The sequence below is a fragment of the Saccharopolyspora antiqui genome (assembly GCF_052246905.1).
Taxonomy (GTDB): domain Bacteria; phylum Actinomycetota; class Actinomycetes; order Mycobacteriales; family Pseudonocardiaceae; genus Saccharopolyspora.
This window is the reverse complement of the sequence record NZ_JBQQBO010000005.1, coordinates 57,304-113,662: the sequence shown is the minus strand read 5'-3', so window position 1 is coordinate 113,662 and position 56,359 is coordinate 57,304. Positions and strand designations below refer to the sequence as shown.

Annotated in this window: 54 protein-coding genes and 1 riboswitch (2 of these 55 running past the window's edge); of the genes, 19 read left to right on the top strand and 35 right to left on the bottom strand. The window is 69.4% G+C overall.

Translation table 11 applies throughout. The features are described from left to right. The 8 genes from ACTWQN_RS10965 to ACTWQN_RS10930 form a co-directional block, all read left to right on the top strand. Positions 1–117: the 3' portion of a phosphoadenylyl-sulfate reductase gene (locus ACTWQN_RS10965; protein WP_443203287.1), read on the top strand. Its footprint begins 609 nt before the window's first position; the window shows 117 of its 726 coding nt (coding positions 610–726); the start codon falls outside the window, past its left edge; its stop codon occupies positions 115–117. 65 nt (positions 118–182) lie between these two features. Next, entirely contained in the window at positions 183–1,148 is a 966-nt protein-coding gene (gene cysD / locus ACTWQN_RS10960) for a sulfate adenylyltransferase subunit CysD (protein WP_443203286.1), read from the top strand. A 479-nt stretch (positions 1,149–1,627) separates the two neighbouring features. Beyond that, positions 1,628–2,974, top strand: coding sequence for a sulfate adenylyltransferase subunit 1 (locus ACTWQN_RS10955; RefSeq protein ID WP_443203285.1), 1,347 nt, complete (start codon positions 1,628–1,630; stop codon positions 2,972–2,974). 7 nt (positions 2,975–2,981) lie between these two features. Next, positions 2,982–3,749, top strand: coding sequence for a sirohydrochlorin chelatase (locus ACTWQN_RS10950; protein ID WP_443203284.1), 768 nt, complete (start codon positions 2,982–2,984; stop codon positions 3,747–3,749). A gap of 201 nt (positions 3,750–3,950) precedes the next feature. Further along, complete coding sequence (locus ACTWQN_RS10945; RefSeq protein WP_443203283.1) at positions 3,951–4,184, top strand: hypothetical protein; 234 nt, start codon at positions 3,951–3,953, stop codon at positions 4,182–4,184. A gap of 269 nt (positions 4,185–4,453) precedes the next feature. Beyond that, on the top strand, positions 4,454–9,097 hold the full coding sequence (locus tag ACTWQN_RS10940; RefSeq protein ID WP_443203282.1) for a type VII secretion system-associated protein: 4,644 nt from the start codon (positions 4,454–4,456) through the stop codon (positions 9,095–9,097). 6 nt (positions 9,098–9,103) lie between these two features. Beyond that, complete coding sequence (locus ACTWQN_RS10935; RefSeq protein WP_443203281.1) at positions 9,104–11,470, top strand: ADP-ribosylglycohydrolase family protein; 2,367 nt, start codon at positions 9,104–9,106, stop codon at positions 11,468–11,470. A gap of 166 nt (positions 11,471–11,636) precedes the next feature. Continuing rightward, positions 11,637–12,413, top strand: a complete 777-nt coding sequence (locus ACTWQN_RS10930) for an enoyl-CoA hydratase-related protein (RefSeq protein WP_443203280.1) — start codon at positions 11,637–11,639, stop codon at positions 12,411–12,413. A 9-nt stretch (positions 12,414–12,422) separates the two neighbouring features. Here ACTWQN_RS10930 and ACTWQN_RS10925 read toward each other — a convergent pair whose 3' ends face one another. The 10 genes from ACTWQN_RS10925 to ACTWQN_RS10880 all read right to left on the bottom strand — a co-directional run bounded on the left by ACTWQN_RS10925 (position 12,423) and on the right by ACTWQN_RS10880 (position 21,685). Next, positions 12,423–13,031, bottom strand: a complete 609-nt coding sequence (locus ACTWQN_RS10925) for a Uma2 family endonuclease (protein WP_443203279.1) — start codon at positions 13,029–13,031, stop codon at positions 12,423–12,425. Between the two features lie 61 nt (positions 13,032–13,092). Further along, positions 13,093–13,461 (bottom strand): barstar family protein, encoded by a 369-nt coding sequence (locus tag ACTWQN_RS10920; protein WP_443203278.1) that lies wholly within the window; start codon positions 13,459–13,461, stop codon positions 13,093–13,095. Between the two features lie 49 nt (positions 13,462–13,510). Next, the gene (locus ACTWQN_RS10915) at positions 13,511–13,921 is read right to left on the bottom strand and encodes a guanyl-specific ribonuclease (protein ID WP_443203277.1); all 411 of its coding nucleotides are present in this window, start codon (positions 13,919–13,921) and stop codon (positions 13,511–13,513) included. After that, a complete protein-coding gene (locus ACTWQN_RS10910) occupies positions 13,918–14,160 on the bottom strand; it encodes a hypothetical protein (RefSeq protein WP_443203276.1) in 243 nt (80 codons plus the stop codon). Before ACTWQN_RS10910 ends, ACTWQN_RS10915 begins: the two co-directional genes overlap by 4 nt. Before the next feature lie 119 nt (positions 14,161–14,279). Then, a complete protein-coding gene (gene mmsB, locus ACTWQN_RS10905) occupies positions 14,280–15,170 on the bottom strand; it encodes a 3-hydroxyisobutyrate dehydrogenase (protein WP_443203275.1) in 891 nt (296 codons plus the stop codon). A 41-nt stretch (positions 15,171–15,211) separates the two neighbouring features. After that, positions 15,212–16,243: an enoyl-CoA hydratase/isomerase family protein gene (locus ACTWQN_RS10900; protein WP_443203274.1), complete on the bottom strand. Its 1,032-nt coding sequence runs from the start codon at positions 16,241–16,243 to the stop codon at positions 15,212–15,214. Between the two features lie 116 nt (positions 16,244–16,359). Next, the gene (locus ACTWQN_RS10895; protein WP_443203273.1) at positions 16,360–17,529 is read right to left on the bottom strand and encodes an isobutyryl-CoA dehydrogenase; all 1,170 of its coding nucleotides are present in this window, start codon (positions 17,527–17,529) and stop codon (positions 16,360–16,362) included. Positions 17,530–17,600: 71 nt separating this feature from the next. Next, the gene (locus tag ACTWQN_RS10890; protein WP_443203272.1) at positions 17,601–19,100 is read right to left on the bottom strand and encodes a CoA-acylating methylmalonate-semialdehyde dehydrogenase; all 1,500 of its coding nucleotides are present in this window, start codon (positions 19,098–19,100) and stop codon (positions 17,601–17,603) included. A gap of 177 nt (positions 19,101–19,277) precedes the next feature. Continuing rightward, positions 19,278–20,366 carry a mandelate racemase/muconate lactonizing enzyme family protein gene (locus ACTWQN_RS10885; protein WP_443203271.1) on the bottom strand — a complete coding sequence of 363 codons (1,089 nt, stop codon included), beginning with the start codon at positions 20,364–20,366 and terminating at the stop codon, positions 19,278–19,280. Then, the gene (locus ACTWQN_RS10880; protein WP_443203270.1) at positions 20,363–21,685 is read right to left on the bottom strand and encodes an MFS transporter; all 1,323 of its coding nucleotides are present in this window, start codon (positions 21,683–21,685) and stop codon (positions 20,363–20,365) included. The genes ACTWQN_RS10885 and ACTWQN_RS10880 overlap by 4 nt, the downstream gene beginning before the upstream one ends. Before the next feature lie 216 nt (positions 21,686–21,901). Between ACTWQN_RS10880 and ACTWQN_RS10875 the strand changes: the two genes are divergently transcribed. Then, the gene (locus tag ACTWQN_RS10875) at positions 21,902–22,552 is read left to right on the top strand and encodes a GntR family transcriptional regulator (protein WP_443203269.1); all 651 of its coding nucleotides are present in this window, start codon (positions 21,902–21,904) and stop codon (positions 22,550–22,552) included. A gap of 13 nt (positions 22,553–22,565) precedes the next feature. On the opposite strand, the gene ACTWQN_RS10870 is transcribed toward ACTWQN_RS10875, so the two are convergent. Beyond that, positions 22,566–23,003 (bottom strand): NUDIX domain-containing protein, encoded by a 438-nt coding sequence (locus ACTWQN_RS10870; protein WP_443203268.1) that lies wholly within the window; start codon positions 23,001–23,003, stop codon positions 22,566–22,568. Between the two features lie 320 nt (positions 23,004–23,323). Next, the gene (locus ACTWQN_RS10865) at positions 23,324–23,611 is read right to left on the bottom strand and encodes an ArsR/SmtB family transcription factor (protein WP_443203267.1); all 288 of its coding nucleotides are present in this window, start codon (positions 23,609–23,611) and stop codon (positions 23,324–23,326) included. Between the two features lie 66 nt (positions 23,612–23,677). Between ACTWQN_RS10865 and ACTWQN_RS10860 the strand changes: the two genes are divergently transcribed. Together ACTWQN_RS10860 and ACTWQN_RS10855 are read left to right on the top strand one after the other, a co-directional pair. Further along, positions 23,678–24,115: a VOC family protein gene (locus tag ACTWQN_RS10860; protein WP_443203266.1), complete on the top strand. Its 438-nt coding sequence runs from the start codon at positions 23,678–23,680 to the stop codon at positions 24,113–24,115. A 193-nt stretch (positions 24,116–24,308) separates the two neighbouring features. Next, complete coding sequence (locus ACTWQN_RS10855) at positions 24,309–24,965, top strand: GntR family transcriptional regulator (RefSeq protein ID WP_443203265.1); 657 nt, start codon at positions 24,309–24,311, stop codon at positions 24,963–24,965. Between the two features lie 92 nt (positions 24,966–25,057). On the opposite strand, the gene ACTWQN_RS10850 is transcribed toward ACTWQN_RS10855, so the two are convergent. Continuing rightward, complete coding sequence (locus ACTWQN_RS10850) at positions 25,058–25,213, bottom strand: hypothetical protein (RefSeq protein WP_443203264.1); 156 nt, start codon at positions 25,211–25,213, stop codon at positions 25,058–25,060. Between the two features lie 18 nt (positions 25,214–25,231). Here ACTWQN_RS10850 and ACTWQN_RS10845 point away from each other — a divergent pair, with 18 nt between their 5' ends. Further along, complete coding sequence (locus tag ACTWQN_RS10845) at positions 25,232–26,236, top strand: methyltransferase (RefSeq protein ID WP_443203263.1); 1,005 nt, start codon at positions 25,232–25,234, stop codon at positions 26,234–26,236. Here the strand turns inward: ACTWQN_RS10845 and ACTWQN_RS10840 are convergent. The 4 genes from ACTWQN_RS10840 to aceA all read right to left on the bottom strand — a co-directional run bounded on the left by ACTWQN_RS10840 (position 26,203) and on the right by aceA (position 30,354). Then, on the bottom strand, positions 26,203–26,868 hold the full coding sequence (locus ACTWQN_RS10840; RefSeq protein WP_443203262.1) for an MOSC domain-containing protein: 666 nt from the start codon (positions 26,866–26,868) through the stop codon (positions 26,203–26,205). The genes ACTWQN_RS10845 and ACTWQN_RS10840 overlap by 34 nt on opposite strands. A gap of 186 nt (positions 26,869–27,054) precedes the next feature. Further along, positions 27,055–28,101: an NAD(P)H-dependent flavin oxidoreductase gene (locus ACTWQN_RS10835; protein ID WP_443203261.1), complete on the bottom strand. Its 1,047-nt coding sequence runs from the start codon at positions 28,099–28,101 to the stop codon at positions 27,055–27,057. Positions 28,102–28,236: 135 nt separating this feature from the next. Then, positions 28,237–28,797, bottom strand: a complete 561-nt coding sequence (locus ACTWQN_RS10830; RefSeq protein WP_443203260.1) for a Uma2 family endonuclease — start codon at positions 28,795–28,797, stop codon at positions 28,237–28,239. Positions 28,798–29,040: 243 nt separating this feature from the next. Further along, on the bottom strand, positions 29,041–30,354 hold the full coding sequence (aceA, locus tag ACTWQN_RS10825; protein ID WP_443203259.1) for an isocitrate lyase: 1,314 nt from the start codon (positions 30,352–30,354) through the stop codon (positions 29,041–29,043). A gap of 119 nt (positions 30,355–30,473) precedes the next feature. Between aceA and ACTWQN_RS10820 the strand changes: the two genes are divergently transcribed. Next, positions 30,474–31,940 carry a helix-turn-helix domain-containing protein gene (locus ACTWQN_RS10820; RefSeq protein ID WP_443203258.1) on the top strand — a complete coding sequence of 489 codons (1,467 nt, stop codon included), beginning with the start codon at positions 30,474–30,476 and terminating at the stop codon, positions 31,938–31,940. Here ACTWQN_RS10820 and ACTWQN_RS10815 read toward each other — a convergent pair whose 3' ends face one another. The 3 genes from ACTWQN_RS10815 to lepA all read right to left on the bottom strand — a co-directional run bounded on the left by ACTWQN_RS10815 (position 31,941) and on the right by lepA (position 37,356). Next, on the bottom strand, positions 31,941–32,825 hold the full coding sequence (locus ACTWQN_RS10815) for a LysR family transcriptional regulator (RefSeq protein WP_443203257.1): 885 nt from the start codon (positions 32,823–32,825) through the stop codon (positions 31,941–31,943). Between the two features lie 102 nt (positions 32,826–32,927). After that, complete coding sequence (locus ACTWQN_RS10810; RefSeq protein ID WP_443203256.1) at positions 32,928–35,276, bottom strand: arylsulfatase; 2,349 nt, start codon at positions 35,274–35,276, stop codon at positions 32,928–32,930. A 229-nt stretch (positions 35,277–35,505) separates the two neighbouring features. Then, on the bottom strand, positions 35,506–37,356 hold the full coding sequence (gene lepA, locus ACTWQN_RS10805) for a translation elongation factor 4 (protein WP_443203255.1): 1,851 nt from the start codon (positions 37,354–37,356) through the stop codon (positions 35,506–35,508). Between the two features lie 131 nt (positions 37,357–37,487). Here lepA and ACTWQN_RS10800 point away from each other — a divergent pair, with 131 nt between their 5' ends. Continuing rightward, positions 37,488–38,072 (top strand): class I SAM-dependent methyltransferase, encoded by a 585-nt coding sequence (locus tag ACTWQN_RS10800; protein ID WP_443203254.1) that lies wholly within the window; start codon positions 37,488–37,490, stop codon positions 38,070–38,072. A 210-nt stretch (positions 38,073–38,282) separates the two neighbouring features. On the opposite strand, the gene ACTWQN_RS10795 is transcribed toward ACTWQN_RS10800, so the two are convergent. From ACTWQN_RS10795 to ACTWQN_RS10785, 3 genes are all read right to left on the bottom strand, one after another. Next, positions 38,283–39,032 (bottom strand): creatininase family protein, encoded by a 750-nt coding sequence (locus ACTWQN_RS10795; RefSeq protein ID WP_443203253.1) that lies wholly within the window; start codon positions 39,030–39,032, stop codon positions 38,283–38,285. Positions 39,033–39,098: 66 nt separating this feature from the next. Then, positions 39,099–39,479 carry a VOC family protein gene (locus tag ACTWQN_RS10790; RefSeq protein WP_443203252.1) on the bottom strand — a complete coding sequence of 127 codons (381 nt, stop codon included), beginning with the start codon at positions 39,477–39,479 and terminating at the stop codon, positions 39,099–39,101. Between the two features lie 88 nt (positions 39,480–39,567). Further along, positions 39,568–40,284, bottom strand: coding sequence for a GntR family transcriptional regulator (locus ACTWQN_RS10785; protein WP_443203251.1), 717 nt, complete (start codon positions 40,282–40,284; stop codon positions 39,568–39,570). 84 nt (positions 40,285–40,368) lie between these two features. Between ACTWQN_RS10785 and ACTWQN_RS10780 the strand changes: the two genes are divergently transcribed. Genes ACTWQN_RS10780 through ACTWQN_RS10770 form a run of 3 tightly spaced genes read left to right on the top strand, consistent with a single transcriptional unit; the run spans position 40,369 to position 43,176 of the window. Beyond that, a complete protein-coding gene (locus tag ACTWQN_RS10780) occupies positions 40,369–41,739 on the top strand; it encodes an MFS transporter (RefSeq protein WP_443203250.1) in 1,371 nt (456 codons plus the stop codon). Between the two features lie 16 nt (positions 41,740–41,755). Further along, complete coding sequence (manD, locus tag ACTWQN_RS10775) at positions 41,756–42,970, top strand: D-mannonate dehydratase ManD (RefSeq protein ID WP_443203249.1); 1,215 nt, start codon at positions 41,756–41,758, stop codon at positions 42,968–42,970. Then, positions 42,967–43,176: a hypothetical protein gene (locus ACTWQN_RS10770; protein ID WP_443203248.1), complete on the top strand. Its 210-nt coding sequence runs from the start codon at positions 42,967–42,969 to the stop codon at positions 43,174–43,176. The genes manD and ACTWQN_RS10770 overlap by 4 nt, the downstream gene beginning before the upstream one ends. 48 nt (positions 43,177–43,224) lie before the next feature. Here the strand turns inward: ACTWQN_RS10770 and ACTWQN_RS10765 are convergent, their stop codons facing one another. Continuing rightward, positions 43,225–44,088, bottom strand: coding sequence for an EamA family transporter (locus ACTWQN_RS10765; RefSeq protein ID WP_443203247.1), 864 nt, complete (start codon positions 44,086–44,088; stop codon positions 43,225–43,227). Between the two features lie 377 nt (positions 44,089–44,465). Here ACTWQN_RS10765 and rpsT point away from each other — a divergent pair, with 377 nt between their 5' ends. Further along, the gene (gene rpsT, locus ACTWQN_RS10760) at positions 44,466–44,726 is read left to right on the top strand and encodes a 30S ribosomal protein S20 (protein ID WP_443203246.1); all 261 of its coding nucleotides are present in this window, start codon (positions 44,466–44,468) and stop codon (positions 44,724–44,726) included. Positions 44,727–44,802: 76 nt separating this feature from the next. Here rpsT and holA read toward each other — a convergent pair whose 3' ends face one another. Continuing rightward, positions 44,803–45,789, bottom strand: a complete 987-nt coding sequence (gene holA / locus ACTWQN_RS10755; RefSeq protein WP_443203245.1) for a DNA polymerase III subunit delta — start codon at positions 45,787–45,789, stop codon at positions 44,803–44,805. Positions 45,790–45,885: 96 nt separating this feature from the next. Then, a riboswitch (SAM riboswitch) is annotated at positions 45,886–46,015 on the top strand. A 12-nt stretch (positions 46,016–46,027) separates the two neighbouring features. On the opposite strand from holA, the gene thrC reads away from it, so the two are divergent. Then, positions 46,028–47,296 (top strand): threonine synthase, encoded by a 1,269-nt coding sequence (gene thrC, locus ACTWQN_RS10750; protein WP_443203244.1) that lies wholly within the window; start codon positions 46,028–46,030, stop codon positions 47,294–47,296. 79 nt (positions 47,297–47,375) lie between these two features. On the opposite strand, the gene ACTWQN_RS10745 is transcribed toward thrC, so the two are convergent. The 10 genes from ACTWQN_RS10745 to ACTWQN_RS10700 form a co-directional block, all read right to left on the bottom strand. Beyond that, positions 47,376–49,727 carry a DNA internalization-related competence protein ComEC/Rec2 gene (locus tag ACTWQN_RS10745; protein ID WP_443203243.1) on the bottom strand — a complete coding sequence of 784 codons (2,352 nt, stop codon included), beginning with the start codon at positions 49,725–49,727 and terminating at the stop codon, positions 47,376–47,378. Further along, positions 49,724–50,512: a ComEA family DNA-binding protein gene (locus tag ACTWQN_RS10740; RefSeq protein ID WP_443203242.1), complete on the bottom strand. Its 789-nt coding sequence runs from the start codon at positions 50,510–50,512 to the stop codon at positions 49,724–49,726. Before ACTWQN_RS10740 ends, ACTWQN_RS10745 begins: the two co-directional genes overlap by 4 nt. 133 nt (positions 50,513–50,645) lie before the next feature. Next, positions 50,646–51,506 carry a DegV family protein gene (locus ACTWQN_RS10735; RefSeq protein ID WP_443203241.1) on the bottom strand — a complete coding sequence of 287 codons (861 nt, stop codon included), beginning with the start codon at positions 51,504–51,506 and terminating at the stop codon, positions 50,646–50,648. Positions 51,507–51,540: 34 nt separating this feature from the next. Continuing rightward, positions 51,541–52,161, bottom strand: coding sequence for a histidine phosphatase family protein (locus ACTWQN_RS10730; RefSeq protein ID WP_443203240.1), 621 nt, complete (start codon positions 52,159–52,161; stop codon positions 51,541–51,543). Then, a complete protein-coding gene (rsfS, locus tag ACTWQN_RS10725) occupies positions 52,158–52,556 on the bottom strand; it encodes a ribosome silencing factor (RefSeq protein WP_443203239.1) in 399 nt (132 codons plus the stop codon). Before rsfS ends, ACTWQN_RS10730 begins: the two co-directional genes overlap by 4 nt. Before the next feature lie 228 nt (positions 52,557–52,784). Continuing rightward, positions 52,785–53,453: a YdcF family protein gene (locus ACTWQN_RS10720; protein WP_443203238.1), complete on the bottom strand. Its 669-nt coding sequence runs from the start codon at positions 53,451–53,453 to the stop codon at positions 52,785–52,787. 38 nt (positions 53,454–53,491) lie between these two features. Further along, entirely contained in the window at positions 53,492–54,100 is a 609-nt protein-coding gene (gene nadD, locus ACTWQN_RS10715) for a nicotinate-nucleotide adenylyltransferase (RefSeq protein ID WP_443203237.1), read from the bottom strand. A 245-nt stretch (positions 54,101–54,345) separates the two neighbouring features. Next, positions 54,346–54,567: a ferredoxin gene (locus ACTWQN_RS10710; RefSeq protein WP_443203236.1), complete on the bottom strand. Its 222-nt coding sequence runs from the start codon at positions 54,565–54,567 to the stop codon at positions 54,346–54,348. A gap of 28 nt (positions 54,568–54,595) precedes the next feature. Then, positions 54,596–55,801: a cytochrome P450 gene (locus ACTWQN_RS10705; protein WP_443203235.1), complete on the bottom strand. Its 1,206-nt coding sequence runs from the start codon at positions 55,799–55,801 to the stop codon at positions 54,596–54,598. Positions 55,802–55,882: 81 nt separating this feature from the next. Then, positions 55,883–56,359 carry the 3' portion of a TetR/AcrR family transcriptional regulator gene (locus ACTWQN_RS10700; protein WP_443203234.1) on the bottom strand. The gene runs 108 nt beyond the window's last position, so only the last 477 of its 585 coding nucleotides appear in the window; its start codon lies off the right edge, out of view; it ends in the stop codon at positions 55,883–55,885.

The window sequence follows — 56,359 nt, the reverse complement described above, 5'->3', positions numbered from 1 at the left end:
GCCGGTTATCCGTCGATCGGGTGCCAACCGTGCACGGCTAAGCCCGCACCGGGCGCCGATCCGCGCAGCGGGCGCTGGGCGGGCAGTGCGAAGACCGAGTGCGGACTGCACGGCTGAGGAACTTCGCCCGGCAGGTCATGGCAGGCCGACGGGCGCGGGTGCCCGCAGAACACGGAGGAGAAATGACGACAACCGATGCCGCCACGATCGGTGCCGCAGCCGAGTTGCCGAGCGATTCGCGGGCCGACGCACCGCCGCAGGTGGACAACCTGGACGCGCTGGAGTCCGAGGCGATCCACATCTTCCGCGAGGTGGCCGGAGAGTTCGACCGGCCGGTGATCCTGTTCTCCGGCGGCAAGGACTCCACGGTGCTGGTGCACCTGGCGCTGAAGGCCTTCTGGCCAGCACCGGTGCCGTTCCCGCTGCTGCACGTCGACACCGGGCACAACTTCCCGGAGGTGCTGGCCTTCCGCGACGCGCTGGTGGAGCGGCACGACCTGCGGCTGGAGGTCGCGTCGGTGCAGGACTACATCGACGACGGTCGGCTGCAAGAGCGGCCCGACGGCACCCGCAACCCGCTGCAGACCACGCCGCTGCTGGGCAGCATCGGCGAGCACCGGTTCGACGCGGTCTTCGGCGGCGGTCGCCGCGACGAGGAGCGGGCCCGTGCCAAGGAGCGGATCTTCAGCCTGCGCAACGCCTTCGGCCAGTGGGATCCGCGCCGCCAGCGCCCCGAGCTGTGGAACCTCTACAACGGCAAGCACCGGCCGGGCGAGCACGTCCGGGTGTTCCCGCTGTCGAACTGGACCGAGCTGGACGTCTGGCGCTACATCCAGCGGGAGAAGATCGAGCTGCCGGAGATCTACTACGCGCACCGCCGCGAGGTGTTCCTGCGCGATGGCATGTGGCTGACCGCGGGCCCGTGGGGCGGGCCGCGCGACGGCGAGGTCCCGTCGAGCAAGACCGTCCGCTACCGCACCGTCGGCGACGGTTCGTGCACCGGCGCGGTGGAATCCGAGGCGTACACAGTGGACGACGTGATCGCCGAGGTCGCGGCCAGCCGACTCACCGAGCGCGGCGCAACGCGGGCCGACGACCGCCTGTCGGAGGCGGCCATGGAAGACCGCAAACGCGAAGGCTACTTCTGATGCTGATGCTCGGAACGAACGGGAGGTGAGGATGCACTCGAAAACACCTGCCGTCAGGCGAGTGGCGAAGCCACTTCCGGCGGTAAACCGCAGCCGCGACACTCAACCAAGTCGTGCCCGAGTGCCGCAAGCGGCGAAGCCGCTTAGCCCACCCTCTCAACCGGCACCGCCGCGGGTTCTGAGAGGCATTCTCGCGAGGACAGCCACGACGCCGCGTATCGGACCATAAGTCGGGGATCCCGGAGTCGAGAATGCCTCTCAGAGCCTGTCTTCGACCTCGTTTTGCTTCGCGGTGCGGGTGGCAGACCTGGCGATTTCGCGCGAAAACGCCACCCGCCCCGCATGTGAGCCGGCGATTTCGCGCGAAATCGCCCACCTCACCCGAGGCGGACGGCCCGACACGACCACTTCAAAAACAGGCACTCAGGTTCCGCTACTCGCACCGCCACGCAAAACGACCAATGAAATGGGTTCCCTCAATGACCGAGACGAACACCCGGACTGCGCCGGACAGCGGCACCGAGGTGACCCTGCCGGTGCACACCGACCTGCTGCGGTTGGCCACCGCCGGATCCGTGGACGACGGCAAGAGCACGCTGGTCGGGCGGCTGTTGCACGACACCAAGTCGGTGCTGGCCGACCAGCTCGACGCGGTGCACCGGGCCAGCGCGGACCGCGGTCTGGCGACCCCGGACCTGTCGCTGCTGGTCGACGGCCTGCGCGCGGAGCGCGAGCAGGGCATCACCATCGATGTGGCCTACCGCTACTTCGCCACGCCCAAGCGCACCTTCGTGCTCGCCGACACCCCGGGGCACGTGCAGTACACCCGGAACACGGTCACCGGCGCGTCGACGGCCCAGCTGGCGGTGCTGCTGGTGGACGCGCGCAAGGGCGTCGTGGAGCAGACCCGGCGGCACGCGGCGGTGCTGGCGCTGCTGGGTGTGCCGCAGTTGGTGCTGGCGGTCAACAAGATCGACATGGTCGACTTCGACGAGGCGGTGTTCAACCGCATCGCAGCCGAGTTCGCCACGCACGCCAGCGCCCTGGGCTACCTCGACGGCTCCGTGGTGACGATCCCGGTTTCCGCGTTGCTGGGTGACAACGTGGTCGAGCGGTCCGCGAACACCCCCTGGTACAGCGGGCCTTCGCTGCTGGAGCACCTGGAGAGCGTGCCGGTGGCGCCGGATCCGCACGACGCGCCGCTGCGGATGCCGGTGCAGTACGTGATCCGCCCGCGCACCGCCGAGTACCCGGACTACCGGGGTTACGCGGGCCAGATCGCCGCCGGTGTGGTCGCCGAAGGCGACGAGGTCGTCGTGCTGCCCGCCGGGGTGCGCACCCGGGTGTCCAAGGTGGACACTCCGGACGGCGCGAAGCCGCGGGCCGCGGCGGGGCATTCCGTCACGCTGCTGCTGGCCGATGACGTGGACATCTCGCGCGGTGACCTGATCGCCGCCGCGGATGCTCCGCCGCAGCTGACCGACGAGCTGGACGCCACCGTCTGCTGGCTGGCCGAGAAGCCGCTGCACCCGGGCGCCAAGGTGCTCGTCAAGCACGGCACGCGCACCGTGCAGGCCATCGTCACCGAACTGTCCGCCCGTTTCGACGAACAGCAGTTGTCCAGTGTGGACGACCCGGATTCGTTGCAGCTCAACGAGATCGGCCTGGTGCGGTTGCGCACCGCGGAGCCGCTGCCGATCGACGAGTACGCCGCGAGCCGACGCACCGGGTCGTTCCTGGTGATCGATCCCGCCGATGGCACCACGCTGGCCGCCGGGCTGATCGGGGTGCCGCTGGCGCCGCTGGCCGCCAGCGCGTCGAGATGAGCCGACCATGACCGCTCCACTGGTGGCTGTCGCGCACGGCAGCCGGGACCCGCGCTCCGCCGCGACCATCCACGCCCTGCTGGACGTGGTCCGGTCGATGCGGCCGGATCTCGACGTGCGCGTGGCGTTCCTGGACCTGTCGGCACCGCGGGTCGGCGACGTGCTCAGCGCGGTGCACGGTGCCGGGCACCCCGCCGCCGTGGTCGTTCCGCTGCTGCTGGGCCGCGCCTTCCACGCCCGCGTCGACGTGCCCGCCGCGGTCGCCGACGCGCAGCGGCGGTACCCGCGGTTCCAGGTGCACATCTGCGATGTCCTCGGTCCCGATCCGAGGCTGGACGAGGCGGCGTGGCGGCGCATGGCCGAGGCCGGGGTATCGGCGGACGACCCGGACCTGGGCGTGATCCTGGCGGGCGCGGGTTCGTCGCACGCCCCGGCGAACCGGCTGGTCTCGGCGGTCGCCGCGCGCTGGCAGGCCAAGGCGTCCTGGGCCGGGGCGAGCGCGGCGTTCGCCGCAGCGGCCGAGCCCGGTGTTCCGGCGGCGATCGAGGCGTTGCGCGCCCGTGGGGCGCGGCGCTTCGCGGTCGGTTCCTGGTTCCTGGCGCCGGGTCTGCTGCCGGACCGGATCAGCTCGCTGGCCCGCGAGTACGCCGCGGATCCGCTGATCGCGGCACCGATGGCCGACGACGTGGGCGTGGCCGACCTGGTCCTCCAGCGCTACACCGACACCCTCGCCGCGGCGACCAGCCCACGACTGCAACTGTCCGCAGCCCTGTGACGGCAGCCCTGTGACGTCGTGAGCGGAAACGCCGGTTCTTACCGAATTGACGCTCACTGGGTCTGGTGGGGAGGGCGGCGTCCCGGGCATGATGTGCCACGTGTCATCCAGCTGGGCACGCGAGCAGCGGTTGCGACTCGGATCCGCCCGACATCCCCGGTCGCTGCCGGATGGGGCGTTGCCGGACGCGGTGGGGGCCGGATGAACAGCCGACCTCATCTGATCGCGCGGGTGCGCGCCGAGTTCGCGCGCAGCGAGCAGGACAAGTCCTGCCACTTCTTCCCGCTGCCGGAGGACGACTCGCTGCCCGCGATCCTGCGCGCCTACTGCGGCTTCGGCATCGTCCCCGGCCAGGCGGAAGCACTCGACGGCCCGGCCGGAATGCCGTGCATGCCCTGCCTGATGGTCGCCGCGCTCGCCGACAACACCGTCTGAGGAGCCAATTCGCCAGCGCAACCGGGTAGCTCCGGGCTGGCGCGCGGCCGCATGGGGAACTCCCACACCCCATTAACTCTAAGTTGTTCTTCCGAACACTAAGCTTCACCCCATGTGGTCATGAGAGAGTTCATTGCCAGCGTCTGGACGGGGAACCGACCGCTCCCTGTGCACGTCGTACCCGTCAGGCCCGCGCTATCGAGTGACCGCCGGGGTTGTGGGGGCGATCAATGCAAGGCTGGACGAGGAGTCGGGGACAACAGCGCGAGATGAACACGCAGCAACCGAGTCGACCGGTCATCACGTCGGCCATGCGCGAGCAGGCCATGAAGCAGCCAAACACCTGGCTCTACGTGGTCGACCCGATCTTCACCGACCCCAACGCCGAAGTCCCGCCGTGGGGCTTCATCGGCGGTTACCGGGTCGACGAGCAGGGCGAGATCACCGATGACTTCTCGCCGAACCCGAACTACCGGCCGTCGCCGGTGGCGCTGCGGTTGCCCGCGCCGACCAACGACGTCGAGCGCGCCCTGCAACTGACCACCACCGGCTACGCGCAGGGGCACTCGCTGCTGACCGCGATGCTGGACGCCGAACTGATCCTGTTCGCGCAGCCCCAGGGCAGCGGGCTGTTCACGATGGAGCACGAGTCCGGCCGCCGACAACTCCAGGTGTTCACCTCGGAGGCGTTCCTGCCGTCGAACTGGACGACCTGGCAGCGGATGACCGGTCGACAACTGGCCGGTCACAACCTCACCGGCATCGACGTGCAGGTGAACCCGACCAGCCCGGTCAAGGCGCGGCTGCCCGCCGAGGACCTCGCCAAGGCCGCTTCGGCGGTCCCGCCGAAGACGCCGGGCACGCCGGTGTCCTCGCCGCCCAACGGAACACCGGTGATGGCACCGGGCGCGCTCCCGCCGCAGGGTGAGCAACCAGCGGCCGAAGCGCCTGCGGCCAAGCCGGAACCGCCGGTGGATCCCGCCGAAACCGAATTCGGCCGCCGGTTCCTGGGTTCGATGCTGGCCGGTGCGATCGGCGACGCGCTCGGCGCGCCGGTGGAGTTCTACCCGGTGGACCAGATCCGCAGCCGGTTCGGCGCGATGGGCGTCACCGAGTACGACCGCACCGGCGAGCAGCCGGGCGAGTTCACCGACGACACCCAGATGACGCTGTTCACCCTGGAAGGCCTCATCCGAGGGCACGTCGCGGCTCGCGAAAGCGGTGCCGGCAGCCCGCTTTCCGCGGTCCAGCTGGCCTACCAGCGCTGGCTGCACACCCAGGGATACGCGTGGATGCGCGCCGCGGGACCGTTCGCGATGAGCCATCCCAAGCCCAACGGCTGGCTGATCGAGCAGCGCGACCTGTTCGCCGTGCGCTCGCCGAACAGCAGCTGCATCACCGCGCTGCGCGAGTTCGCCTCGGTGGGCGCGCCCGGCACCTTCGAGCGACCGATCAACGATTCCCAGGACTGCGGTGGCGTGGTGCGGGCAGCGCCGGTGGCGCTGTGGTCCGACGACCCGAAGCAGGTCTTCGAGTTGGCCGCGGGCACCGCGGCGCTGACCTACTCGCAACCCAACGGCTACCTCCCGGCCGGTGTGCTGGCGGTCCTGGTCCACCAGCTGCTGCGCGAGCAGTCGCTGGAGGACTCGCTGCGGCTGGCCCGTGCCCTGCTCGTGCAGTACCGGGCGCACGAAGACACCGAGCGCGCCCTGCAGGCGGCCGAAGACCTCGCGCAGCGCGGGAAACCGAGCCCGGAGCAACTCAAGGACACGCTGGGCGGCGGCTGGACCGGCCACGAGGCGCTGGCCATCGCGGTGTGCTCGGCGCTGAGCACCGACACCATCGCCGCCGCGCTGATGATGGCGGTCAACCACTCCGGTGACAGCGACTCGACCGCGGCGATCTGCGGCAACATCGTCGGTGCCCGATACGGCGCGCCCGCGCTGCCGGGCGTGTGGCTGCGCGACCTCAAGCAGCGCGAAGTCATCGAGGCGCTGGCGAAGGACGCGTTGCTGGAGTTCAGCGCGACACCGCCGGGCGGCGACGGGTGGCACACCCGCTACCCGGCCGGTGGTGACATCTCCGACCTGGTCTTCACCTCCACCCTGCCGCTGGTCGGCGCGGAACCGGCTGCGGCGGCGCCAGTCGCCGAGCCCGCGGCCGAGGAAGCTCCGGAAGCCGAGCCCGCACCTGTCGAGGCTGCCGAACCGGCACCGGTGGCCGAGCCCGCGCCGGTCCGGCCAGTGGTCGTTGCGACTCCCGAACCGGTGGCGGCCAAGGCCGCGCAGGCGCCGAACGCTGACACGACCGACCTGCGGCCGCACCGGATCCTGGGATTCCTGCTCGGCGGTGCCGTCGGAGACGCGCTCGGCTACCCCGTCGAGGACGACTCGCTGCAGGACATCCGCCGCAAGTACGGCGAATCGGGGCTGACCGACTTCGTCGACGCGCACCGGCCCGGTGGCTCGATCAGCGACGAAACCCAGATGACCCTGTTCACGCTGGAAGGTCTCGTCCGGGCCAACATCCGCCGTCGGCTCTACGGCGAGAACGAACCGGCCACCCAGGTGCAGCACGCCTACCAGCGCTGGCTGCACACCCAGGGCTTCGACTGGAAGGAAGCCGGCGGGCCGCTGACCGGGCACCCGCCGGACGGCTGGCTGATCAAGGAGAAGGGCCTGTTCGTCCGCCGCGCGCCTGCCACCACCTGCATCCAGGCGTTGCACGGCTACGCGGGCGGCAACAAGCAGGGCTCGTTCACCAACCGGCTCAACGACTCGAAGAGCTGCGGCGCGGTGATGCGGGCCGCGCCGGCCGGGTTGTGGTCCACCGACGCGACCGAGGCGTTCCAGGTCGGCGCGATGACCGCGGTGCTGACCCACGGCCACCCCAGCGGCTACCTGCCAGCCGGGGCGCTCGCGGTGATCATCCAGCAACTGCTGGCCGTCCGATCGCTGCCCGAGGCGGTGGACCGCGCGCTCATCGAACTGTCCACATGGGACGGACATGAGGAGACCAGCGCCGCGCTGCGGCGGGCCATCGAGCTGGCCACCGCTGGCACTCCGACGCCAGAGCAGATCCACGAGTTCCTCGGTGAGGGCCGCTCCGGCGAACAAGCGCTGGCGATCGCGGTGTGCGCGGCGCTCACCTATCCGGAATCGTTCGCGGACGCGGTGGTCCTGGCCGCCAACCACTCCGGCGACAGCGACTCCACCGCGGCGATCTGCGGCAACATCATGGGCGCCGCGCACACCGCGGCGGCGGTTCCGCAGGTCTGGCGGGACAAGCTGGAGCTGCGCGAGGTCATCGAAGCGCTGGCCGCCGACGCGGTCCGGGAGTTCAGCCCGAAGCCGCCGATCGACGCGGAGTGGTTGCAGCGCTACCCGGTCGGCCGCAAAGGATCCGTGGTGCGGCCGCCGGAGGGCGTTGTCGAACCACCGGCCCCGCCGGAAGAACCGGCCGAAGCGCCAGAACCGCCCGAACCCGCCGCCCAGGCGCCGGTGGTCGAGGCGGCCGAACCCGCGCCAGCAGTTGAGGGACCAGTCATCGAGGAGCCAGTCGTCGAGGAGCCAGTCATCGACGAGCCGATCGTCGCGGAGCCGGTCGCGGAAGCACCGGTCGAGGCCGCGGACGAAGCCGACGACAGCCTGTCCGACGAGGAACTGCGGCTGCTCGCCGCGTGGCGCAAGTTCCGCGACAACGACGACGGGAACTCCACCGACCTCACGCAGGGCCTGCACAAGCTGCTCGTCGAGGCCTTCGGCGCGGAACGCGCGGCGCAGCTGGTCGGGGAGGCCGCGGCCGAGCCGGAACCGGAAGGCGAGCTCGCCGCCGAGACCCAGGTCCAGCCCACCCGCCGCGAGCGGTTCGAGGGCTGCGTGCTGGGTACGGCCGTCGGCGACGCCCTCGGCGCACCGTGGCTGTTCGCCGACCTGCGCACGATCCTGCACGACAACCCCGAAGGGATCCGGGAATTCGCCGCGTCCTTCGGCCGCCCCGGCACCGCCACGGCGTACACGCAGCAGACGGCCTTCCTGCTCGACGGCCTGATCCGGGCGACCATCCGCGCCACGCTGCGCGGCGTCCCGGCGCAGCGGCCGGACATGGTGCGTTCGACGCTGCAGCACTGGCTGCACACGCAGGGCGCGCGGTTGGATCCGAACCTGCCGTTCGGGGTGCTCGCCGAGACCGAAGTGCTGCGCGCACAACGGTTCCCGGACGACGCGTCGCTGACCGCCCTGGCGCGGTGGAGCGACCGCCAGGAGACCCCGACGCCGGGCAACCCGCCGAACTCCGCGCGCACCGCGGCTGCCACGGTGCGCGGGGCCGCGGTGGGCTTCGAGGTCCAGGACCCGCAGGACGCGATCTCGCTGGGCGCGGAGATCGCCGTGGTGACCCACGGTCACCCGGACGGCTACCTCCCAGCGGGTGCGCTGGCCGGGCTGGTTTGCGCGCTGGACAACGGCCAGACCCTCGCCGAAGCGGTGCAAACGGTGCTGGCCGAGCTGGACCAGCTGGAAGGCGCCGAGACCACCGCACAAGGGCTGCGTGCCGCGCTCGAACTCGCCGCGAACGGCCCGGTTTCACCGACGGCGTTGGAACCGCTGGGGCTGGGGTGGCACGCGCCGGAAGCACTGGCCATCGCGGTCGCGTCCGCGTTGTCGCACCCGAACTCCTTCGCCGACGCGGTGTCGCTGGCGGCCACCCACGCCGGGAACAGCGCGGCGACCGCGGCCATCTGCGGCAGCCTGCTGGGCGCCGCCCGGGGTGTCCAGGAGATCCCGGCGGAGTGGTCCGCCGAGCTGGAGCTCGGGGAAGTGCTGACCCAACTGCTGACCGACGCGGACCGCGCCAGAACGGAAATCGAGACCGACGGGCCGGTGCCCGACTGGGCACAGCGCTACCCCGGATAATCCACTGTGGATGATCTCGGGCTCGACGACGCGGAACGAGCACTGCTGGCGGCCTGGCGCGAAACGCGCGCGACAAGCCGTCGCGACCCGGTGGAGCAGCAACTGCTGGACACCTGGCGGCAGTGGCGCCGACATCCCGCCACCCGGCCGCTTTGGGCGACGGCCCTGCAACACCGGCTCCGAGCCGAAGTGCCGCCAGCACCCGCCACCGGCCTGGCCGATCGGCACGGCGCGCTGCCCGAGGCCCCTGGCCGGTTGCTCGGCATGCTGCTGGGCGGCGCGGTCGGCGAATTCATCGCGGTCGGCCAGGTCGGACAGCGAACCACTGCCGTGCTCTTCGCGCTGGAAGGCCTGATCCGCGCGCACACCCGCGCGCGATCCGCTGGCGAGGGCGACCCGATCGGATCCACCCTCGGCGGGCTGCGGCGCTGGCTGCACACCCGCGGAATTCCGTGGCGCGACTGCGGAACCGACACCGCGCGGCCCAGCGGCTGGCTGGTCGGCGAGCCCGCACTGCACTCCACCAACAGCGACGACGCGACGATGCTCACCGCGCTCGCCCGAGTCGCCGCCGGGCACCCCGCCGGTTCCCGGCAACAGCCGATCAACGGCTCGGACACCGCGACCGCCGTGCCGCTGGGCGCGCTCGCCGCGCTGTGGTCGGGTGACCCCGGCACGGTGTTCGCACTCGGCGGTGACCTCGCCGCGCTCACCCACGGCCACCCGAACGGACACAGCCCGGCCAGCGTGCTGGGAGTCGCGGTGCTGTGGTTGCTACGTGGGAACTCGCTGCAAACCTCGCTGGGCCAGGGGCTTTCCGGCTGGCAGTCGGCACGCACACCGTTGACCCGCGCGCTGCGGCTCGGTCGGAGCAGCCCAGCCGGGCTCCGACCCGGCCGAGCGCATCTGGACGCGATGCGCCCCGGACGCAGCGGCCTGGACGCGCTGGCCGTCGCGGTCCGGGTCGCGACCGCCTGCGAGGACGACTTCGCCGGGGCCATCCGCTCGGCCAGCGAGCACAGCGGCGACGCGGCGACTTCGGCGATGTTGTGCGGACAGCTGCTCGGCGCGCTGCACGGTCCGACGGCCATTCCCGCCGAGTGGCTGGCGGACCTGCCGATCACCGCGCTGGTCGAGCGGCTCGCAGCAGACGCGGCCACCGAATTCGGCCCCTACCCGGACGAGTCGGACCAGTGGGAACGCCGTTACCCGCCAACCGAATCCGCCGAACCACCAGCACCGTCCACAACGGACTACCGCACCGGGCTCACCGCGGTGCCCCGATTGGCCGCCTCGCGCGACCGGTTCCTCGGCGCGGTGCTCGGCTGCGCGGTCGGGGAGGCCCTCGGCATGCCCATCGCCGCCGACGGCTGGGACGAGATCCGGTCCCGCCACGGCGCCGACGGCCTCACCGACTACATACCCGCCGGGCATCCCTCCGGGCGGCTCGGCAGCGACACCCAACTGCTGCTGTTCTCGCTGGAAGGCACCATCCGGGCCAACGTCAGCCGACGCACCACCGGCACCGAAGATCCGACCCGGCACATCCAGCACGCCTACCAGCGCTGGCTGCACACCCAACACCTGAGCTGGCCGCGCGCGGCGGGCGAATTCCTGCGCGGCACCCCGGTTCCGGACGGCTGGCTGGTCGGGCAGCGCGCGCTGTTCCAGACCCGCAACCCGGGCCGCACCATGATGCGCACCCTGATCGCCTTCGCCAAGGGCCAGCAGCCGATGGGCACCCCGGAGAACCCGGTCAGCGACTCGCAGGGCAGCAGCGCGATCATGCGCGCGGTTCCGGCCGCGCTGTGGAGCAACGACCCGGCCGAGGTCTTCCACGTCGGCACGAACACCGCCGCGCTCACCCACGGCCACCCGACGGCCTGGCTCAGCGCGGGAACGCTGGCGTTCCTGGTGTCGCGGCTGATGAACGGCGAACCGCTGGCCGCCGCGGTGGACGCGGCGCTGGAGCAGCTCGCCCCGCACACCGGCCACGAGGAGGTCAGCCGCCGGATCACGACCGCGGTGCGCCTGGCCCGCAGCGGCCGCATCCCGCCCGGCGACCTGGAACGCAGCATCGGCACCGGTGCCACGGCTGCCGAGGCGCTGGGCATCGGGCTGTACGCGGCGCTGGTGTGCGACGGCGATTTCGACGCGGCGCTGCCGGTGGCGGTGAACCACTCGGGCAACAGCGCGACGACGGGCGCGGTCTGCGGCAGCCTGATCGGCGCGGCATCGGGCGCGGAGCGGATCCCGGAGCGCTGGACTTCGGAGCTGGAACTCTACGACGTGATCGAACGCCTCGCCCACGACGCGGTCCTGGAGTTCGGCCCCCGCCCACCAACCTGGACCGACCGCTACCCACCCACCTGACCACACGAACCGGAACCGCTAGGCAGCTTCGCCCGAATACCCCGGTGCTCGCGTTCTCCGATCGGGTGAGGGGTGAAGGGCACCTTTCACCAACTAACTTGGTAGAAGGTGCCCTTCACCTCGATGCGTTGCTGGGTGGTGGCTGACGGCGGTTAACGTGCTTGGTATGGATGAACTCGTGCATCTCGTCGTCGAGCGCGGCATCGCCACGATCACGTTGGATTCGCCGCGCAATCGCAACGCGTTGTCCGCGCAGTTGCGGAGGGAGCTGCGGGCGCACCTGACCGCGGTGATCGCCGATGGCGCGGTGCGCGTGATCGTCCTGGCGCACACCGGGACGGTGTTCTGCGCCGGGATGGACCTGAAGGAATCCCGTTCGGCCGACGCCGAGCAGCAGGGAGTGCAGGAGTTCCCGGCGATCTTGGAACAGATCTGGACGAGTCCGAAACCGGTGGTCGCCAAGCTCGCCGGACCGGCCCGAGCCGGTGGTGTCGGCATCGTCGCCGCCTGCGACATCGCGGTCGCGGCCGAAACCGCCACCTTCGCCTTCTCCGAAGTCCGCATCGGCGTGGTGCCAGCGGTCATCTCGGTGACCGTGCTGCCCCGCCTCAACCCCCGCCAGGCGCACGAGTTGTTCCTGACCGGCGAGACCTTCGACGCCCGCAGGGCCACCGAGATCGGCCTGCTCAATTCCGCGGTCGCGGCCGATGCCCTGGACGCCGAAGTCGAGCGCTACACCGACATGCTCGCCCGCGGCGCCCCCAGGGCGCTGGCGGCCACCAAGGAAATGCTGAGCAGCCAACGACCGTCGAAGATGAGCGAGGCGTTCGCCCGGATGCTGGAACTGTCGGCGGAGCACTTCGCCGGAGCAGAAGGCCGGGAAGGCATGCGGGCCTTCGCCGAGAAGCGAAAGCCCGCCTGGGTGCCCGAAAACTCGAAGTGATCGGTCCTGTCAGCTGCCTTCGCCCCCGATGAACTTGCGCCATGCGCCGCCAGGACGCACCAGCCATCGCGGCACGATCTTGACGGGAAAGGGAAAGTTGGTTTCGAACGTATCCTCGCCGAGCACCTGCTGGACCTCGCGGTATTCACCATCCTCGTCGAGGCGCAGCTCCGCGAGTGCGACTTCATCCATTGTGGGATTGATGATCCAGTAGGCCTGGATGCCGAACTTGGCGTACTCATGTGTCTTGGTGTGGTAATCGCGGAAGACACTGCTGGGCGAGACGACCTCAACTGCGAGCAGCGGCGGCTTCACGAGATAGGGCGCGTCGAAGTCATCCGCTTTGATGACGAGCAGGTCTGGGATGCGATGGTGTGTACGTGCAGTGTTGAAGTTGATGCCCGCACCTTGCAACACCATGCACTCGTCGGGAGCGGCAACTCCGAGCTGGATGTGAAGCCTGCTCTCCGCGAGGGAATGAATACTCGCTGGCGACGGAGACACGTCAAGCCTCCCGTCGACAAGCTCGTAGCGGCGCCCGTCGTCGGGTAGCCGTTCCAGGTCGTCGACGGTCATCGGCGTGTGCTGCTCGTCCGCCCGCATGTTCACGACAGTCATACTGCCTCCTGTTCTGCACGGGAGCCAGCATTCCGAGACGCCCCGATTCACGAACGGGCGATCAAGACTTGGTCAGCACCGCTGTGAAGGTCCGGCCGCACATGGGGTGCTCCTCGGCATCGCGGAGGACTGCGTTGATGCGGCTGAAGGCTTTCGGGTCGTGCTTCGCGAGCGCCTGGAAGCCCGACCAGATGAGCACGTGCTCGCCCTCCGGCAGCCAGGACAGGTCCGTCAGGCAGTCGTAGAGGGCGTCGAGGTTGCGGCCCGCCCATTCCGGGAAGTCCAGCACCGCGGCGATCCCGTCCAGCGTGGTCCGCTTGCTGACCAGATCGGAGCCGTCCAGGACGTGCCCGATCGCGCCGCGCTGCTCCGCTTCCCGCACGGCCTCGCGCGCGGTCATGTCGGCGAACGGCTGCTCCACCTCGCTCACCGTCGGCTCCTTCCACACCTCGCCAGCCACTTCGTCGCAAACATCGCACTCAACCCGCGGTGTCTACAACCACGAACGACTCGTAGTGGTCGCCGGTGTAGTAAAGCTCGGAATGCGCGCCGGTGACCAGCCGCCGAGCGCCGCGATCAGAAGAGCCCGGGGTCGGCACGGTGTACTCGTGGTAGTAGCCCGGGTCCTGCCTGGGCAGCACGCCTTCCCGGTTGCCGAACACCACGCCGTCCTTGCCGGGGAAGGGAAACGGTCCACGCGTGGTGATCAGCCGCCAGGTCTGGCCGACCTCAGGTGGTAGCGCGGACAACTCCTGCACCGGCAGGCCCGACCCCACGCCGGGCACCGCCTGCCGCGCGCCGGTTCCCGCGTAGTCGCGGACGAACCAGCCGATGACGACCAGGGCGATGAGCCCGACCAGCGCCACCGAGATGCGCTTGCGCGAGGTCACGCCGCCGTCCCCTTCCCGTCCCGCCCGGTCTCACCGTCCCGGCGGCCGACCGGGGGTTCTGCGTCGCGGACCCGGGTGAGCTTCGCGCCGAGGCCGTCGATACCGCGGTCGATCACGCGGGCGAGCGCCCAGCACAGCGGCAGCAGCACCGCCAACACCAGGCTCACCTGCAGCGGGTAGGCCAACTGCACGAGCCACAGCTCGACACCGTCGTACCACTCGACCAGCCACTCCAACACAGAGCGTCAGGGTACGCGCGACCCGGCGACGCCGTGCGACACCCCGGCCCCAGCAACGACTACCCCGCGTGTATGTCGGACCCGGAGAGCAGGACTTGGCCGTCACCCGGGTGGACGCATCAGCGCTGGTCGGAGTGGTCCCGGACGGACTTGATGATCGCGCCGAAGTCGAAGCCGCCGCCGCCCTCGTTGTTGAACCGCTGGTAGAGCTCGGTGGCCAGGCGGCCGATGGCGGTTTCGGTGCCGCTGCGCTCCGCCGCCGAGGCGGCCAGCTTGAGGTCCTTGAGCATCAGCGCCGCCGCGAAGCCGGGCTCGTAGTCGTGGTTCGCGCGGCTGGTCTCCACCAGATCCGGCACCGGGCAGTTGGTGGTCAGCGCCCAGCACTGCCCCGTGGAGATCGACGCCACGTCGTAGAGCGCCTGGTGCGACAGCCCCAGCCGCTCCCCCAGCACGAACGCCTCGCTCACCGCGATCATGGACGCACCCAGGATGAGGTTGTTGCACATCTTGGTGACCTGGCCGTTGCCGGGCCCACCGCAGTGGATCACCTTCCGAGCCATCGGCGCCAACAGCGGTTCGGCGCGGTGGAAGTCCTCCTCGGCGCCGCCCACCATGAACGTCAGGGTGCCCGCCTCGGCGCCCGCGGTGCCGCCGGAGACCGGGGCGTCGATCGAGCCGAATCCGGCCTCGGCGGCCCGCTGGTGCGCCTGCCTGGCATCCGCGACATCCACAGTGGACGAATCGATCAGCAGGGCGCCGGGCTTGGCCGCCGCGAGCACCTCGTCGTAGCAGTCCAACACCTGCTTGCCGCCGGGCAACATGGTGATCACCGCGTCAGCGTCCATGACCGCCTCGGTCACCGATGTCACGGTGGTCACGCCGTGCCGATCGGCGACCTCCAGCGCCGCCGGGATCAGGTCGAAACCCTGCACCACGTGACCTGCCTTGACGAGATTCGCCGACATCGGACCGCCCATGTGGCCCAGCCCGATGAAACCGATGACAGCCATTGTCATTTCCCTTCTGCTTCAGCTCGCCAAGGCCAGTGCGGTCAGAGCAGGTTCGGCTCACCCGCGACCGGTGCGAAGAACTTCTCCACCCGAGATTCATCCACATCGGACAGTTGCGACGGCGACCACTGCGGGTTGCGGTCCTTGTCCACCAGGGCCGCCCGCACGCCTTCGACGAAGTCGCCGATGCGCACGCACGCCATGGAAACCCGGAACTCCTGCGTCAAGGCCTGCTCCAGGGAGTCGAAGTCGCTGCGCAGCGACCGGAGGGTGACCTTGAGCGCCGTCGGCGACAGGCGCGCGATCGACTCGGCGGTCGCACGGGCCGCTTCCTCCGGCCGCTCGCGCAGTCGCCGCAGGATCTCTTCGACGGTGTCGGCCGAGTACGCCGCGTCGATCCACGCCTGCTGGGCGGCCAGGGGCGCATCGGGTACCGGCGCGGCGAACTTCCGCAGCACGTCGTCCACCTCGCCACCGGCCAGCGCCTCGACCAGTTCCGGCAGGTTGTCGCTGGCCACGTAGTGGTCGGCCAGCCCGCAGCGCAGCGCGTCGGCGCCGCCGATCGCCACGCCGGTCAGCGCCAGATGGGTGCCGAGCTCACCGGGCGTCCGGGAGAGCAGGTAGGTGCCGCCGACATCGGGCACGAAGCCGATGCCGACCTCGGGCATGCCGATCTTGGAGCGTTCGGTGACCACCCGGTGCGAGCCGTGCGCGGTGATGCCGACGCCGCCACCCATGCAGATGCCGTCCATGATCCCGATGACCGGCTTCGGGTACCTGGCCAGCGCCGAGTTGAGCTGGTACTCCTCCGCCCAGAACGTCGCGGGCAGCGACTCGTCCCCGACCTTGGCCGCGTCGTGCAGCGCGCGGACGTCGCCGCCCGCGCACAGCCCGCGCTCCCCCGCCCCGTCGATCAGGATCGCCTGGACGTGCTCCGCGGTGCGCCACTGCCGCACCGCCCGCGCCATCTCCCGCACCATGCCCAGCGTCAACGCGTTGAGCGCCGTGGGGCGGTTGAGCGTGATCCGTCCGAGCGATCCCTGCTCGCGGAGCAGGATCTCGGGCTCTGTCATTTGCCGACTCCTGTGTTCGAGAACGTGCGCGGATTGGCTTGCCTGCCGTAAAGCTTGCGTGCTGCCAGCTGGCGAGCTCAATCCGCACGCGTTGTTGCGCTGCCCACTCGTGTCCGTCAGATCGTCAGCAGTCCGCGGGAGATGATCAACCGCATGATCTCGTTGGTACCTTCCAGGATCTGGTGCACCCGCAGGTCGCGGACGATCTTCTCCAAGCCGTACTCGGCAAGGTATCCGTATCCACCGTGGATCTGAAGCGCCTCGTTGGCCACCGCGAATCCCACGTCGGTGGCAAGCCGCTTCGCCATCGCGCACAACCGGGTGGCCGCCGGGTCCTTGACGTCCAACGCCCATGCGGCCCGCCACAGCAGCAGCCGGGCGGCCTCCAGTTCGGTGGCCATGTCGGCGAGCTTGAACTGCAGCACCTGGAACTCGCTGAGCTTGGTGCCGAACGCGCTGCGTTCCCGCACGTAGGCCAGGCTCTTGTCGAGCGCGGCCTGCGCACCGCCCAGCGAGCAGGCCGCGATGCTCAGCCGTCCGCCGTCCAGGCCGGTCATGGCGATCCGGAAGCCGATGCCTTCGTCGCCGAGCCGCTGGTCGGCGGGTACCCGGACGCCGTCGAAGATCACCTGTCGGGTCGGCTGGGCGTTCCAGCCCATCTTCTTCTCGTTGGCGCCGAAGGACAGTCCTTCGGCGTCGCTTTCGACGACGAAGGTGGAGATGCCCTTCGAGCCCGATTCGCCGGTCCGCGCCATCACCACGTAGACGTCCGAACTGCCGGCGCCGGAGATGAACTGCTTGACCCCGGTGAGCAGGTAGTCGTCGCCGTCGCGGACCGCGCGGGTCTGCAGCGCCGCCGCGTCCGAGCCCGCGCCGGGCTCGGTGAGGCAGTAGCTGGCCAACCGCTGCATCGAGCACAGCTGCGGGAGCCAGCGGGCGCGCTGCGCGGGCGTGCCGAATCGGTCGATCATGCCCGCGCACATGTTGTGGATGGAGATGTAGGCGGCGATCGACGGGTCGCCGGTGGCCAGCGCCTCGAAGATCAGCACCGAGTCGAACCGGCTGAGCCCGCTGCCGCCGACCGACTCGTCGACGTAGACCCCGCCGATGCCGAGTTGCCCGGCGGCGCGCAGCACCTCGACCGGGAAGTACTTGGCCTGGTCCCACTCGATGGCGTGCGGGGCGAGTTGTTCGGCGGCGAATTCCCGCGCGGTCTGCTGGATGGCGAGCTGGTCTTCGGTGAGCTCGAACGGCGACACCGGACCGGCTACGGCTGCGACGGACACGTCCGCTCCCTTCCACCGCGGGTGCGCAAGCGCGTTGCGGCCCGCTTCGCACCCACGATCACGGCGTCGGATCAGTGCATCGTTGGGATGGTGAAGCTGGCGCCTTCCTTCAGCCCGGACGGCCAGCGCGAGGTGACCGTCTTGGTCTTGGTGTAGAAGCGGATCGAGTCCGGCCCGTGCTGGTTGAGATCGCCGAATCCAGAGCGCTTCCACCCGCCGAAGGTGTGATAGGCGATCGGCACCGGGATCGGCACGTTGACGCCGACCATCCCGGTGTTGACCCGGGCGACGAACTCCCGCGCCGCGTCGCCGTCGCGGGTGAAGATCGCCACTCCGTTGCCGTACTCGTTCTCGCTGGGCAGCCGAACCGCCTCGTCGTAGTCCGCGGCGCGGACCACCGACAGCACCGGTCCGAAGATCTCCTCCCGGTAGATCCGCATGTCCGGGGTGACGCGGTCGAACAGCGAAGCGCCGAGGAAGAACCCGTCCTCATGCCCGGACAACCGGAAGTCGCGGCCGTCGATCAGCAGTTCCGCCCCTTCGTCGACGCCCACTCCGATCAGGTCGCGGACCCGCTGCCAGGCCTGCTTGGTCACCAGCGGACCGAAGTCGGCGGATTCGTCGAAACTGGTCCCGATCTTGAGCCCGCGCACCCGCTCGACGAGCCTGTCGACCAGCGCGTTCGCGGTGGCCTCCCCGACCGGCACGGCCACCGAGATCGCCATGCAGCGCTCCCCGGCCGAGCCGTAGCCCGCGCCGATCAGCGCGTCGGTGGCTTGGTCGAGGTCCGCGTCGGGCATCACGATCAGGTGGTTCTTGGCGCCACCGAAGCACTGCGCGCGCTTGCCGTGCGCCGCGGCGGTCGAGTAGATGTACTCCGCGATCGCGGACGAGCCGACGAACCCGATGGCCTCGATGCGGGGCTCGGTCAGGATCGCGTCCACCGCGGTCTTGTCGCCGTTGACGACGTTGAAGATCCCCGGCGGCAGGCCTGCCTCGATGAACAGTTCGGCCAGCCGCAGCGGCACCGAGGGGTCGCGTTCGGAGGGCTTGAGCACGAAGGCGTTGCCGCAGGCGATGGCCGGGGCGGCCTTCCACAGCGGGATCATCGCCGGGAAGTTGAACGGGGTGATTCCGGCGACCACGCCCAGCGGCTGCCGCAGTGAGTACACGTCGATGCCGGTGCCGACGCTTTCGCTGTACTCGCCCTTGAGCAGGTGCGGGATGCCGACGGCGAACTCGACGACTTCCAGGCCGCGCTGGATGTCGCCCTTGGCGTCGGCGACGGTTTTGCCGTGCTCGGAGGCCAGCAGGCGGGCCAGCGAGTCCAGCTCGTCGTTGACGAGTTGGAGGAACCGCATCAGCACCCGAGCCCGCTTCTGCGGGTTCTGCGCCGCCCAGGCCGGTTGCGCCTCGGCGGCGTTGTCGACCGCCGCCGCGACCTCCTCCGCCGAGGCCAGCGGCACCCTGGCCTGCACCTGCCCGGTGTTGGGATCGAACACGTCACCGAAGGAACCCGACGTCCCCGCCACGCGCTTACCGCCGATGAAGTGCTCCAGCTCGTTGGTCATGTCGCTACGCACCTTCCGCCGAACCAGCCGGGTAATTACTCGGAAGCCAAACCTTTGGTACTCCTATCTTTCCCAGAAACCGGACCAACGCAACAGGTGCCCTACATCACAGAACCCCAACCCCACCTGTCGACTGTCAACAGAGTTATTTGACATGATCGGGTGAAGTCAGCTGGGTTATGCCACGGTTCGGTTGTCGAGGGCGTTGAGGTTCCAGTTGATGCCCAGGCCCGGTGTGGTGGGTGCGATGGCTTGCCCGTCGCGGATCGCCATTTCCGAAGACGTGACCGCGCGCAGCTGGGGGATGTGCTCGACGTACCCGCCCGCCGGAGTGGCCGCCACCAGGCTCACGTGCAGTTCCATCAAGAAGTGCGGGCAGACGGTGACGTTGTTGGCCTCCGCGAGGTGCGCGACCTTCAGCCACGGCGTGATGCCGCCGACGCGCGCGACGTCGACCTGCACGATCGACGCGGCCTGCCTGCTCAGGTAGCTCCGGAACTGCGCGATGCTGTACATCGATTCGCCAACGGCGATCGGGATGCTCGTGCCCGCCGCGAGCAGGGCGTGGCCTTCGACGTCGTCAGCGGGCATCGGCTCCTCGAACCAGCTCAGGTCGAGCGGCTCGAACAGCGCGGCGCGGCGGCGGGCTTCGCTGATCGTCAGCGACTGGTTGGCGTCGACCATGAGGTCCATGTCCGGTCCGACGGCCTCGCGAACGGCGCGCAGCCGGGCCAGGTCCTCCGCCGCCCGCGGCTTGCCCACCTTGATCTTCACCCCCGGCCAGCCCCGCGCCTGGGAGGCCAGTGCCTCGCGCACCAGGTCGTCGGTGCTCAGGTGCAGCCAGCCGCCCTCGGTGTCGTAGAGCGGGACCGCCCGTCGGAACCCGCCCGCCGCCTGCCACAGCGGTTCGTTCGCGCGCTTGGCCTTGAGATCCCACAGCGCCGTGTCGATGGCGGCGAGGGCCAGCGAGGTGATCGCCCCGGTGGTCGTGGCGCGGGTCGACGCGAACAGCTCGAACCAGAGCGCTTCGACGTTGCGGGCGTCGGCGCCGAGGAGTTTCGGCAGCAGGTGTTCGTTGAGCATGGACAGCACCGCGCGCCCACCGGTGCCGATCGTGTAGCTGTAGCCGTAACCGGTGAGCCCGTCGGCGGTGTCGAGCTGGACGAAGAGGGTCTCCTGCTTCAGGAACGCCTGCACCGCGTCGGTCCGGGGTGTCTCGACTTCGATGTCCACCAGCCGTGCGGTGGCCGCGGCGATGGTCGTCATGCTCGAACTCCTCCAGGCGTCGCGTCGGGCACGCGCAGCGGCTCGACCTCGCGGATCAGGAACAGGTAGTTGGCCGCCCCGGCGAGCGCGATGGCCCCGATGATGATCAGCGGCAGGACGAACGAGCCGGTGGTGTCGACCAGGAATCCGACCAGCAGTGGCGTGAGGATGCCCGCGAAGTTCGAGGCGAAGTTCTGCAGCCCGCCGATCGAGGCGACGTGCCGGGAGCTCGGCGCGATGTCGCTGGGCAGCGCCCAGATCCCGGTGCCGGCGATGCTCAGGCTCGCGTAGGCGAAGGAGAGCAGGGCCAGCGCCATCCACGCCTCGGGCACCAACGCGGCGAACATGATGGTCGAACCGCCCACCAAGCCGCCGATGATGACGGTCTTGCGCACCACCGTCACGCTCCGGCCCGCGGTGACGGCGCGGTCGGCCAGGTAGCCGCCGAGCCAGGCGAAGACCACCGCGCACAGCCCCGGAATCGTGCCGAAGAAGCCCAGTTCGAGCAGATCGAAGCCGCGTTCCTCGACCAGGTAGGAGGGGAAGAACGTGACGAAGAAGTAGATGGCGCTGTTGAGGCAGAAGAAGCCGATCATCATCGCCCAGACCGTTCGGTAGCGAAACAGCGATCGCCACTTGATCGCGACCGCCCGCTCGTCGTCGGTCGCTTCGGTGCGCGCCCCACCGCGCTCGATGTGGTCGAGCTCCGCGGCGTTCACGCGGGGATGCTCGCGGGGTGCGCGGTAGAGGCGCCACCAGGCCGCCGCCCAGGCGATGCCGAGGACGCCGAGCAGCAGGAACACGCCGTGCCACGAGGTCAGGGCGATGACCGCGGTGACGATCGGCAGGGCGATCAGCCCGCCGACCCGGGAACCGGAGTCCCAGATGCTGGTGGCCAGCGAGCGTTCCTGGCGCGGGAACCAGGTGGCGACCACCTTCGCGCTGGAACTCGGGGCCGGGCTTTCCCCGGCGCCCAGCAGGAACCGCACCGCGAACAGCGACCAGAACCCTCGGGTGAGCGCGGTCAGCGCGGTGAACAGCGACCACCAGAGCGCGGCGAGCGCGAACGAGCGGCGCGGACCGACCTTGTCGACGTACCAACCGGCCGCGAGCTGGCAGAAGTCGTAGGACCAGAAGAACGCGGCGAAGATCAGTCCTTGCTGCGTCGCGCTGAGCTTGAAGTCCTCGCCCATGAACGGCAGCGCGACCGCGAGGCTCGATCGGTCCAGGTAGTTGATGGCGAGGCCGAGGAAGACCAGCCCGATGATCAGCCATCGGATGTTCGATCGTCTTCCGCCGCCGACGGCGTTGCTGCCCACGAGCGCCTCCTCCGTTGGATGGAACCGGGTAGCACGGTGGGCAGGAGTGAAACAGAAATATACGATTCCATCAAGACATCTACGATATGTCCGGATGGCATGCGCTGGCCCGGTCGGGGATAGACTCTCCGGCCTGGACAAGCAGCACTGCCCACCACCTGTGCGACGGAACCACCCGGGCGAACCGACCAATCGCGATCCCCAAGGCGGACGAGCATGACGACCGGTCAGCTGGGCGACCTGACCTCCCGCGTTTACCAGCGGATCCGCGAGCAGATCCTCGATCGCTCGCTCGAACCCGGCCAGACCATCACCATCAGCGCGCTGGCCGAGTCCCTCGGGTGCTCGCACACCCCGGTGCGGGAGGCCCTGGCGACGCTGGCCACGGGCGAATTGGTGACCAAGATCCACAACCGCGGCTACCGGGTCAGCGAGCTGCCCGGCCGCCGCGCAGTCGCCGATCTTTACGACTTCCGCTTCCTGGTCGAACCGTGGGCCGCCGCGCGGGCCGCGGTGCGGGTTTCACCTACCCAGCTGCGGCAGTTGCACCGCGAACTCGACCGGTTCGCGGAATGCCTGTCGGGGGGCGAGGCACCGGCTCGCGCGCTGGCCGATCACGACGAGGCGTTCCACCGGTTGATCTTCGCCATCGCCGACAACGATCACGCCGCGAAGGCTTACGAACGCTGCCAGGTGCACCTGAACCTCTTCCGCCTGCGGCGGCCGGGCATCGAGAACCTGGAGACGCTGACCGAGCACCGGGCGATCGTCGCGGCGCTCAGCGAAGGCGATCCGAGCGCGTGTCGGGACGCGATGCACGAACACATCACCAACTCGCACGAGCGGATGCTGCCACCCGAGGCCTGATCGGATTCGGCGATCAGGACTGGAAGTACTTGTCGAGGAGGGCTTCGAGGTCCGCGCTGAGCGGGTATTCGTCAGCCGCGGCGACCCAGGCGTAGGCGTCGTGTTCGGTCAGGTGCACTTCGTCGGCCGAAGCGACGATGACAGACCAGGTGTGCTGGCGGTTGTAGGTGCCGCGTTGGGCGGTGTAGTCGAACGCGCCGAGGTATCCGGTGATCTCGGCGATCCGCATGCCGGTCTCTTCGACGACCTCGCGGTGCAGCGCGGTGTTCAGGTCTTCGCCGGGATCGACCTTGCCACCGGGGAATTCCCATTCACCGCCGCGGGAATCCGTCGCGCGCCGACGCACCAGCAGGACCTGCCCATCGACATCGATGACGGCCGCGACGATCTGCTGCTGCACACCGTCAGCGGCGTCCTGTCGGGCCAGATCGGCCACTTCGGCCAGGTGCATGTGGACCGCCCTCCCAGGCTTTGCGCCACCGTACCGCAGGACGCCGGTCCGCTCCGTCCGCGTGTGCCGGGCCGTCTTTGGTCTTGTCTTTCAAGCGGCGAAGCCCACCCTCGCAGCTCGCTCCGCCGCGGGTTCGCAGACTCTGCCCACTGACTCTGCCCACTGACTCTGCCCACTGACTCTGCCCACTGACTCTGCCCACTGACGTTCTCCGGGAGTCCTGCCACGACGTGGTCGGAACGCTGATGTCGGGGATCCCTGAGCGTCTAGGCGCTGCCACCCGCACCGCAAAGCAAAACGAGTTCAAAGACAGGCACTTGTTACTTGCCCGGATGCAGCGCCGTGGACATCCGGCGCACCACGTCCAGCGCTCGTGGGTCGAGCGAGTAGCAGATCTGCGTGCCGTTGCGGCGGGTGCGCACCAACCCCGCTTCGCGCAGCGTGCGCAGATGCCCGGAGATCGTCGGCTGGCTCACGCCGAAGTACTCGGTGAAATCGCAGGCGCAGATCTCGCCTTCCCGGCGCAGGCGCTCCAGCACGCCGAGCCGGATGGGGTGCCCCATCGCCCGGAACAGACCTGCGGCGCGCGCCAGATCGTCGTTGCCCACCTGGCCAGTATATAGGTAGTCTCCTATGCAAGGAGCATAGGGTATTTCCTATATAGGAGGGTGACGATGACGTCCGGTGTGAACGAACTGGTGCTGGAAGTCGCGGATCTGGCGGCCTCGGAGCGCTTCTACACCGAAGTGCTCGGTTTCCCGGTCATCGGCCGCTGGGAAGGCGAGCACTGGCGCAACCGCGAGGCGGTCTGGGTGTTGGCCGGTGGCACCAGGATCGGCCTGTGGAAACCGGCTCTCGGCATCGCCCGCGCCCGCGGCGGCGTGCACGTCCACTATGCACTGTCGGTGGGCGACAGCGAGTACGACGCCGTCGTCGAACGAATTCGGGCGCGTGGTGCGCAGGTCGACGAAGTGGAGTTCGGCCCGGGCAACGCGCGCTCGGCGTACGTGGCCGATCCGGACCACAACGTGGTCGAGTTCTGGACCTGGGACGTGACGCAGGGCAGCCCAGGTGCGCCGCGCGCGGTCAGCGACGGGGTCTTCGGGGTCTAAGCCGTCCACATCGGACATCGCGGGCGCGCTGCTCGATGCCCGAGGCCGGTTCTGCCGGAGGTTGACTCGTCTCAGATCGGGCTGGCCGAGCAGCCGATCTCGGAGTGCTTGTCGACTGTTGACAGCCGACAGCCGATCGTTCGTCAATGGACTAGAGTGGAAGCCCTTCGATGACCAGAGAGGCGATGAGTCGGTGTCCCTCGACGTCCCAGCTCTCTCCGGTGTCGACCGGCAGACGCTCCGCGAGCAGAGCCTGCAGAAGCTCCGCGAGGCCATCGGCAGCGGCCAGCTCGCGCCGGGCACCCGCCTGATCGAGACCGAGCTCAGCGGCGTGCTGTCGGTATCCCGCGGCACGCTGCGCGAAGCACTGCGCCACCTGGTCCAGGAGGGACTGGTCGTCGCCGATCAACGCGGCCGACTGCTGGTCCGCGTGCTCAGCCCGGCCGAGGTCGCCGACATCTTCGCGGTGCGCGGCGCGCTGGAGGCGCTCGCGGTGGAGGCGCTGTGCGCGGCGCCGGACCGGACCAAGATCGTCCGGCAGCTCCGCGAGACCAGCAACGGAGTCCGCACCACCGATCGGGCGATATCCGAGGCCGATCTGGCGTTCCACCGGCAGCTGTGCGAGCTCACCGGCAACGCGACGCTGGTGCAGTCCTGGCAGCACCTCGCCCTGCTGACCCGCGCGACGCTCGTCCGCGCGGAACAGGCGCTGCGCGACGTGGACCCGCAGCGGCACACGCCGATCATCGACGCCATCGAGGACGGCGACGCCGCCAGCGCACGGGAGGCCGTGCGCTGGCAGCTGCGGGAGACGGCCGAGCGGATCGGCTCGCTGCTCGCCGAAGGCTGACCGGTCAGGCCCGCGACGTCCCCTTGCGGGGACTGCATCCGCTCGCGGAATTTCCAGTGCGCACAACGGTTTTCGCACCGCGCTGCGACCCTTCACCACAGCGTTGCCAGCGGCGCGGGCAGTGGTGCGGTGCCCTCCGGTCGCGTTCCGGCAGCCGATGTCCACAAAGCACAACGCAGCTGGTCGAAGCCGTATTCACCGGCTGGTCCGCCCCGCCAGGAGATCGCGGCGCGCTTACTGCGCGTCACGGGCTTACCCTGCAACGCATGCCCCACGAGTCACCGGACATCTGGGCAATGGCCGACCTCGCCACGCCGTTCGCGATTCGAACCGCGGCCACGCTGCGGGTGCCCGATGTGGTCAAGGACGGTCCGATCCCGCTCGTCGAAATCGCGCACCGTTGCAAGGCCGAGGCCGATCCGCTCGGGCGGGTGCTGCGATTCCTCGTGCACCGCGGCGTGTTCACCGAGCCCGAAATGGACGTCTTCGGACCGAACGACGCCTCGAACGCGCTGTGCAGCGACGTCCCCGACGGACCGCAGCCCTGGCTGGACCTCGACGGCGCCGTCGGCCGCGCCGATCTCGCGTTCGTCGAACTCATCGAGCAGGTCCGCGGCCACCACCCCGCCTACCCGGCGGCATTCGGCCGATCCTTCTGGGAGGACCTGGCGCACAACCCGCAGCTGTCGGACTCGTTCGACTCGCTGATGGAGACCAAGTCCTACGGACTCGCGCCGCTGATCGCCGCCGCGCACGACTGGAGCGCCTACTCCCTGATCGCCGACGTCGGCGGCGGGAAGGGCGTGCTGCTCGCCGAGATCCTGGGCGCCCACCCGCAGCTGCGCGGCATCCTCGTCGACCTGCTCGGCCCGGCCCGCAACGCCGCTGAGTACCTGCGGGAACAAGGGGTTCAGGAGCGCGCGGAAGTGGTCACCGCGAGCTTCTTCGACCCGCTTCCGATCCACGCCGACGCCGCCATCGTCTGCGACGTGCTCGGCGACTGGGACGACCAAGACGCCACCCGGATCCTGGGGCACTGCGCGCAGGCGGTCGCCCCGGACGGGCGGGTGCTGATCATCGAATTGCTGCCCGACACCAGCCGGATGACGCTGTTCACCGAGATGGACCTGCGGATCATGATCTACGTCGGCGGCCGGATGCGCGACCTGGACCGCACCCAGCGGATCGCGGCGGCAGCCGGGCTGACCGTCGAGGACTTCACCCCGCTGGACAACGGTTACGCCATCATCGAGTGCCGCCCCGAACGGTAGCCGCGCACCTTGGCGGCAACGGATTCCCGCCACTTCTCCGGGAGATCCGCCAGGCCAGCGGCAACGTGCTCGGCCAGATCGGCGCGAGCACCCATGTGCAGGGCGAACACCTCGGCCACCCGCACGCCATGCCCCGGGCGGGAGAGCACCTCGACGGCGTCTCCCGGACTGATCTCCCCGGGCTCCTCCACCGCCAGGTACGCGCCGGTGCGGCCATGTTCGGTGAACTGCTTGACCAGCCCCTTGGCGTCCCAGAACCCGGCGAACACCTGGCACGGCGTGCGCGGGCCTGTCACCCGCAGCACCGCCCCGCCGATGCGCCACCGCTCACCGATCACCGCGGAACTGCTGTCGCAGCCCGCCAACGTGAGGTTCTCGCCCGCATTGCCGGGAACCAGCTCGTGACCGAGCACCTGCGACCAGTGCCGCAGTTCCTCGCTGTCGAACGCATAGGCCGCCTGGTACCAGGCGCCGTGGTGCTTCACGTCGCAGACGGTGTCACCGCGCACCCCGGTCGGTTCGAACCGCACCGGATGCTCGACGGGCCGTTTGTCGATGCCGGATCGGCCGACCCGGCCGGTCCAATCCTCGGTCCGCACCGCTGCGAGGTTCACCGCCTGAACAGTCCCCATGATCTCCAAGCTACGCGGTGACAGCAGCGCGCTTCCAGACCATCGGCGGCCCGAGAACCGGGGCCGAAGATGCCAGCCCGGCACGCGGCCCACCCGAAGTTCACTGCTTCCTCGATGCTTCCCCTCCTTCCCCGTGAATGCCGCGCGCGGCGATGTTCGGTGATCGCAGCGCGATCTCGGTGAGCGCTACAGCCGGGCGGTGGCGTGCGCCAAGGCTCGGCGCGCCTCCACCATCAGGCGGTGCACCAGTTCGGCAGCGGGCATCGGCCGCGCCTGGGCGTAGGTCTGGCCCGCCCACAGCGACAGCAGCTCCGGATCTCCTGCCTTGCCCGCAGCCGCCCGCATCGGCCTGGTCAGGTTGTTCACCTGCGGATACGCCGCTGGCGCGGCAGCGTTGTCGGCCATGAACCGGTTCACCAGCCCCCGCGCCGGGCGTCCGCTGAACGCCCTCGTCAACGCGGTTTCCCGTTGCCCGGCGGCGATTTCGGCGCGTTGGGTCGATGTCGTACCGGCCTCGTCGCACACCAGGAACGCGGTGCCCAACTGCGCCGCCACGGCACCCGCGGACAGCACCGCCGCCACGTCCGCGCCGTGCACCACCCCGCCCGCCGCGATGAGCGGCAGATCGACCTCGGCCTGGACCAGGCGGATCGCCGTCAGCAGGCCGAACAGCGGCCCACCGCCGGGCAGCTCCGCATCGTCGTGGAACACCGCGCGGTGCCCACCCGCGTCCATGCCCTGCACGCACAGCAGATCCGCCGCCAGATCCGCGGCCGCCCTCGCCTCCTGCGGTGTCGTGACCGTGATGACCACCTCCGTTCCCACCTCGTGCAGCCGCTCCACAATGGACCGGTCGGGCACCCCGAAGGTGAACGACACCACCGGGATCCGCTCGGCGACCACCAACTCCACCTTGGCCGGGTAGTTGTCGTCGTCCCAGTTCGGCGCGCCCGCCTTGGCGCCGTGCCGCGCGGCAGCCGCCTCGACCCGAGCGCCGTAGTCGGCGAGATCGAGGTCGCGCCGCGCACTCGGGACGAACAGGTTCACCCCGAACGGCTCCGAGGTGAGCGCGCGACAGGCGGCGATCTCGGCGGCCAGCGCGTCCGCCGAGAGGTTCCCGGAAGCCAGGAAGCCGAGGCCGCCCGCCGCACTCACCGCCGCGGCCAGTTCCGGTGTGGAGATGCCGCCCGCCATCGGCGCCGCGATCAACGGGATTCCTCGCTCTGCAATCATTTTTCGACGGTAATCCGGCCCCCACCGCTGCGCATCCGAGCATCGAGCCGCCACGTGAGCGACTGCGCACATCGAACCGTTCGGGCTCCGGACGATCAACGACCGCTCTGCCAGCCGCGTCAGGGGCCAGCCGCGTCAGGGGCGCAACCCGGCGATCAGGTCGGCTGGCGAGAACCTGACCGGGAATGGTCGCTGCGGCTGGAAGATCTCGTCGTCGACGACCCGCGCGATCCGCTGGTAGTCGCTACCACCGATCAACTCCCACGCCGTCACCGTCGGCACTTCGAGATCCGGATCGACCAGCCAGAAGTGCCGGGTGCCCAACCTCGCGTAGGCGGCCTTGCGCAGGCTGGCGTCGTTCAGCCGACTGCTCGGCGAGGCCACCTCGACCGCCAGCACCGGAGCCTTCGCCAGGTTCCGCAACGTGAGGTCGGCATGTCGGGCGACCAGCAGGTCCGGCAGCAGTTCGGTGAAGATGTCCTGGCGCACCGCGTACGGCGCGGTCAGCACGCGGAACTCGGCTGGACTCGCCTGGCGCAACCGGACGAACAGCTCGCCCAACGCCTCCTGGTGCGGCCAGCCCGGGGCCGGGCTCACCAGCAGCTCGCCGTCGACGAGCTCGTACCGGCGGCCGTCGTCCGGCATCGTTTCCAGGTCCTGCGCGGTGAACCGGCGGCTTCCCACGTTGATCGACATGACTCGCTCCTTCCACGCGTTGCCCGATGGTTCTCGGGTCCTCGCGAATAAAGAGGAGCGAACGGGCCGCACAGATACAGCTGACGCCGATGATCACCGGAACGTGGCAGGAAAACGTGGGCGGGAACCCGACGCCTGGGTTCCCGCCCACTCGCACCATTGCGTTTCTCCGACACCCCGCCACAGGGCCGCTGGTGCGTCTGGGGGCGATCGGCGCCGCACGCCGACCGCGGCTTCAACCGGTCAGTGGAACTGGGCCGCCTCCGTCGAACCGGCCAGCGCGGTGGTCGAGGAGTCCGGGCTCACCGCGGTGCTGATCAGGTCGAAGTAGCCGGTGCCCGCCTCGCGCTGGTGGCGAGTCGCGGTGTAGCCGTCGGCCTCCGCGGCGAACTCCCGCTCCTGGAGGTCCACATAGGACGTCATGCCGTCCGCCGCGTAGCCCTTGGCCAGGTCGAACATCGCGTAGTTCAGCGCGTGGAAACCGGCCAGCGTGATGAACTGGAACTTGTAGCCCATGTGGCCGAGTTCGCGCTGGAACTTGGCGATGGTGCTGTCGTCCAGGTTCTTCCGCCAGTTGAACGACGGCGAGCAGTTGTAGGCCAGCATCTGTTCCGGGAACTTCTCCTTGACCGCCTCGGCGAACCGGCGCGCGACGCCCAGGTCCGGGGTCGAGGTCTCCATCCAGATCAGGTCCGAGTGCGGCGCGTAGGCCAGCGCCCGGGTGATGCACGGCTCGATGCCGTTGCGCACCTTGTAGAAGCCCTCCGGGGTGCGCTCCCCGGTGGTGTACTGCTGGTCGCGCTCATCGATGTCGCTGGTCAGCAGCGTCGCGGCCTGCGCGTCGGTGCGGGCGATGACCAAGCTCGGCACCCCGGCGACGTCGGCGGCCAGCCGGGCGGCGCCCAGCGTCTTGACGTGCTGACCGGTGGGGATGAGCACCTTGCCGCCGAGGTGGCCGCACTTCTTCTCGGAGGCCAACTGGTCCTCCCAGTGCACACCCGCGGCGCCGGCGGCGATCATGCCCTTCATCAGCTCGTACGCGTTGAGCACACCGCCGAATCCGGCCTCCGCGTCGGCGACGATCGGCGCCATCCAGTGGATGGTTTCGCTCTCCCCAGCGCCGCCCTGCGGGTCCAGCGCCTCCGACCAGTTGATCTGGTCGGCGCGCTTGAGGGCGTTGTTGATCCGCCGCACGACCGCCGGGACCGAGTTGGCCGGGTACAGGCTCTGGTCGGGGTAGGTCTCGCCCGCCAGGTTGGCATCCGCGGCGACCTGCCAGCCGGAGAGGTAGATGGCCTGCAAACCGGCGCGGACCTGCTGGACCGCCTGGTTGCCGGTGAGCGCACCGAGCGAGTTGACGTAGTCGGTCTCGTGCAGCAGCCGCCACAGCCGAACGCTCCCCTGCTGGGCGATGGTGTGCTCTTCCCGCACCGAACCGCGGAGGCGGATGACGTCCTCGGCCGAGTGCGTGCGCTCGATGCCCTGCCAACGCGGGTTGGTGTCCCAATCGCGCTGGAGTTCCTCGATGGCCTGCTTCGCCTGCTCGCGGATGCTCATGATGTTCCCCTCCCCGGGATCTCCCTGCGGCCTGCTGCAACCAAGTCTTGCGCTGATCCAGCGAAACACGAGAAGAATTCCGCGATAATTTTCCAGATTTTTCTGTTATTATCAACGTCATGACGGAGTTCTCCACCGAAGAAGACCACAATTTTTCCACGGAACACGACCTTCTGGTCTTCGGTCAGCGGCTGCGGCACTTGCGCCGCACCGCCGGGCTCACCCTGGTCGAGCTGGGTGAGCGGGTCGGACGGGCGCCGTCGCAGCTGTCGCTGCTGGAGAACGGCCATCGCGAACCGAAGCTGTCGCTGCTGCGCGCGCTGGCCGACGCGCTGGGCAGCTCCGTCGACGAACTGCTGTCCAAGAAGCCGCCGAACCGACGCGCCGAACTGGAGATCGCAGTGGAGAAGGCCCAGCTCGACCCGGTCTACCAGCGGCTGGGTGTAACGCCGCTGAAGGTCGGCAAGCGCATCCCCACCGAAGCGCTGGAGCACGTCCTCGCGCTCTACGAAGAACTCAAGCGCCGCGAGACCAAGCAGGTCGCCACGCCGGAGGAAGCCCGCAAGGCCAACGCCGAGCTGCGCCGCATGATGCGCGAACACGGCAACTACTTCCCCGAGATCGAAAAGGCCGCCGCGGGCATCCTCGACCGGGTCGGCTACCACGGCGGCGCACTGTCGGAGGGACTGATCCAGTCGATCGCCACCCACCTCGGCTACGGGCTGCGGTTCGTCACCGACCTGCCCCGGTCGGTTCGGTCGGTGACCGACCTGAAGAACCGGCGGATCTTCCTGCGCCGCGAATCGCTGGGCATGCACAGTCCGCGGACCATCCTGCTGCAGACCCTCGGCCACCTGAACCTCGGCCACCGGCAGCCCCGCGACTTCGCCGACTTCCTGCGGCAGCGCGTCGAAGCCAACTACTTCGCCGCCGCGGTGCTGGTGCCGGAACAGGCCGCAGTGCCGTTCCTGCAGGAAGCGAAGACCGAACGCGACCTCGCCGTCGAGGACCTGCGCGACGTGTTCTCGGTGTCCTACGAGATGGCCGCGCACCGCTTCACCAACCTCGCCACCCAGTACCTGGACCTCGTCTGCCACTTCGTGCGCAACGACGAAACCGGCATCATCTACAAGGCCTACGAGAACGACGGACTGGTCTTCCCCAGCGACCCGACCGGCGCCATCGAGGGGCAGCGGATGTGCCGGTACTGGGCCGGGCGCCAGGTGTTCGCCTCACCGGACCGCTACTCGACCTACTACCAGTACACCGACAAGCCCGGCGCCACGCACTGGTGCGTCGCGCACGTCGACCCCAGCCGCGGCCGGGACTTCGCGATCACCCTCGGCGTGCCCTACACCGAGTCGCGGTGGTTCCGCGGGCGCGACACCAACAACCACTCCAAGTCGAAGTGCCCCAGCGGCGAGTGCTGCCAGCGGCCCCCGGCGGATCTCGCGAGCCGCTGGGAGGGCATGGTGTGGCCCTCGGCGCGGGCGCATTCGCACGTGCTCGCCGCGCTGCCCTCGGACACCTTCCCCGGCGTGGACGAGGCCGACGTGTACGCGTTCGTGGAGTCGCACCAGGGTTGATCAGCGGCGCGGTTCGGCGATGGCCTCGGCCATCCGCACGAACTCCGCTGCCGCCGGAGAAAGCGGCCCGGGACGCCAGAACAGCACGCCGCGCCTGATCACGCGCGGGCGCAGCGGCAACACGACCGCCCCACGAGCGGCGGCGTCCTGGGCCATCGACTGGGGCAGCAAGGTCGAGCCAGCGCCCGCGAGCACCAGCGGAACGACCATCGCCTGGTGCGCGGTCTCCACGGCGACCACCGGCGTCGCGCCCTTCGCACCTACCGCGTCCTCGATGACCGCGCGGGTGGCGGTGCCGCGCGGCGTGGTCACCCAGTCCAATGTGGATAGTTCGGAGCAACTCAACGTCCGCCCCCTGGTGGCGGCATCCGGCGGCAGCACGGCGAAGATCTCCCGGCCCCGCAGCACCATGCTCGCCAGGTCACCGATCTGGTGCTCCGCGTCGACCATGCCGAGCTCGCACTCCCCGGCACGCACCGCGCTGGTGACATCCGAACCCAACTCGGGATCCGAAACCGCGACCTCGACCTTCGGGTGCATCCGCAAGAAAGCACCGATCAGCTCGGCGAGCGGATCGACCGCCAGCGTCGTCTGCGCCACCACCTCCAGCCGCCCGGCGGAGAGGCCGAGCACCTGCCGCACCGAAGCCGACGCGGTGCTGAGATCACGCATCACCTGCCGCGCGGGCTCGACCAGCGCTTCCCCGGCGGGGGTCAGGGCCACCCCGTGCGGCAGCCGGTGGAACACCTTCCCGCCCAGCTCGTGCTCCAGGTTCCGGATGGCGTGCGACAGCGAAGGCTGCGCGACGTGCAGCGCCTGAGCGGCGGCCGTGAAGCTGCCGTGCTCGGCGATCGCCAAGAAGTACTCCAACTCCCGCCGCTCCATGCTCCCCCGAACCCAACTCGATCTACCCGATCGCGTGAATGGTGAAGGGCACCCTTGACCAACTTACTTGGCAAAGGGTGCCCCTCACCTGCAAAAATTCACCTAGTCGTGGGCGGTGCGGAAGGTGTGTTCGGCGACGGGGTCGGTGTGCTGGTCGTCGGCGAGGTCGACGCGCAGCCAGCGCAGGCGGCCGGTGAACGCGTTTTCGACAGCCGGGTAGTCGTCGGTCACCGGAGTTGCCCGATCCACACCGATGTCGAAGGTCTCGTCGAATGCGAAGTAGTACGGGATCGTGGCCTCGACCCGGCCCGCAGCGACCGCGACGCCGTCGACCGCCAACATCGCCGTGCCGCCCTTGCCGACACCGCCGCCGTCGTAGTCGAATCGCAGCCGCACCTCGTGCTCGCCCGGCGGCACCGGCTGCGGTGCGCGCACCCGGTGCACCGCCATCCCGAAGTAGTTGTAGGCGTAGCAGGGCCTGCCCTCGTGGAAGTAGTACGACCACCCGCCGAAGCGACCGCCCTGCGCGACCAACACCCCGTTCGCGCCGTCCTCGGGCACCTCGACCAGCGCCGTCAACGTGTGCGAGCGGTTCTTGACGTTCGGTGCGGTCTCCTCGGTCAGCCGCTTGGCACCGGCGTGGAACGTCACCGAACGCCGCTGGCCCATCAGGTCCAATCGGCCCGCCTCCAGCGGGTTCTCCCGCTCGGTCATCCGATCGTCCAGCGGCAGCACGTTGTGCTTGGCCGCCTCGACGAGGAACAGCTGCTGGAGCTCGCGCAGCTTCTCCGGATGCCGCGTCGCGAGATCGTGGGCCTGGGTCCAGTCCGCACCGGTGTCGTACAGCTCCCAGCGGTCGTCGTCGAACGAGCGGCGCACCCCGTCCTGCACCATCACCCACGGAGTGCCGTGCCGGGTCACCGCCATCCAACCGTCGCGGTAGATGCCGCGGTTGCCGACCATCTCGAAGTACTGCACCCGATGCCGATCCGGCGCATCGGGGTCGTTGAAGCTGTAGAGCATGCTGGTGCCCTCGATGGGCTGCTGAGCGACACCGTCGACCTCGACCGGATGCGGCAGGCCCGCGGCCTCCAGGATCGTCGGCACCACGTCGATCACGTGGTGGAACTGGTGGCGGACCCCGCCGTGCTCGGCGATCCCGGCCGGCCAGTGCACGATCATGCCGTCCCTGATCCCGCCGAAGTGCGAGGCGACCTGCTTCGTCCACTGGTAAGGGGTGTTCATCGCCAACGCCCAGCCGACCGGGTAGTGCGCATGCGTGGTGGCGTCGCCCAGCGCCGCGTCCTGGGAATTGATGAACTCGGCGCTGTCCGGGAAACCGCTGGCGAAGCGGTGTTCGTTGAGCGTTCCGCCCAAACCGCCCTCGGCCGAAGCGCCGTTGTCGCCCAGGATGTAGACGAACAGCGTGTTGTCCAGTTCGCCCAACTCCCGCAAGGCGTCCACGAACCGTCCAACTTGGACATCCGTGTGCTCGGCGAACCCGGCGTAGAGCTCCATCAGCGAGGCCGCGGCGCGCCGCTCGGGCTCGGTCAGCTCGTCCCAGTGCGGCACCCCTTCGGCCCACGGCGCGAGCTCCGCGTCACCTGGCACGACGCCGAGTTCCTTCTGCCGTCGCAAGGTGATCTCGCGCTGCGCGTCCCAGCCGTGGTCGAACTTCCCCCGGTACTTCTCCCGGAACTCCTTGGGCACGTGGTACGGCGCGTGCGTGGCGCCGAAGGGCAGGTAGACGAAGAACGGATTGTCCGGCTTCAGGCAGCGCTGATCGAGCACCCAGTCGACAGCCCGATCGACCAGATCTTCGGAGAGGTGGTAGCCGTCTTCCGGTTTGCGCGATGGCTCCACCGGATTCGTGCCGTCGAACAGCACGGGATACCAGTGGTTCATCTCCGCGCACAGGAAACCGTAGAACTTGTCGAACCCCTCACCCGTCGGCCACCGGTCGAACGGGCCGACCGCACTGACATCGCGCGCCGGGGTCTGGTGCCACTTGCCGAACGCGGCCGTGCTGTAGCCGTTGCCCTGCAAGATCTGGCCGATCGTCGCGGCGCTGCGTGGCCGGATGCCGCAGTAGCCGGGCGCCGCACTGGCCATCTCGGTGGTGACACCCATCCCGACCGAATGATGATTTCGACCGGTCAGCAGGGCCTGCCGGGTCGGCGAGCAGATCGCCGTGACGTGAAACCGGCTGTAGCGCAGGCCCTCATCGGCCAGCAGATCGGCGGTCGGCATCTCGCACGGCCCGCCGTACGCGCTCGACGCGCCGAAACCCATGTCGTCGATGAGCACCACGACCACGTTCGGCGCGCCGTCCGGTGGGCGCAGCGGCTGCCGGGGTTGAAAGGCCGGGTGTTGATCACGGACGTCGAGCGCGGTCGCGGATGGCGGCTCGGGGTCCGGAATTGGCAACCGATCACGCGCCACGCTCACCATCGACCTCCCGCGAAAACGTTTCTACACACCGCATTCGGCGGTGCACCTACGGAATCAACGCGTAACGCTGTCGACGGCGAATGCTAGTCTGCGCCGGGTCGGGACACGGGCTTCCCCAATATGTCCCACACCACAATTCGGCGCCTTCATGCCTGGTCAGAGCCCCATGAACACAGGTAAGACCAGTTCTCGATGCAGTCCATAGACAACGCCTATTCCCGGCGCGGAGCTACTTCTTGCTCTTGGCTTTGTCGTCCTTGGACTCGTCGGTGGACAGCGCGGCGACGAAGGCTTCCTGCGGGACCTCGACGCGACCGATGGTCTTCATCCGCTTCTTGCCCTCCTTCTGCTTCTCCAGCAGCTTGCGCTTCCGGCTGATGTCACCGCCGTAGCACTTGGCGAGCACGTCCTTGCGCATCGCGCGGATCGTCTCGCGCGCGATGATCCGCGATCCGATCGCCGCCTGGATCGGCACCTCGAACTGCTGCCGCGGAATCAGCTCGCGCAGTTTCGAAGCCATCTTCGTGCCGTAGGCGTAGGCCGCGTCGCGGTGCACGATCGCGCTGAACGCGTCCACCGGCTCACCCTGCAGCAGGATGTCGACCTTGACCAGGTTGGACACCTGCGTGCCGGACTCCTCGTAGTCCATCGAGGCGTAGCCGCGGGTCCGGGACTTGAGCTGGTCGAAGAAGTCGAACACGATCTCCGCCAGCGGCAGCGAATAGCGCAGCTCGACCCGGCTCTCCGACAGGTAGTCCATGCCGGAGAGCTGCCCGCGTCGGCTCTGGCACAGCTCCATGATCGTGCCCACGAACTCCGACGGTGCGATGATGGTGCACTTGGCGACCGGCTCGAAGACGTCCTTGATCTTGCCCTCTGGCCAGTCCGACGGGTTGGTGACCACCAGTTCCGCGCCGTCCTCCATCTCCACGTGGTAGACGACGTTCGGCGCCGTGGAGATCAGGTTCAGGTTGAACTCCCGCTCCAACCGGTCGCGGGTGATCTCCAGGTGCAGCAACCCGAGGAAGCCGCAGCGGAACCCGAAGCCCAACGCGCCCGAGGTCTCCGGCTCGTAGGCCAGTGCCGCATCGTTGAGCTGCAACCTGTCCAGCGCCTCGCGCAGCAGCGGGTAGTCGGTGCCGTCCATCGGGTAAAGCCCCGAATACACCATCGGCTTCGGCTCGCGGTAGCCGCTGAGCGGCTGGACTGCGCCCTTGCGCTCGGCGGTGATCGTGTCGCCGACCTTGGACTGCCGGACGTCCTTCACACCGGTGATCAGGTAGCCGACCTCGCCGACCCCGAGTCCGGCCGAAGGCTTGGGCTCCGGCGAGATGATGCCGACTTCCAGCAGCTCGTGGGTGGCACCGGTGGACATCATCCGGATCCGCTGCCGAGGGGTGATCTTGCCGTCGACCACCCGGATGTAGGTGACCACGCCGCGGTAGGTGTCGTAGACCGAGTCGAAGATCATCGCGCGGGGCGGCGCATCGGTATCCCCCTCGGGAGCAGGGATCTGCCGCACCACCTCGTCGAGCACCGTGCCGACGCCCTCACCGGTCTTGGCCGACACGCGCAGCACGTCCTCCGGCTCGCAGCCGATGATGTGCGCCAGCTCGGCGGCGTACCGGTCCGGCTCGGCCGCGGGCAGGTCGATCTTGTTGAGCACCGGGATGATCTGCAGGTCGTGCTCCATCGCGAGGTACAGGTTCGCCAACGTCTGCGCCTCGATGCCCTGTGCCGCGTCGACCAGCAGCACCGCGCCCTCGCAGGCGGCCAGCGAGCGGCTGACCTCGTAGGTGAAGTCGACGTGACCAGGGGTGTCGATCATGTGCAGGACGTGGTCAACGCCGTCGGAGGTCCACGGCAGGCGCACGTTCTGCGCCTTGATCGTGATGCCGCGCTCCCGCTCGATGTCCATCCGGTCGAGGTACTGGGCCCGGTACGCGCGTTCCTCCAGCACGCCGGTCAACTGCAGCATGCGGTCGGCCAGCGTGGACTTGCCGTGGTCGATGTGCGCGATGATGCAGAAGTTCCGGATTCGCTCCGGGGGCGTGAACGTGGTGTCGGCGAAACTGCTCACTCAGTGTTCCTCGCGGGATGTCGACTGGTGCGGGGGTTCACTCCATCGTCCCATGACACGCCGGGTACTCGGCGCCCAACTCCGGGTCATCCCCGATGCGACAGCCGGGCGAGCGGTGCTGAGCTGGAGCTATGAGTGGTTTCGCCGGTTTCGCGCTGGATCGTGCATTCGGTCACCCACGTGGCCTGCTCGGTGCCCTGGGCGGTGCGCTGATGGCGTGCGGCAACGCGGCGGCGGAGCGGCAGGTGGTGCGGTTGGCCCGGCTGACCGGTGCGGAACAGGTGCTGGTGATCGGACCGGGCCCAGGCATCGGATTGCTGGCGGCGGGCGAGCGGGCGGACCGAGTGGTAGCGATCGAGCCGTCGCAGCGGATGCGGCACGCCGCCGAGCGGCGGTGCGCGGCGCTGCGCAACGTGACCGTGCTGGACGGCACCGCCGAAGCGACCGGCCAACCGGACGCCTCCTTCGACGTGGTGCTCAGCGTGAACAACATCCAGCTGTGGCCGGATCGCACCGCCGCACTCGCCGAACTGCGCCGCGTTCTGCGCCCCGGCGGCGTGCTGCTGCTGTCGACCCACGAACGCTGGCTGCCCGGTGGTCGCGCCGGACTCCACGCCGATGTCCGAACTGCGGGCTTCGTCGAGGTGCAGACCTGGGCCTGGCAGCCACCGTCCCGAGGCACCACCCAAGCCCAAACCCGCGCCACCCGGCCGTGATCACCCGCTGCGGAGTCGACCGCCAGAGCGGCTGGACCCGCTGCTGGCCCGGCGCCACAACAACGCACGACACCACACCCAGGCGACCACCGAACTCCGCGGCACCACAAAGTGACCGGAACGGGGTGAAGGGCACCTTTCGCCAACTTACTTGGTAAAAGGTGCCCTTCACTCCTCACCTGGACGGGTGCGCAACCGTCGCTTTCGTGGTCACGACGGGAGGGGGATCTCGGCGGTGCGTTCGAGGGCATCCGCCAGGCGTTGGGCGATCTTGTCCAGGCGTTGGCGACCAGCGTCCGCGGTCGCCTCGCCCGGGTCGTCGGTGAAGCCGTCGGAACTGCGCCAGTCGCCAGCTCGGACCACGGTCACGCCAGGGCCGAACGGCTCCCGGTGCACTGCGGGTGGCCCCGGAGTTCGGGTCTCGAATTCGTCGGCTGCCAGGTCCGGCCGCGCCGCCAACAGCAGGGACGCTTCGAAAGCGCCCGCATGCCCCGGAATCACGGATGCGTCCACATCGGACAGCGTCCAGTAGCTGCAGGCGCCGAGCACCATGTCGTTGCGCAGCACCCCGTCCTTGATCGCCAAGCGCATGCACTCGTCGTTGCCGCCGTGGCCGTTGACGAAGAACAACCGGCGAAAACCACTGGTGTACAACGAGTCGATCAGATCCGCGAGCACCCGCAGGAGCGTGTCCGAGCGCACCGACGCCGCGCACGCGAACAGGTGGTGCATCGAGTTCCCGTACGGCAAACCGGGTGCCAACACGAACCGCTGCGGGTTGCGCAGCCGGGCGCACGCCTGCGCGACGACCGCTTCGGCCATCGCGATATCGGTGCACAGCGGCAGGTCGGGGCCGTGCTGCTCAATCGATCCGATCGGCAGCACCACCACCGGGCCGCCGTCGGACACCAGGTCCGCGACCTGCGTCCGGGTCAACTCGCCGAGCCTGCGAACCACCATCTCGCACCGCCTCCCACGTCGCTTTCCCCCCATGATCAGGCCAGTGGGGGCCGGTGCGGAACACCTTCACAGCTCGCGGGTGTCGAGGCGCAGCGGATGATCAGCGGGAATCTCGACCAGCGCGATGCGCAGACCGTCGGGATCGGCCACCCAGCCCTCGTCGAGGCCCCACGGCTGGCGGGTGGGCTCGACCAGCACGGTCACCCCCTGATCGCGCAGCCGCTCGAACTCCGTCCGGACATCGCGCACCTGCAACCAGAGCACCTGGTCCGGGCTCGGTCCCGGCCCGCCCAGGCCGCAGATCTCCAGGAACCCCTGCCCGAGGAAGAAAACCGTGCCGCCTGGGAACTCCCGCGCGATCGCCAGCCCGAGCACGTCCCGGTAGAACCGCAACGAGCGCTCCCGATCCCGTGGCCGAACGATCAACCGGCTGCTCAAGACCTCCATGCCCCGTTTCTACCCGCACCGATCAACAACCGCCGCACGACAACACCGATCAACTGGCGTGGACCTGCGCGCCGCGCGGTGCTGGGGATTACTGGAGGACGGTGATGCTGCGGCGGACCGGGCGTTCTTCGGTGCTGTCGACGAACAGCTCCGGCGACTCGGCTCGGATTCGCTCCACGTCTTCGAAGACCGCTCGCAGGTGCCTGCGCAGGGCCGCCACGCTCGCGTCGAGGTCGCTGGCGGCGAGGGTGTCGACGACCTCCGCGTGCTGGTCGATCAACGCCGACACCGGGCTCACGGTGCGCAGGCCGAGCCGCCGGGCCCGATCGAGGTGCGCCTTGGCCGACACCACCGTGCGCCACGCGTTCGCATGACCTCCGGCGGCCAGCAGTCGCTGGTGGAACGCCTCGTCGAGTTCGAAGAACCGCTCGACATCGTCGGCGGCCGCCCGCTGCTCGTCCAGGATTCGGCGCAGTGCGGCCAAGTCCTCGTCGGTGCGGTGGGCCACCGCGTCGGCCAGCGAGGCGACCTCGACGGCCTCGCGGACGAACTGGGCGTCGGCGATGCGCTGCGGATCTACCCGCGCGACGAACGAACCCAGCTTCGGGAAGACCCGGACCAAGTCCTCTTCGGCGAGCAGCAGCAGGCTCTCCCGCACCGGCGTGCGGCTGACCGCCAACTCGGTCGCCAGCTCGTTCTCGGACAGCGGCTGTCCGGGCGGCAGTTGCAGCGTGATGATGCGCTGCCGAAGTTCCCGGTGCACCAGCACCCGCGCCGAGGGCTTGTCGCCTGCCGTCCGTGCCATTCCCACACCCTATCGAGCCGCCTTGACCAGTGGCATCCCAGTGCTTGTATGGTAGCGCTGATATCCCACCTTGGAGGAGAGTCAATGCCGACTGACCTCGAATCTCGGGCCGACAGCCCGGATCCGAACCGCACCGCGACCGGCGGCTCGAAACAGCTGCGCCGCACGGTCATCGCGTCGGTGATCGGCACCATCGCGGAGTACTACGACTTCTTCATCTACGGCACCGCTTCCGCCCTGGTGTTCAACAAGGTCTTCTTCCCGGAGGTCGACCCGCTGGTCGGCACGCTGGCCGCCTTCTCGACCTACGCCGTCGGGTTCTTCGCCCGACCGCTCGGCGGCCTCGTCTGGGGACACGTCGGCGACCGCCTCGGCAGGCAGAAGACGCTGGTCTACACGCTGCTGCTGACCGGACTCGGCACCTTCGCGGTCGGCCTGATGCCCACCTACCAGCAGATCGGCCTGTGGGCGGCGGTCATCCTCGTCCTGGTCCGGCTCATCCAGGGCTTCGGCGTCGGCGGCGAACAAGGCGGCGCACTGCTGCTGACCGCGGAAGCCGCACCGCCGGGCAAACGCGGGTTCTACGCCAGCTTCGTGCAGATGGGCTCGCCCGCCGCATACCTCATCCCGACCGTGCTGTTCGCGATCCTCGAAGCGCAACTACCCGAGGACGCCTTCGTCTCCTGGGGCTGGCGCATCCCGTTCCTGCTCAGCGCCGTGGTCGTGGTGATCGGCCTGTACATCCGGCTGCGGGTGCCCGAATCCGAGACCTTCCGCGCGGTCAAGCAACAGCAGGAACCCCAGCAGGCGCCCGTCAAGATGCTGCTGCGGCAACACCGCCGCGAAGTCTTCGGCGGCATGCTGGCCAAATTCGTGGAAGCCGCGGTCTTCCCGTTCTACACGGTGTTCCTGGTCTCCTACGCCAAGGCGCAGAACGTCGACAGCAGCATCGTGCTGGACGCGGTGATCATCGCGATCATCGTCGAGCTGATCCTGCTGCCGCTGTGGGGCCGACTCACCGACCGCATCGGCCGACGCACCACCTACCTGGGTGCGGCGGTGCTCAACCTGGTGCTCGTGGTGCCCGCGTTCCTCGCCGTCGACACCGGCAACACCGTGCTGATCACGCTGCTGCTGATCGCCGGACTGGCCCTGGGGCACGCCGGAACCTACGCACCGCAGGCCTCGTACTTCCCCGAACTGTTCCCGTCCAGCGCCCGCTACAGCGGCGTTTCCGTGGTGTGGCAGTTCGGCGCGATGCTCGCCAGCGGGCCGTTCACCGTGGTCGCCTCGGCCCTGCTGGTGGTCGCTGGCGGCAGCTTCACCTGGGTCGCGGTCTACCTCGCGGCGCTGATCGTGCTCAGCATCGTCGGACTGCGCTGGCTGCCCGAGACCGCACCGAATCGCCGTGGTGGGCGGGAATACGCCGACTGGCCACGCTACGAGAACCACTGAACCGGAGAACCACCCAATGTCGAAGATCGTCGATGCGAAGGTCATCGTCACCGCGCCCGGCCGCAACTACGTGACGCTCAAGCTCACCACCGACGACGGAGTGGTCGGCTGGGGCGATGCCACGCTCAACGGTCGCGAGCTCGCCGTGGCGTCCTACCTGCGCGATCACGTCTGCCCACTGCTGCTCGGGCGCGATGCGCACCGCATCGAAGACCTCTGGCAGTACCTCTACAAGGGCGCCTACTGGCGACGCGGCCCGGTGACCATGACCGCCATCGCCGCCGTGGACGTCGCGCTGTGGGACATCAAAGGCAAGATCGCCGGACTGCCGGTCTACCAATTGCTCGGCGGCGCGGCGCGCGACGGCGTGCTGGTCTACGCGCACGCCAGCGGCGAGGGCATCCCCGAACTGCTCGAAGACGTCGCCGCGCACCTGGATCAGGGCTACCTCGCGGTGCGCGCCCAAGCCGCGGTGCCCGGCGTGGACAAGACCTACGGCGTCCCGGAACGGGGCCAGCACGTGTACGAGCCGGCGTCGTCGGCGGTACCGGCGGAAAGTCGTTGGGACACCGAGTCCTACCTGCGGTTCGCGCCGAAGGTGCTGGGTGCGGTGCGGGAGCGGTTCGGATTCGACTTCCACCTGCTGCACGACGCGCACCACCGGCTGACACCCATCGAAGCCGGACGCCTCGGCCGGGATTTGGAAGAACACCGGATGTTCTGGATCGAAGACCCGACACCGGCCGAGGATCAGAGCGCATTCCGGTTGATCCGGCAGCACACCACCACCCCGATCGCGGTCGGTGAGGTGCTCAACTCGATCTGGGACTGCCAGCAGCTCATCACCGAGCGGCTGATCGACTACATCCGCACCTCGGTGTCGCACGCGGGCGGCATCACGCACCTGCGGCGGATCTTCTCGCTCGCCGAGCTCTACGGGGTGCGGACCGGTTCGCACGGTGCCGGGGACCTCTCTCCGGTATCGCTTTCCGCAGCGCTGCACGTCGATCTCGCGGTGCCGAACTTCGGCATCCAGGAGCACATGGGGCACGCCGAACCGGCGTCCGAGGTGTTCCGCACCAGCTACACCTTCAACAACGGCTACCTGCACCCCGGCGACGCCCCCGGGCTCGGGGTGGACGTGGACGAGGAAGCGGCCGCGGCGTTCCCGTACGACCCGCGCTACCTGCCGGTGAACCGGCGCCGCGACGGATCGGTGCACGACTGGTGACCGGCTCGCGCCTTTCGGCCCGGACCGCCCCGGCCCACACCGCAGCGGATCGGGATCGCGCACCTGGGTCGCTGCTCGGCATCGATCGGATCTTCGCGCCGGAACTCGCGCGGCATCCGGTGTTCCGCACCGCGGTGACCACCAGCTACCGGCGCCTCCGGGAGGACGGTGCGCACGCCGTGCTCACCGAAGATCTGCGGGCCTGATCCAGAGCCGACGGTTCCGCCAGCAAAACGAGGCCCGAAGACGGGAAATCAGGCGATGCCGAGGAGGACTACCCCGGCTAGGACGACCACAGCTCCGGTCATGCGGCGGATCGGTTGTGGTTCACCCAGCAGTCGCCAGGCGAGCAGACCCGCCAGGACGATGCTCAGCTCGCGGGCCGGGGCGACCAGGCTGACCGGGGCGAGCTGCATCGCGAACAGGACGAGGATGTAGGCAAGCGGCGACAGCAGCGCCACCGCCAGGATCTCCTTGCGGTGCCCCGCCCAGGCCGCCGCGATCTGAGTTCGCCGGGTCACGGCGTACGGGGCGAGCATCGCCGACCTGGCGAGGTTGTTCGCCCAGTCGTACACCAGCGGCGCCAGCGCCAGCGCTGTCACGGCGTGGGCGTCCCACACCGTGTAGATCGCGATCAGCGAACCGGTCAGCAGCCCGAACCCGACACCGGCCAGGCTCGCGCCGGAACGCGGTACCCCGTCGGACAGGCCGATCACGAACACCCCGGCGACCACCAGCAGCCCGCCGAGCAACCCGATCCAACCCGGCCGCTCCCCGAGCAACAGCACCGCGATCAGCATCGCCAGCATCGGACCGGTACCCCTGGCCAGCGGATACACCACCGACATGTCGCCGACCGCGTAGCCGCGCTGCAGCAGGAGGAAGTACCCCAGGTGCACGGTCGCGCTGACCAGCACGCCCAACAGCAAGTTGGCAAGTGACGGCAGCCCGGTCCAGATCAACGACGTGGCCATCACCGGCAGGTACAGCACCGCCGAGCAGGTCGCGGTGAGCCAAACGAAACCGGCGCCAGCCGAGCCTGCTCGCTTGGCGAAGAAATTCCAACCAGCGTGTGCGAATGCAGCGGCGACGACGAGTAGCACGGCAGCGAAGCCCACGGATCCCTCTCCGTGCCGCGCGGGCGCGCGGCAGCTGGGCTCCTCCAGGCTTTTGTCCCGTCAGATGTGCGACCGCGTCCGTTCCGCGTTCGCCGGTGCCGCTCGGACCAGTCCCCCGCGCTCCTGGTTGTCGATGCCCTGTCGGAGCGGAAGCGGAACCCTAGGCACAGCCGACGGTGATCTTACGCCGTCGAATTCTGGTGCCCAACCTCCGAAGACCGGCTTCCGGCCCTGCCCGGCTGACATCCGCGCAGGTAGCCGCTGTTAGCATGGACGACCGTGCCGTGCGGCATTCCGCCGTGGAGGAAACCTGCCGAGCGCAGCGCCAACAAACAGCGCGGCACGACCGATTCGACAGACCAGGAAGAGGCGCGACAGTGGCCAACATCAAGTCCCAGATGAAGCGGATCAAGACCAACGAGAAGAACCGGCTGCGCAACAAGGCCGTCAAGTCCTCGGTCAAGACCGCCATCCGCAAGTTCCGCGAGGCCGCTGACGCTGGTGAGAAGGACCAGGCCATCGAGCTGCAGCGGGCCGCCAGCCGCGCGCTGGACAAGGCCGCCAGCAAGGGCGTCATCCACAAGAACCAGGCCGCGAACAAGAAGTCCGCGCTGGCGCGGCGCGCCAACCAGCTCTGAGCCACGGCCCGAGCTTTCGGCCCCTTCCTCCTCGGGAAGGGGCCTTTTGCTGTGCACCCAAGCCTGGCTGCGGGTGTCAGGAGCGCTGGTTGCGGAGTTCGACCAGGCGCAGGACCGTGCGTTCCAATGCGTAGGTGGCATCTGCGGCGACACCCTTGACCCCGGCATTCACCTCGGCGACCGCCTGGAGCGCCGCGGCGAGACTCGTCGGGTTCCAGCCGCGGGACTGCGCCAGCGCCTTCTTCACCTTCCACGCGGGCATGCCCAGCTCACTGGCCAGCCGGAACGGGTCGCCCCGGCCACCGGCGGCGGCGACCCGGCCGATGGTGCGGACCGAGTCCGCGAGGGCGTCGGCGATCAGCACGTGCGCGACGCCGAGCTGCACCGCCCAGCGCAGCGCCTCCAGAGCACCCGCCCGGTCCCCGGTCACCGCCTTCTCCGCGACCGCAAAACCGGTGACCTCCGCCCGCCCTCGGTGGTAGCGGCGCACCGCGACCTCGTCGACCTTGCCGCCGGTGTCGGCGACCAGCTGCGCAGCCGCGGATGACAGCTCCCGCAGATCCGAGCCGACCGTCTCGATCAGCGCGGCCACTCCGGCGGCGTCGGTCTTGCCGCCAGCCCGCCGCACCTCGTCGCGGACGAACGCCTCCCGCTCGGCGGGCTTGGTGATCTTGTTGCACTCCGTGACCCGCGCGCCGAGCTTGCGCAACGCGCCTGGTAGCTCCTTGGCGTGCTTGGCCCGCCCGCCACCGCTGTGCACGACGACCAGCATGACGCCGTCGGCCGGTTGCCGGGCGTGCATCAGCAGGGCTTCGGCGATCTCCTTACCGGCGTCCTGCGCCGATTCGATGGCGAGCACCCGGCCCTCTGCGAACAGCGACGGGCTGAGCAGTTCGGTCAGCTCCGGCGGGGTGAGTTCGCTCACCTTCACGCGGCGCAGCTCGGCTTCCGGATCAGCGGCGCGGGCGGCGCCGACGGCGGCCCACAGCGCGCGTTCCACCAGCAGTTCCTCGTCGCCGAGAACCAGCTGCAGCGGATCGGGGACCACGGCCGGTGCGTTCATGCACGCATCGTCGCACGCATCGGCGACAGTCCCGCCATCTGGATCGCCCTGGCCAGGACCAGGCGCGGTCCACTAGCGTTGCGGGCACAACTGCATAGCTCATCCAGAGGGGCAGAGGGAACGGCCCGATGAAGCCCCGGCAACCGTCGTCAGCGAATCGTGTACTTGCGCGAGGCCGCTGGCGAAAGCGGTGCCAATTCCGACCCGTCCGCGGGACAGATGAGGAGAGGACCTCGCGATGACCGTTGCTGCCCATGCCCAGACCGCTGCCAACAAAGCCTTGGACCTGGGTAATGCCGTCGAATTGGTGTCCAAGGAAGAGGGGCACCGGCAGCCGCTGGCCCCCGAGTTCGTCTCCCTCGAAGACTTCTCCCCGCTGGAGGTCGCCTACGACTTCGGCCGGATCCGCCGGGAGGACATCGAAGCCGGGCCGCGCTCGATCTGGCGTTACAAGCAGTTGCTTCCGGTCCCCTCCAACGTCGAGGAGCACCCGAACACCGAACCGGGCTGTACCAGGCTGATCCGGGCCGACAAGCTCGCCCAGGCGCTGGGCGTCAAGCGGATCTGGATCAAGGACGACACCGGCAACCCCACCCACTCGTTCAAGGACCGCGTGGTCGCGGTGGCGTTGGCCGCGGCCCGCGAGTTCGGCTTCAAGGTGCTGGCCTGCCCCTCGACCGGCAACCTGGCCAACGCGGTTGCCGCCGCAGCCGCCCGCGCCGGCTGGGACTCGGTGGTGCTGGTGCCCAAGACCCTGGAGCGCGCCAAGATCCTGATGAGCGCGGTTTACGACGGGTCGCTGCTGGCCGTCGACGGCAACTACGACGACGTGAACCGGCTGGCCACCGAACTGGCCTCGGAGCACGAGGACTGGGCGTTCGTCAACGTCAACGTGCGGCCCTACTACTCCGAGGGATCCAAGACGCTGGCCTTCGAGGTGGCCGAGCAGCTCGGCTGGCGCATCCCCGAGCAGATCGTGGTGCCGATCGCCTCTGGTTCTCAGCTGACCAAGGTCTACAAGGGATTCAACGAGCTCGGCCAGGTCGGCTTGGTGGAGCCGAGCCCGGTGCGGATCTTCGGCGCGCAGGCCACCGGCTGCTCCCCGGTGTCCACGGCGTTCAAGAACGGCCACGACGTGGTCCAGCCGGTGCGGCCGGACACCATCGCCCGCTCGTTGGCCATCGGCGCGCCCGCCGACGGCCCGTACGTGCTGGACATCGTGCGCAAGACCGGTGGCGCCATCGAGGACGTCAGCGACGACGAGGTCCGCGACGGCATTCGGCTGCTGGCCCGCACCGAGGGCATCTTCGCCGAGACCGCCGGTGGGGTCACCGTGGCCACCGCGAAGAAGCTCATCGAAACCGGCAAGATCGACCCGGACGCCGACACCGTGCTGCTGATCACCGGTGACGGGCTGAAGACCCTGGACGCGGTGCAGGACCAGCTCGGCCCGAAGGCCACCATCGCCCCGACCACCGAGGCGGTCAACCAAGCCCTCGGCCTGTAATCCCGTCCGGAAACCGAGCGGCACCCGCCGGAGGGTGGCGACCGGCACTCGTGCGGTGCCGCTCGGTTCTTGGCATCGGCTACGACTCCGTCGCGCGCAACGGGTCGCCTCGCGAGACGTAGCGGGGGCCTTGCGGGCCGGGCAGGATGGCGATATCTCCTTCCTGGTCGGTGCGGAGCACTCTGGTGCCCGCGCGGGTGAGGGTGTCGACCACGAACGGACTTGGGTGGCCGTAGCTGTTGCCAGCTCCGACGCTGATCACGGCCAGCCGTGGACGCACTGCTTGCAGGAAACGCGGTGTGGTGTAGCGGGATCCGTGGTGCGGGATCTTGAGCACGTCGGCTCGCAGATCCGCCCCGGACACCACCAGTCGGCCTTGCCCCGGCAGTTCGATGTCGCCGGTGAGCAGGACCCGTCCGGCCCGGGTGGTCGCCAACAGCACGATCGACGCGTCGTTGGCGTCGTCGGCCGACTGCGTCCTGGCCAGCGCCGGGTCCGGGCCGAGCACGTCGAGCACCAATCCCGGCCAGCTGACCCGTTGCCCGGACGGCATCGGCAGGACCGGAACCCGATGCGCGCGGGCATCGCGAACCACCTCGTCCAACGCCCACGCCGGTTGCCGCAGCGGACCTACCGCGACCGCATCGACGGGGATTTTCCCCATCAGCGCGGCAAGTCCGCTGACGTGGTCGGCGTGCAGGTGGGTGAGCACGGCCAGCGGGATCCGGCGCACACCCAGTCGGTGCAGGCATTCCGCGGCTCGTCGCGAATCCGGCCCGGTGTCGACCACCACGGCTTCGTCCGGGCGGCCGGTGGCCAGCACCAGGCCGTCGCCTTGCCCGACATCGCAGGCGACCATGCTCCAGCCGGGCACCGGCCAGCCCGGCAGCATGCCGCGCACCGGCACCAGCACGAGCGCGCCCAGCAACACCGCTACCGCCACCAACCAACGAATCCGCTTGCCGCGCAAGGCAACCAGCCCAACCACCACGAGCGCGGCGAGCAGCAACCCACCGACGGTGCCCGACGGCCAGTCGAACGCCGCGCCCGGAATCGCCGCCGCCCGGTCCGCGACCAGGAGGATCCACTCCAACTCCGGCGCGGCCAGCCAGGCGAACGCGCCAGCCAGCCAGGTTGAAGCCGGTGCTGCCACAGTGGCCAGCACCCCGAACACCGTCGCCGGGGCGACGACGGGTCCGGCCAGCAGGTTCGCCGGCACCGCCACCAGGCTGATCGCACCGGAGAAGGCTGCGATCAGCGGTGCCGTGACGACGTGCGCCGCCAGCGGCACCGCGATCGCTTCCGCCACCCCGATCGGAACTCCGCTGGCACGCAGCGACGCCGACCACCTCGGCGCCAGCAGGACCAGTCCGGCGGTGGCCACGACCGACAGCGCGAATCCCGCGCTCGCGGCCAGGTCCGGTTGGAACAGCAGCAGGCTGATCACGCTCGCGGCCAGCACCGGCAACGCCGACCGCTGTCTGCCGAACACCAGCGCCAGCAGCGTGATCGCACCCATCACCGCTGCTCGCAGCACGCTCGGTTCCGGACCCGCCAGGACGACGAAGCCGACGAGCGCCAGGGCCGCTCCGACCGCCGATACGACCGGCCCCGCGCCGACCAGGTACAGCAGCCCCAGCACCGCGCCGCAGACGATCGCGAGGTTGGCACCGGAAACCGCTGTCAGGTGCGACAGTCCAGCGGTTTCGAAGTCCTGCTCCACCTCGGGTGGCAGTCCCCCGGTGTCGCCGACCACCAAACCGGGCAGCAGGCCCGCCGCAGCCGGGCTGAGCACGTCGGCCGACACGCGCCGCAGGCCCTCGCGCAGGTCCTCGGCGGTGCGCTGCCAACCCGGTGCGGGCGTGATCTCGGTCGGTGGGTGGAACACCTGGACCGCCGCGAGCGTGAGCTCACCGGCACGCGGCGGTGCTACCTCGCCGCGCACCGTGACCTGTTGCCCGGCAACGAGATCCCGCCACCCGGCGGTCGGGACCAGCAGCACCACCGGCCCGCCTGCCCGCATTCGCCGCCCGGCGATCTCGGCGGTCCGCACCTCGGCGCGGGCCACGGACCGGTCCTGCGCTCTGCGGGCTCCGAATGCCGCACCGCGCAACGGCGTTGGTCGGCTGGTCAGCGTTACCCGCAGTGTTGCCCGCTCGCCGTGCTCGGCGGCCAGCCGCACCGGGTGGTGCTCGATCCCGTAGCCACGCACCGCCATCCCGGTTGCCGCGACGCCCGCCAGCAGCAGGACCACGAGTGCTCCCCTGGCAGTCGGCCGGGAGTGCACCACCTGCCACACCAGCGGCGCGGCCAGCAGGGCCAGCGATGCCAGGACGGCGGCCGGAACCCAGCCCGCCAGCAGTCCGGTCAACGTCACGGCCCACACCGCGAGTGCCGCGGGCACCAGGCGCAGATCGAGTCCCGCCGTCATACCCGCACCAGCTCCCGCAGCTTGGCGAACCGCGAATCGCCGATGCCGCCGACTTCCCGCAACTGCTCCACCGAGTCGAACCGGCCGTGTTCGGCCCGCCACTGCACGATTCGCTTGGCGGTGACCTCGCCGACGCCTGGTAGTTCATCGAACTGCTCCTCCGTAGCTGCGTTGAGATCGACTTTTCCGTCGCCGCCCGGCTGTCCGGACTGCGCCTGCGGTGGCGCGGGCACGGCGACGTAGAGCTGTTCACCGTCGACCAACCGGCGGGCCAGGTTGAGGCCCGCCAGGTCCGTGTCGGGCAGCGGACCGCCTGCTGCCGCAACGGCGTCGGCCACCCGGTCACCCGGCGACACGGTGACCAGACCGGGGCGCACCACCCGTCCGACAACGCTGACCACGAGCTCCGGCGCAGCCGCGGTGGCGGTCGGCAGCGGTGGCGGCAGGACGGGTGGTGGCGCTGACTCGGCCGTGGGCCGACTCGTCCACGACAGCACGAAAACACCGAGCAGCACGGCACCAGCCACCAGGCCGAGCGCGATCACCCCGGAACGCCCGGGGTCCACTCTGGACCGAAGCAGGGATTCCGGGAGCCACCGCGCGGCCAGCCGCCGCACGGGCGAGCGGGCCGCGGTATCTGGCGGTGTCGCCGAATAATTCGGCCCGGCTCGCTCCGCGGCATCATCGTGGGAGGCATGTCGCCGCAGCGTCTGCAGCCTGCTTCTGGGATCGAGCTCTTCGTCGGATTCGTTGTGGTGGGCGCGGAAACGTTGGATGTCGAACATGCAGTCGACGGTAGAGCAGCTGAATGGTGTTGCGCAGCTTTATTTTTCGAATCTGTGGATAAACCAGACCACTGTGGATAACTCATCGACCGGATTCAATTCGATCGTGTGGAATCCGCCCACCGAAAGGTTTTCAGGCGCCGGAACGCCACCCGTTCGGTAATACCACGACGCCCACCGCACCGGGCCCGATGTGCGCGCCGATCACCGCGCCGACCTCCGAAACGACGCAGTCCGCGCCCTCCCCGAGCTCGGCCCGAATCCGCCCCGCGAGCTGCTCGGCGCGCTCCGGTGCGGCCAGGTGGTGCACCGCGATCGCAGCCGACGCGGAACCCACCGCACCCAACGAGATCTCCAACAACCTGGCCATGGCGCGGGTGGTCGTGCGCACCTTCTCCAAGGCGGAGATACGACCGTCGTGCACGTGCAGCAGCGGCTTTATCGCCAACGCCGTGCCCAGCACCGCGGCGGCGGTTCCGATCCGCCCACCGCGCCGCAGGTATTCCAAGGTCTGCACGGAGAACAACGTCGTGGTGCGCTCCGCGGTCAACGCCGCGGTGCCCGCGACCTCGGCCAACTCGGCCCCCGACTTCGCCGCCTCAGCCGCTGCGAGCACGGAAAACCCCAATCCCATGGCGGTGGATCGGGAATCCACGACCCGGATCCGCTCGGGATCAACCTCTCGCGCGGCCAGCCGCGCCGCGTCCCAGGTGCCGGACAACTGGCGGGACAGGTGCACCGCCACCACGCCGTCGGCGCCATCGTCCAGCGCCTGCTGGTAGGCCTGCGCCAACTCCAGCGGGGTGGCACCGGCGGTGGTCACCCGGTGCTTGCGGGCGAAGGCGCTCGCGAGATCCCCCGGACCGAAATCGGGCTCGTCGATCGAGCCAGCCCCATCCACGCTGACGTGCAAGGGGACGGTTCGCACCGCGTACTGCGCGGCGTATCCCTCCGGCAGGTACGCCGTCGAGTCGGTGACGACTGCAATGGGCACGTCGCAACCCTACGACGTCGGCTCCGCAACGCGATCAGGCCTCGGCCGGTACCCCGGCGTTGTAGGCCACCAACCGCCAGCGATGATCGTCGCCGGTGCGCGGCTTCAGGACCACCCAGTGGCAGTTGGTGATGCCGCCCAATCCCGGCCACAGGTCCACCGGCAGGCCGACCAGCCTGGCGGTCAGCGCCGTGATCAGACCGCCGTGCGCGCACAGCAGGGCGGTGCCCTGGTGCTGGTGGTGGAGCTCGTCGACGACCTCCGAAGCGCGCTCGGCGACCTCGACGCGCGACTCACCGCCCGGCGGCGCCCACGCCGCGTCCGCTCGCCACACGGTCATCGCCCCGGGCCAGCCGTGCTCGACTTCAGCGCCGCTGAGCCCCTGCCACTCCCCTAAGTGCGTCTCGCGCAACCGCTTGTCAAACCGCACCGAAGTACCGCTGAACTCGGTGAACGCCGCCGCTGTCGAGCGGGCGCGCGTCAGGTCCGAGCTCATCGCGATGTCCGGGGCGAACCTTGCGATCACCGGTGCCGCGCGCCGGGCCTGTTCCCGGCCGTTCTCGGTCAGCGAGCTGTCGAGGTGCCCCTGGATGCGTCCTGCCGCGTTGTAGTCGGTCTCCCCGTGCCGCCAGAGCACCAGCCGCTCCAGACTCACGCGTCGGAGTCCTTCGAATCGGCCTCGACGGGCTGGCTCTGGTCTTCGAACTCGATCCGCGGGCAGTCCTTCCACAGCCGTTCCAGCTGGTAGAACGCCCGCTCTTCGGAGTGCTGGACGTGCACCACGACGTCGACGAAGTCCAGCAGGACCCACCGGCCCTCGCGCGCGCCCTCCCGGCGCACCGGCTTGGTACCGGCCGCGCGCAGCTTCTCCTCGATCGCGTCAACGATCGCCTCGACCTGCCGTTCGTTCGGCGCCGAGGCGATCAGGAAGCAGTCCGTGATGACCAGTTGCTCGGAGACGTCCAGCAGGACCACGTCGGTGGCCTTCTTGTCCGCCGCGGCCTGCGCCGCGATCAGAGCCAGTCGGCGGGCGTTCTCGGTGGCTGCCACTTCACTCCTCTCGGGTGGGCCCGGTGTGCGACCCACGCCGAATAGAGGATAGCCAGCCCACCCGGGACCAGGCCGGACCCGTCTGCACGGCTGCCGGGCCGACAACCACCCAGCGCTCGCGGCTCAAGCCGAAGCGGTTGCGGCGGGCCCATTCCGGCGCGGCTTCTCGGCGGCGCACGCGGTCGGTGACGTATCGCACCTCAGGATCTTGCGACCAGCGCATGCGGCCTAGTCGTGAACGAGCCTGGTGGTGTAGCCAGCCTCGACGAGGCGGCGGTACGCGGCATCCACCTCTGCCGGGACCTCTTGCGGGATCGCGAAACCGCGCTCGGCGTAGACGGTGATCCGTTGGGTATCGCCGACGAGCATGTTGATCACGTAGTCGACGTCCCCGATGGCCTGGACGTACTCGTCGAGCGGCAATCGCTGGGAACTGCAAACGATCTCGACCGCGGGCCACACCTTCTTGGCCGTGGCGAACGCTCGGCGCTGTTGGTAGGGGCGCGACACCATCAGCACGGAACGGACGCCGATGTCTGCCGCGGCGAGCAGCTCGCGGGTGTACTCGATGTTCTCGGCCGTGTTGGTCGCCCGCGGCTCGACCAGGATCGCGGAGTCGGGTACGCCGCGGTCAAGCGCGCGCTCGCGGTAGTGCACGGCTTCGCCTCGCGGGAGCCGCCCGATGGTTGTCGGGGCGTTCGCGCCGGTGAAGACGATCAGCGGGAAGTACCCGTCCCGGTAGAGGTCAGCGGTGTGATCGGCGACGCCCAGATCGCGGCCGCCCAGGCCAACGCCCACGTCGCAGCGGCGGAGCTCGTGGTGGAGATCGTGGTAGGCCCAGAGCCGCTCCACATCCGCACGAAGGTTCTCCGGGATGCCGAGCGTCAGTTCGTTCATCGCTGCCTATCGGACCTTCGGCTCGGTCGCGGAGATCGCTACGGGCCCCATTCCTGGGTGGGTTCGCGGTAGAGGCCGCGTTTGGTGATGTATTGGACGATGCCGTCCGGGACCAGGTACCAGACCGGTAGGCCCGCTCGGACCCGGTCGCGGCAGCCGGTGGAGGAGATCGCCATCGCCGGGATCTCCACCAGCGACACCGCACCGGCCGGTAGGTGGGCGCCGTTGAGCGAGTAGCCGGGTCGGGTCACCCCGATGAAGTGCGCCAGGTCGAACAGGTCCTCGACCCGGTGCCAGGACAGGATCTGCTCCAGCGCGTCGGCGCCGGTGATGAAGTACAGGTCCGCATCCGGGAACTGCTTATGCAGATCGGTGAGGGTGTCCGCGGTGTAGGTGGGGCCGCTGCGGTCGATGTCGACGCGGCTGACCAGGAATCGCGGGTTGGACGCCGTGGCGATCACCGTCATCAGGTAGCGGTCCTCGGCCGGGCTCACCAGCTCGTGGCTCTTCTGCCACGGCTGGCCGGTGGGCACGAAGACGACCTGTTCCAGGCCGAACTGGGCCTGCACCTCGCTGGCAGCTACCAGGTGCCCGTGATGAATGGGGTCGAAGGTGCCACCCATGACCCCGATCCGGCGACGAGACATAACTGATAAGCCTAGAAAGCCGACGGCCCGCGCCGCTCGGCGGGGCGGGCCGAAGTGTCGCGCATCGCACCGCACGCCGACCGTGGGGCCTGGCCCGAGCTCCCCCCTTGGGCCGGGCCCCACGGCCCTGCGCGACCCTCGGCTGCTGGGGGCACCGGGGGTCGCGGGCGCTGCCGTTTCTCAGGCGCGCACGGGTGGGACGACGCACCTGTGCCGCCATGATTCGATTGCTGGCGTGTCCTGGGTCACTCTTCGGGAGCGATCACGCGGCCCGTTTCGGTGTCCTTGACGAGGATCGCCTCGACCGGGCAGGACTCCGCCGCGTCGACGACCTCGTCAGCTGGATCCGCGGTCGCCTGCTTCGCGCACGAAAACCCGTCCACCAGGTCGAAATGCTCCGGAGCGACCCCGACGCACATGCCGGAACCGATGCAGGCATTCGAGTCGACCTCGATCGACCAGCTCATTCGCCACCTCTTTCAGATATGAGCGAGATCACCCGACACCTTGCCACGACACCAGCATCTTCTGCGGGCCGCGAACCAGCATTCCGGATTTCCAGTCGACGTCGTCGGCGGAGGTCGCGAAGCGGAGTCCCGGCAACCTGCGCAGCAGCGTGCTCAGGGCGACCTGCAGCTCCATCCGCGCCAGCTGGGCGCCGAGGCAGTGGTGCGGGCCGTGTCCGAAGCCGATGTGCGAGGCCTCCCGACGGGTCAGGTCGAGCTGTTCCGCGTCGCTGAACACCGACTCGTCGCGATTCGCCGAGCCGGTGCTGACCAGCACCGGTTCACCGGCCCGCACCAGCACCCCGCCCAACTCGACGTCTTCGGTGGCGTAGCGGGGAAAACCAGCGCCGACACCGAGCGGCACGTAGCGCATCAGCTCTTCGACGGCCTGCGGCATCCCGTCGAGGTGCTCGCGGAGTTCCGCGAGCTGTTCCGGGTGGGTGAGCAGCACGTAGACGAAGTTCGGGATCTGCGTCGCGGTGGTTTCGTGCCCGGCCACCAGGATCCCCGCGGCCAACCGGACCATTTCCTCCTCGGAAAGCCGGTCCTGTTCGTCGCGGGCCGCGATCAGCGCGCTGAGCAGGTCGTCGGCCGGTAGCGCGCGGCGTTCGGCGATCAGCCCGGCCATGTAGCCCATCATCCGGTCGATGTAGTCGGTCACCTGCGCCGGGGTGAGCTTCGTGGTCGACAGGAACGCATCCGACCACACCCGGAAGTCCCGGCGGTCGGCGTAGGGCACGCCGAGCAGTTCGCAGATGACGGTGATCGGCAGGGGCAGCGCGAAATCCTCGACCAGGTCGGCCGGTCCGCCGTGTTCGAGAATCCGGTCGATGAGATCGTCCGCGATCTGCTGGGTTCGCGGCCGCAGTTGTTCGACGCGGCGCGCGGTGAAGGCCTTCGCGACCAGTTTGCGCAGGCGGGTGTGGTCCGGGGGATCCATGGTGAGCAGTCCGCCGGAGGACGCTTGGGGCCGCATCCGCGGCTCGTCGTGGTCGAGCGCGGCGGCGCGGCTGAACCGCGGGTCGCCCAGCACGATCTTGGCGTCTTCGTAGCGGGTCGCCAGCCAGGCCGATTCTCCGTAGGGCAGCCGGATTCGGCTCAGCGGTTCCTGCTCGCGCAGCCGCGCGTAGATGGGATCGAGGTTCAGCGCGTCGGCTTGGCTGAACGGATAGGTCCTCGGCTCCGTGGTGGTCATGCACAGCTCCAGGTGGACGTGATGTAAGCGAGCGCTTACATCACCACGCTACGCGCGCCGGAACGGCTTCGCACGCCTCCATCATCTTTCGTCCGGAACGTCCACTCGTTCCAGCAGAACGGAAATCGCCCGCGTCACGTACCGGGCGACAACGTCCGGATCGGCATCGCGCAACGGCGCCTTGCCCAGCACCGAACGAACCATGCCGATGCCGAACAGCCAGGCGAGCACCAAATCCGCGCGCAGCTCGGCGTCCGCTGCGTCGGTGAGTTCCGCCAGCCGGGCCGCGTACCTCGCACCCAACTCCTCGCGCAGCACCTGCGCGGCGCGCTCGTCGCTGTAGGACCGCAGCATCGCCGCGATCGGATGCTCGTCACCGCTGCGCTGCTCCGCGGACAGCAGGTTGCACAGCATTCGCCACGGCAGCTCCTCGGGCGGCTGCGCATCGAGCACCCGAGCACTGTTGTGGCTGAGGACGGCTGCGAAAAGTTCTTGCTTGGAGCCGAAGTAGCGGAACAACAACGCCTGGTTCACCCCGGCGCGGGCCGCCACGTCGCG

Excerpts from the sequence above, each read along its gene's own strand:
- thrC (WP_443203244.1), top strand. The coding sequence starts at position 46,028 with ATGACCGTTGCTGCCCATGCCCAGACCGCTGCCAACAAAGCCTTGGAC.
- ACTWQN_RS10790 (WP_443203252.1), bottom strand. The coding sequence starts at position 39,479 with ATGGAGGTCTTGAGCAGCCGGTTGATCGTTCGGCCACGGGATCGGGAG.
- ACTWQN_RS10745 (WP_443203243.1), bottom strand. The coding sequence starts at position 49,727 with ATGACGGCGGGACTCGATCTGCGCCTGGTGCCCGCGGCACTCGCGGTG.
- ACTWQN_RS10890 (WP_443203272.1), bottom strand. The coding sequence starts at position 19,100 with ATGACCAACGAGCTGGAGCACTTCATCGGCGGTAAGCGCGTGGCGGGG.
- ACTWQN_RS10875 (WP_443203269.1), top strand. The coding sequence starts at position 21,902 with ATGACGACCGGTCAGCTGGGCGACCTGACCTCCCGCGTTTACCAGCGG.
- nadD (WP_443203237.1), bottom strand. The coding sequence starts at position 54,100 with ATGTCTCGTCGCCGGATCGGGGTCATGGGTGGCACCTTCGACCCCATT.
- ACTWQN_RS10930 (WP_443203280.1), top strand. The coding sequence starts at position 11,637 with ATGGATGAACTCGTGCATCTCGTCGTCGAGCGCGGCATCGCCACGATC.
- ACTWQN_RS10710 (WP_443203236.1), bottom strand. The coding sequence starts at position 54,567 with ATGAGCTGGTCGATCGAGGTCGACTCGAATGCCTGCATCGGTTCCGGC.
- ACTWQN_RS10945 (WP_443203283.1), top strand. The coding sequence starts at position 3,951 with ATGAACAGCCGACCTCATCTGATCGCGCGGGTGCGCGCCGAGTTCGCG.
- ACTWQN_RS10925 (WP_443203279.1), bottom strand. The coding sequence starts at position 13,031 with ATGACTGTCGTGAACATGCGGGCGGACGAGCAGCACACGCCGATGACC.
- ACTWQN_RS10815 (WP_443203257.1), bottom strand. The coding sequence starts at position 32,825 with ATGGAGCGGCGGGAGTTGGAGTACTTCTTGGCGATCGCCGAGCACGGC.
- ACTWQN_RS10885 (WP_443203271.1), bottom strand. The coding sequence starts at position 20,366 with ATGACGACCATCGCCGCGGCCACCGCACGGCTGGTGGACATCGAAGTC.
- ACTWQN_RS10830 (WP_443203260.1), bottom strand. The coding sequence starts at position 28,797 with ATGTCGATCAACGTGGGAAGCCGCCGGTTCACCGCGCAGGACCTGGAA.
- ACTWQN_RS10720 (WP_443203238.1), bottom strand. The coding sequence starts at position 53,453 with ATGAACGAACTGACGCTCGGCATCCCGGAGAACCTTCGTGCGGATGTG.
- ACTWQN_RS10860 (WP_443203266.1), top strand. The coding sequence starts at position 23,678 with ATGACGTCCGGTGTGAACGAACTGGTGCTGGAAGTCGCGGATCTGGCG.
- cysD (WP_443203286.1), top strand. The coding sequence starts at position 183 with ATGACGACAACCGATGCCGCCACGATCGGTGCCGCAGCCGAGTTGCCG.
- ACTWQN_RS10900 (WP_443203274.1), bottom strand. The coding sequence starts at position 16,243 with ATGACAGAGCCCGAGATCCTGCTCCGCGAGCAGGGATCGCTCGGACGG.
- ACTWQN_RS10835 (WP_443203261.1), bottom strand. The coding sequence starts at position 28,101 with ATGATTGCAGAGCGAGGAATCCCGTTGATCGCGGCGCCGATGGCGGGC.
- holA (WP_443203245.1), bottom strand. The coding sequence starts at position 45,789 with ATGAACGCACCGGCCGTGGTCCCCGATCCGCTGCAGCTGGTTCTCGGC.
- ACTWQN_RS10800 (WP_443203254.1), top strand. The coding sequence starts at position 37,488 with ATGAGTGGTTTCGCCGGTTTCGCGCTGGATCGTGCATTCGGTCACCCA.
- ACTWQN_RS10785 (WP_443203251.1), bottom strand. The coding sequence starts at position 40,284 with ATGGCACGGACGGCAGGCGACAAGCCCTCGGCGCGGGTGCTGGTGCAC.
- ACTWQN_RS10870 (WP_443203268.1), bottom strand. The coding sequence starts at position 23,003 with ATGCACCTGGCCGAAGTGGCCGATCTGGCCCGACAGGACGCCGCTGAC.
- ACTWQN_RS10795 (WP_443203253.1), bottom strand. The coding sequence starts at position 39,032 with ATGGTGGTTCGCAGGCTCGGCGAGTTGACCCGGACGCAGGTCGCGGAC.
- ACTWQN_RS10820 (WP_443203258.1), top strand. The coding sequence starts at position 30,474 with ATGACGGAGTTCTCCACCGAAGAAGACCACAATTTTTCCACGGAACAC.
- aceA (WP_443203259.1), bottom strand. The coding sequence starts at position 30,354 with ATGAGCATCCGCGAGCAGGCGAAGCAGGCCATCGAGGAACTCCAGCGC.
- ACTWQN_RS10940 (WP_443203282.1), top strand. The coding sequence starts at position 4,454 with ATGAACACGCAGCAACCGAGTCGACCGGTCATCACGTCGGCCATGCGC.
- ACTWQN_RS10810 (WP_443203256.1), bottom strand. The coding sequence starts at position 35,276 with ATGGTGAGCGTGGCGCGTGATCGGTTGCCAATTCCGGACCCCGAGCCG.
- ACTWQN_RS10740 (WP_443203242.1), bottom strand. The coding sequence starts at position 50,512 with ATGTTCGACATCCAACGTTTCCGCGCCCACCACAACGAATCCGACGAA.
- ACTWQN_RS10955 (WP_443203285.1), top strand. The coding sequence starts at position 1,628 with ATGACCGAGACGAACACCCGGACTGCGCCGGACAGCGGCACCGAGGTG.
- ACTWQN_RS10845 (WP_443203263.1), top strand. The coding sequence starts at position 25,232 with ATGCCCCACGAGTCACCGGACATCTGGGCAATGGCCGACCTCGCCACG.
- mmsB (WP_443203275.1), bottom strand. The coding sequence starts at position 15,170 with ATGGCTGTCATCGGTTTCATCGGGCTGGGCCACATGGGCGGTCCGATG.
- ACTWQN_RS10780 (WP_443203250.1), top strand. The coding sequence starts at position 40,369 with ATGCCGACTGACCTCGAATCTCGGGCCGACAGCCCGGATCCGAACCGC.
- ACTWQN_RS10950 (WP_443203284.1), top strand. The coding sequence starts at position 2,982 with ATGACCGCTCCACTGGTGGCTGTCGCGCACGGCAGCCGGGACCCGCGC.
- ACTWQN_RS10705 (WP_443203235.1), bottom strand. The coding sequence starts at position 55,801 with ATGACCACCACGGAGCCGAGGACCTATCCGTTCAGCCAAGCCGACGCG.
- manD (WP_443203249.1), top strand. The coding sequence starts at position 41,756 with ATGTCGAAGATCGTCGATGCGAAGGTCATCGTCACCGCGCCCGGCCGC.
- ACTWQN_RS10840 (WP_443203262.1), bottom strand. The coding sequence starts at position 26,868 with ATGGGGACTGTTCAGGCGGTGAACCTCGCAGCGGTGCGGACCGAGGAT.